Consider the following 57,671-nt stretch of genomic DNA (forward strand, 5'->3'; position numbering starts at 1 on the left):
CTTAGGCCGCAAGCGCCGCGTAACAGACGTAAGCAGCTCAGGCGTCTCCAGGCCGGCGTAAAGCTCAAAGGTCACCGTAGCCGAACGCCCGACGCGAAATTGCTGCTGCAACGCGTAGCGAAAATCAGAAAAAGCAGGCAGTGCAGACAGTTCGATAACCCCTTCCCAGGTTCGGAGGGGCACGCGGAGTTGACTGTGCGGATCAGCCTGCGTTCCGATAAGCAGATATCCCTGAAACGACCGTTGCAGTGGCAGTGGCTCCCAGCCATCCCCGTCGTAGCGCTGACGCTCCCATCGGGAACGCAGCCGATAGTAGAGCCGAGCTGTTGTTCCCTGGAACGGATAGACGATTTCTGGCTCAACAACCAGCCGTTTGGGGGACGCATTCAGGCCAATCTGATCACACACCACCCGCCCCGCGAACCATCCACACACTTCCAGCAACAGCCGCTCCTGATCCTCCAACCGAGCATCTGGAACCGGAATCATCCGCGCTGCGCCCAGATACAGCGTATCGTAACGTGCGCTCAGCAGCAGGACTTGCAACGAATCGGGTTGGACGGGCTCAGGACTGCTCGGCCACCGCTGCTTTACAAACTGCACAGCTACCTGCAAGGAATCCCATCCGTACCGGTGCAGCAAAAGCTGGGCAACCCGGTAAGACGCTTGCTGCTGGCAGCCGCTTAGTAGCAATACCAGCACAATACCTGCAATCCAGCCCGCAATTTTTCCCGTTCGCATGACCATGCCCAGGGAGGCCGCCTACAGAACGAATCAGGCCGCCCGGTTCGCATGCCCATCAGGCAAAATCCCACGAAAATGGGCCCAGAACAGCGCAGCCGCGTGAATCCCATGTATAATCTGCCCTTCGTCGGCTAAACGCAAGGCATCAGCCGGGCTTACAAGGCGAACCTCCATGTCTTCCCCCGGATCCAGACGCGGCGATCTGACCTGCCGTGCCGCTCGTGCTACAAAGATGTGCGCCAGGTTGGTGTGCTTGCTGGGGTCCGGCGCGCAACGCCCCAGCGGTTCCCAGCAGCAGGCCTCATAACCGGTCTCTTCCAGCAATTCACGCTGCGCCGCCTCCAGCGGATCTTCCCCCGGCTCAATTCCACCGGCCGGAAGCTCCAGGCTCACAACCCCCAGGCCGTGCCGGTACTGCTCTACCATTACCAACTGTCCCTCCTCTGTCAAACAGAGCACGCACACCCAGTCTGGATACTCAATGACATGAAACTCTTCAATCTCTTCTCCACTGGGTAAGCGCACCCGATCCACGCGAAGGTTCATCCACCAGCGTCGGAGCAGATACTCCTGTTTAAGAACTTTCCAGCGTTTCATCTATGCCGACAGATCGGTCCTACCAAAGCGTCAATGGGCATCAAACAACATACCGTCGGGCGGTAACGCACATGGATCCAAAAAGATGCGGCAGGCCGGAACGCTTTGCGGTGGTTGGCATATCTCCTCTTTAAGAAATCTTAACAATTAACAATCATCCTGCGGGACCATGAGACCGCTCAAGGACCTCTACACCTGGCTTGACGCGCATCGGCTGCTCGGGTATGACCTGATCCGCATGTACCTGGGGGTGGCGCTTTTTGTACGTGGGTGGCTGTTTGTAGCCGACTCTTCCCGGATTATGGCTTTTGTGGAGGGTCAGAATCTGGACTGGTTCCTGCCCATGGCGGCGGTCCACTACGTCGCGCTGGCACACCTGGCCGGCGGCCTGATGCTGGCAGCCGGGCTGCTCACGCGTCTGGCTGCCCTGGCACAGGTACCTATCCTGTTTGTCGCAACTTTCCTTCTGCACTTGCAGGAAGGTCTGCTTTCGACCAGCCAGTCGCTGGAGCTCTCAGCACTGGTGCTGTTTCTGCTGGTCGTGTACAGCGTCTTTGGCGCCGGTCCGTATTCACTTGATGCCCGGATACTGTCCAGGCCTTCTGCCCAACGACTGGAGCCTCAGGGCGCCTGATCAGCTGGTTCAAAAACCAGCGCAGCCGAGTTAATGCAGTAGCGCAGCCCTGTAGGCGGCGGCCCATCCGGAAACACATGTCCCAGATGGCCTCCGCAGGCAGCACAATGCACCTCAATGCGATGCATCCCCAGACTGTAGTCGTCGGACGTCTCGACGTGCGCCGGGTCAATCGGGGCATAAAAACTTGGCCATCCGGTACCCGAATCATACTTCGCAGCGGACGAAAACAAAGGCAGCCCACATCCTGCGCAACGATAAATGCCCGGCGCTTTGTGATTCCAGTATTTTCCGCTAAAGGCTGGCTCCGTACCATGTTCTCGCAGAATGCGATACTGCTCTGGCGTCAGCAACTGTCGCCATTCTTCTTCAGTGCGCGTAACCCTGGGAACAGCCATCGCACTATCCGGATCGTTACTCTTCGGGCTTCCTAAACGATCTTGCACCGGGCAAGCTCCTCCCCGTATCATTAAAGGTCCCTCCGACACAACCGGTGGTATCCGAACCATGCAAACAGGAAGCGCTTTTGATTCGATTACAGAAACGTTTCCCTTCAACCAGCCCGTAGTCTGGGAACCGCGACCGGAATGGATTGCGGCCAGCAACCTGCAGCGATTCATGAATCGCCACCGCATCAGCTCACTGGACGAGCTGCAGGCGCGTTCGGTCGAGGATCCGGAATGGTTCTGGCCGGCCGTGCTGGAAGACCTGGACATTCGCTTCTACCGCCCTTATACGCAGATCTTAGACCTGAGCGAGGGCCCTGCCTTTCCCCGCTGGTGCGTCGGCGGTCAGCTCAACATCGTCCATAATCTGCTGGACAAATGGCAGGAAACGGAAACGGCCGAACGCATCGCCCTGCGCTGGGAAGGCGAAGAAGGAACGCAGCGCACACTGACCTACGCAGGACTGCATGCCGAGGTCTGTCGCTGCGCTCGCGCTCTGCAAACCCTGGGCTTCCAGCAAGGTGACGTGGCCGCGCTGTTTATGCCTATGACGCCCGAGCTGGTCATCGCTTTTCTCGCTGTGATCAAGCTGGGCGGCATTGTGCTACCGCTTTTCAGCGGCTACGGCGCCGAAGCAGTCCGCACCCGCATTCGCGACGCAGCCGCACGCTTTCTGTTTACGGCCGACGAGTTTTACCGGCGCGGCCGCCCTGTCTATCTGAAGCCAATTGCGGACGAGGCGCTGGCCGACTGTCCCAGCGTAGCGCACGTCATTGTCTTCCGGCGCCTGGAAACCGAGCCCGCGTCGGTCCCTATGCAGCCCGGACGCGACCACTGGTGGCATGAGCTCGTCTGGCCGCAGCCGTCCGAGGCCGAGACGGTCCGCACCGAGGCCGAGGATGTGCTCATGGTCATCTACACCAGCGGGACCACCGGCCGTCCCAAAGGCGCAGTTCACACGCACTGCGGCTTTCCCATTAAAGCCGCGCAGGACATGTACCAGTGCATGGATCTCAAGCCTGGCGAAACCATGTACTGGGTCACAGACATGGGCTGGATGATGGGGCCCTGGTTGGTTTTTGGCACCTTGCTTATCGGTGCCACCATGGTGCTCTACGATGGCGCACCCGACTATCCAGACGTGGATCGCCTGTGGGCACTGGTCGAGCAGCATCGCATTACGCATCTGGGCGTCTCCCCTACCCTGATCCGGGCTCTGCGTCCCCATGGACCAGAGCCCATCCACCGCCACGATCTGTCGAGCCTGCGCGCCGTCGGTTCAACCGGAAGTCCCTGGGACCCTGATTCCTGGCTCTGGTGCTTTGAACACGTGCTTGGCCGTGAAAAGCCCATTCTGAACTACTCGGGCGGCACGGAAATCTCTGGAGGTATCCTCTGCGGGAATTTCTTCCGCCCCCTGAAACCCTGCGCGTTCTCCGGACCGGTGCCGGGCATGGCCGCCGATGTAGTGGACGAACAGGGACGTCCCGTGCGGGAAGCAGTCGGCGAACTCGTTATCCGCAAACCCTGGATTGGCATGACCCGGGGCTTCTGGCGCGACCGGGAACGCTATCTCGATACCTACTGGCGGCGCATCGAAGGCCTCTGGGTACATGGCGACTTTGCTGCCATTGACCGCGATGGCCTCTGGTACATTCTGGGACGCTCAGACGATACGATCAAAGTGGGCGGCAAGCGGCTGGGGCCGGCCGAGGTCGAGGCAATCCTGAACGCGCACGAAGCCGTCGCCGAAAGCGCGGCCATTGGGGTCCCTCACGAAGTCAAAGGCGAAGAGGTGGTTGCTTTCGTGGTGCTCAAGCCTGGCAGAACGCCCTCCGAACGTCTCCGCCAGGAGCTTATGGATCGGGTGGTAGCCGCGCTGGGCAAACCGCTAAAACCTCGCGAAATTCGTTTCGTGACTGCCCTGCCCAAAACGCGCAATGCTAAGATCATGCGTCGTGTGATTCGGGCAACCTATCTGGGACAGGACCCAGGCGACCTGAGCAGCCTTGAAGACCCAACAGCCGTCGAAGCCATTCGGCAGGCTGTCTGACTGCTGTCTATTTGGGCACTCAGCCAGGTGTCGGAAGGCTCCTGGTATTTGCCTGTAAAATAACCTGTCGGCTGCGGCTCGCTCATTGGCCTCAGGCCTCCAGGTTCGTCGCCGCCATGGGAGACCGTTTTCCTCCCACCATTCCTTACAGGACACTGCGCTCGCCTTGCCCGTATCCCCCGACGACGCTAACTTGCAGAGGTCGTGTGATGTTGTGTTACCTGAAGCCATGCCCCACAGCCGGAATACCTGCCTTTTGACGCTGCTATGGGTGGCGCTGCTTGCAACTGCCTGCCGCCCAACCCCCTCGGTGCCGGAGCCCGGCACTGATGCCTATCAGGAAACCATCACCGCCTTCTATACAGGGCTGGCAGCCCTGCAGGCCGGCGAAGATCGCGGAGCCCGTGCACTTTTAGAACGGGTGACCGAACAGGCTCCCGGCGAACCGGCCGCCTGGGCCAACCTGGGCCTGCTGGCCCTGCGCCGAAACGATCTGGAAGCGGCCCGCCGCTATCTGAATCAGGCCGCCCGTCTGGCCCCTGAAAATCCGCGCATTCACGTGCTGCAAGCGCGACTGGCCCTGGCCGAAGACCAACCTGAACAAGCCCGATCACATTTGCTCCAGGCGCTCCGCACCGACCCATCTGATCTTGAAGCCGCCTATTTGCTGTTCCAGCTGCTGGAGACCCATCCTATGCCCGACGATACGCTAACGGCCGACACGCTGCTTGCCCGCATGCTGCACTACCACCCCGACAACCAGGCCCTCTGGCTGGAACGCCTGCACCGAGCGGTCGCCACCCAAAACGCACGAATGCTTCGCGAAACCGTTACGCATCTGCAATCCCTTGTCAGCACCTGGCCGGAAGAGGCGCGCGTTGTCTGGCAGGAACTGCAAGCCCTGATCCGCCCCCCTGACTGGACGGCTCTGACCACTCAGGTGCGCTTCCTTCGGAACACGCTTCTTCAGCATCCAGCCTTTCGGACCGACCTGGCCGAACTGCAACCACCACCGGATGTGCTCAGCCCCCCTCTTTCCAATCCCTTGCGCCTGAAACGCCCACAGGCCACCTTTGCCCTGCCCGATACGCTCATGACCTTCCAGCCAGAGCCATTGTCCACGGCTTCCGTACAGGCGCTGCGCGTGGTCTGGAAGGCCGCCGATGCCAGCCCCTCCCTGCTTCTGGTCCGCGCACGCGACGTGCAATTCCACGACGGTGCTGTGCTAAACCGTCCGGGCCCTACACCACCGACCGTTTCTCCACGCAACAGTCTGGCCCTGTTCGATTTCGACAATGACTTCCGCATGGACATTGCCCTGCTGGGCCGCCAGGGCCTCCGGCTTTATCGCCAACATGCCGATGGTGCCTTCACCACGATAGAGCTCCCAGACCTGCCTGCGGTCACCCTTACCGGCCTCTGGGTAGCTGACTTTGACCTAGAAGGCGATCTGGACCTACTGGTGGGCACCCGTTCTGGCATTTTCTGGGTGGGCAATAACGGAGACCAGACCTTCCAGATCCAACGCGTCTTCTCCACAGCTCCCCATCAACTCGTCTGGAGCGACCTCGACAGCGATGGCGACCCTGATCTGGCCGTGCTCGACCTGAACGGCACGCTCCACCTCTGGCGCAACGAGCGCCAGGGTCTCTTTCTGCCCGATACGACCCTACCCTCCACCACAAGCTGCACCATCACTACCGCCGACCTGGATCACAACGGCCGTCTCGAACTGATCCTGTGGCGTCCCGACGGTACGCTGCAGCAACTGGCCTACGCCCCGCACACCCGCTCCTGGCACATATCTTCCCTGCCCTCTCGGACACCTACGCTTCCCGAATCTACCTGCCGCCAGGCACACCTCTTTACCGCCGACCTGGACAACAACGGCGCTCAGGATCTCATCGCATCCGTGCCTGCCCAGACCTGGATCTGGCTGGTTAACGCCCGCGGAAATCTCCGCCCCGAACCGCTCTCCCTCAACGCGCAGACTTTTGACGCAGCTGACCTCAACGGGGACGGTCGCCTGGATCTTGCTGCCGTCCAACCCGACGGCACCCCCATTCGCCTCCTGAACCAGAGCGACGCCCCCTATGGCTGGACGCAACTGCATCCCCAGGCCGTTGTCGTGGGTGACCAGCGCGTGAACAGCTTCGGCATCGGGGGGATTGTCGAAATCCGCGCCGGCACTATCTATCAGAAGCAGGTCATTCAGGCCCCGGTAGTGCATTTCGGCCTCGGACTGGAAACGCGCGTGCCGCTGGCCCGCATCGTCTGGCCCAACGGCAACGTCCAGGCCGAGTTCAACCTGGCCGCTAACCAGACTGTGCAGGCCACGCAACGCCTGAAAGGCTCCTGTCCCTGGGTCTTTACATTCAACGGCGAACGCATGGTCTTCGTGACCGACTTCATCTGGGGTTCGCCGCTGGGCCTGCGCATCAATGCCCAGGAAACAGGCGATATTGCCCAGACCGAAGACTGGATTAAAATCCGCGGCGACCAGCTCCGCCCGCGCAACGGTTTCTATGACGTGCGCATCACGGCCGAGCTATGGGAAACGCACTTCTTTGATCATATATCACTCATGGCGGTCGATCATCCGGAAGGAACCGAAATCTGGGTAGACGAACGCTTTGCTTTCCCTCCACGCCTGTTGAAACTCTACACCACCGGCCCCGTGCAGCCCATCGCTCGCGCTACCAACCACACCGGCCGAGACGTAACCGCGATGGTGCAACAGCGCGACGGCCACTATTTCGACGCATTTGCGCTGGGCGCCTACCAGGGCATCGCCGAACCGCACTTCATTGAGGTGGATCTGGGTAAGGAGGTGCCGGCAGATCAGCCCCTTTACCTGATCGCCTACGGCTGGCTGCGGCCTACCGATAGCTCCATTAACGTTGCCATCAGTCAGGGACGCCACCCGCGGCCGCGGGGCCTGCGCGTCGAGGTCCCTGACGGCCAGGGGGGCTGGCGCGTAGCGTACCCGGACCTGGGCTTTCCGGCCGGTCGCCTGAAAACGATTGTGATTGACCTGACGAATCAGTTTCCGAAAGGCGGTCCTTACCGCGTGCGCCTCCATACTAACCTGGAAATCTACTGGGACTGGATTGGCTGGGCAGAAGGCCGTCCTGCGCTTTCGCTGCGCACCCACCGCCTGCAACCTGCCGTCGCCGAACTTCGCTATCGCGGTTATTCGGCAACCGTTCAACCTTTCCATGCAGCCCCTGAAATTCCGCTGTATGATTCGCTGGCCAGTACGGCCCAGCGCTGGCGTGACCTGGAAGGCTACTACACGCGCTTTGGCGACGTGCGCGAGCTGCTGGCTCGCGTGGACGATCGCTACGTCATTATGAATGCCGGAGACGAACTGGTTTTGCGGTTTCAGGCGCTTCCCGATCCACCTGAAGGCTGGGTGCGCGACTTTGTGCTGATTGGCGATGGATGGGTCAAAGACGGCGATTTCAACACGACGTTCTCACGTACCGTGCGCCCGCTTCCCTACCACGGGCAACCCGGCTACGATACCCCGCCCGGGCGGCTCTGGGACGATCCGGTCTATCAACGCTTTCCGGAAGACTGGCTGCACTTTCACACGCGATACGTCGCACCGGACCGCTTCGACCAGCAACTAACACTGCCGCTCAAGTAGCCGGCGCGGTCAACGAAGCCGCACCATCTTTCCGGTAAATGCCTGTCTGTCTACCAGCAACCGGTAGAAATAAACGCCGGACGAATAGCGCGTCCCGTGTCATAACAACCTACCCCTCTGGACCAACCTGGGAGGTCAGAAGGCGGAAAGGCTGCACGTCGCGCAGCTGGACTTTCTTCAGCTTCAAACGGCCCCGGTAGGCCGGCGAAAGAGGAGCACCCGCGTGCGGTCGCGCGTGCGCCCCGCCACAATACGGGTCCCCACGGCAAGCTCCTCCACGTCCACAGGAAGGTAGGTGTCGGCCAGCAGATGCCCCTGCGCATTGAAAATCAGCCAGTGGGCCTCGGAAACTCCGTGCGGCGGACTGAGCCGCACCCAGATGGTCTCGTCTGGACCCAGTGCAAAGGTGGTAAACACAGGCTTAAAAGCGGGCAGTTTATAGCCCGTCTCCCGTATCAGCAGCGCAAGCGTTTCGCCCTGCAGAAGCGAATCGCGATCGGCCTCGGTAACGGGCACCCGGGGCACCTGATACTGCACCACCACGACACGCTGTTTTTGCTGCCAGTCGATACGTTCAATCTTCAGGGAATCAGTGCGCCCGTACCAGAGAAAGCCCCGTTGGTCTGCGCGAATCACCGGCTGCCAGGCAAACGGCGGCTCACTCACAGCAATCGCCCCACTTGAAAGCCGATGCACCAGAGGCGGGTGAATCTCCTGCTGCAAGAGCGTATCCTGTACCTGTCCGTTCCACGAAGCGTACAACACCAGGACCGGACGTGGCGCTGCCAGCTCCTCGAAGCTTCGCAGCGGCGGTAAATACTGCAGCAGCATGCCTTCAGGAACGACCCCCACCAGGCGCAGGCCAAACTGACTGAGAACCCCTGGTTGCCCCGGTGCTTGCCAGTCTGGCCGGAATGCCCGCACAAATCCATTCTCGAACGTAAACACCTGCACCCTTCCCGCCTGCCAGTCCCAGGTATACAGCGAATCACCTGGTCCCAGCGCAAGGGATAGCAGCCCTTGAAATTCCCCGGGTCCTTCCCCTTTGCCACCCCATCGATGCTGCCAGGTCCCATCGGCCGTAAAGACATAGATTTCACCTGCATCGCGATCGGCCACCCAGATTCGGTCGCGCCGATCGACCACCACCTGTTCAATCCAGCCAAATACGACCGAATCGGTCTCTTCCCCCAGCGTTGCGATGGGCGTTAGCGTCCAGGTGTCGAGAGCAGCAGGCAGATCAGATAGCTGCGGCGGTCTTTCTGAACGGCAGGCTGTCAGGAACATGAGCAGGAGTCCCAGGCCAAACAGGTGTCTCCTGTGCATGATGCTGTCGCGTCAAAAATGGCTCCTCAGCTCCTCTTCTGAAAGAACGGACCGGCGCAATACTTTATTTTAAAGCAGCGCCTTTTCGGGATCTTCTGCAAAGAATCCAAAAGCGCTTCCTTCCTAATGGCGGAAATTTTGTAAAATGGGGATGCTTCTGAAGATCAGTTCTGAAAGGCCATGAACATCTGCGTCTGCATTAAACAGGTACCTGACATTCAAGCGCCCTTTCGAATTGTGGATGGGCGCCTGCAATTCGACGTCGAGCGCCACGTGCTCAATGCTTATGATGCGTCTGCGGTAGAAGGCGCATTGCAGCTGGTCGAGCAGCACGGAGGTAGCGTCGAGGTTGTTGCTATCGGCCCGGCCTCGGTTTCCGAAACGATCCGTAAGGCCCTGGCCATGGGGGCCGAGCGGGCCTATCATATCGAAGCCGACCCTGCAGGCTGGGACTCGGCTACCATAGCCACAGTGCTCGCGGCCTTTTTCAGGGACCGAAGTTACGATGCAATTTTTACGGGCAAACAGGCCCAGGATACCGATGCAGGACTTACGGGTACGATGCTGGCCGAGCGGCTGGGCCTGCCCTACGTGAGCAATGCGGTGGGGCTGGCTTATGAGCAGGGCCGGTTGATCGTGACCCGCCAGGGCGATGCCGGTCGCGAGCTTATTGAGCTGACCCTGCCGGGCCTGGTAACGATCTCTAACGACATGAACGATCCCCGCATCCCCTCGATTCGGGGAATCATGCAGGCTCGGCGCAAGCCCGTTGAGCGGATTACGCTGTCTGACCTGGGGCTGGCGCCTGATCAGCTTCAGCCGCAAACGCGCGTAACCGGCTACCGACCGGTACCGCCCCGTACTCCTGGCCGCAAGCTCGAAGGTGAGCCGGCCGAAGTCGTTCGTGAACTTGTTCATCTACTCCGCGAAGAAGCCCGTGTGTTGTAACCATGAGCACCTACCTCTGCTATATTTCGATTCAACAGGATCGACCCACCCGTTCTTCGCTGGAAGTACTGACGCGCATGCGGGAGCTGGCCCGTCGCGATGGCGTCCCGCTGGCTGCCTGCGTGCTGCACCCCGACGCAGAACGCTTCATCGAAGCACTGAAGCCCTACGGCGTAGATCGGATCTACCTAGTGCAGCATGCTGCGCTGGCCCAACACCTGAATGCGCCGGTGCTGGCAGCGCTGGAGGCTGTGTTTCAGGCCGCGCAGCCGGCCGTGATGGCTTTTCCCTCGACGGAAGCCATCAAGGATGTGCTGGGAGCGCTGGCAGCCCGCGTGAGCGCTGCAGCCCTGCCCGACGTCGCCTCGTTCGAGGTGACCCCGACCGTTACGGTCACGCGCCCGGTGATGGCTGCCCGCGTGCTGGCCGATACTGAAGCAGCCGCGCAGCCGGTATTAATTTCAGTGCGCGCAGGCGCTTACCACGCGCAGCCCGCGGAGACTGCTACCGACCCGGAAGTGGTTGCCGTGCCGTTCGATTTTGATGCCAGCGTGCTGCGGGCTACGCTCCGGGAAGTCCTAACCGGCGCAACCGATCAGGTCGATCTCTCGGAAGCCGACATCATCGTGGCCGCCGGCCGAGGCGTGCGCGACGAAGCCGGTAAGCAACTGGTGGAGACGCTGGCCCGCGAGCTGGGGGCCGCTGTAGGTGCATCCCGCGCCGCCATCGAGGCCGGGCTTTTCCCGGCTTCGCTGCAAATCGGCCAGACCGGTAAGGTGGTTTCCCCTACGCTTTATATTGCCGTGGGGATCTCCGGCGCAATTCAGCACGTGGCCGGGATGGCCGGCAGCAAGGTAATCGTGGCCATTAATAAGGACCCGGACGCGCCGATCTTCAATATCGCCACGTATGGCATCGTGGGCGATCTGTACCAGATTCTGCCGCTGCTCATTGAAGAAGTACGTCGCATCAAGGCCGGAAGCTAATGGAAGCGGAACGCTTTGGCTGCATCATTGTCGGAGGCGGCGTTGCCGGGCTGAGCGCCGCCATGGTGCTGGCTCGCAACGAAGTCCCGTTTCTGCTGATCGAACGAGGGGCCTACAGTGGCGCCAAAAACGTCTCTGGCGGGGTGCTCTGGGGCACCGACCTGGCCCGCCTGGTCCCCGAGTACTGGAACGACCCGAACGCCGGCTTCGAACGCTTTGTCAATCATCGACGGCTTACGTTTCTGGATGAGCAGTCTGCTTTTTCCATCGACTTCAAATCAAGCCACTACGATACGCCCCCTTACATGGGCGTGACGGTATTGCGGGCTGTGTTCGACCGCTGGCTTGCCGACAAGGTGCAGGAAGTCATCGACCAGAGCGCCTGCGCCGAATCGTCGCTGCTGGCCTTCGACGTACTTGTAGAGCGCCTTCTGGTTGAAAACGGCCGCGTCGTGGGCGTTGAGGCCGGAGGCGAACGCTTTTACGCCGACTGTGTGATTCTGGCCGAAGGGGTCAACAACCTGCTCACGCGCCAGATTGGCCTGCAAACCGCATACGTCCCGGCCGATTACCTGGCCGTGGGCGTCAAAGAAGTGCTTCGTTTTGATCGCAAGGTGCTCGAAGATCGCTTCCAGCTCACCGAGCGCAGCGGCATGGCTAACGAGTTCATCGGCGCGATTACCGAAGGCGTCGAAGGCGGAGGCTTTCTCTACACAAACCGCACCACCGTGTCGATTGGCCTGGTCCTGGGCATGGCCGACCTGCGCCGCAAAGGCAAAAAACCCTATGAGTTGCTGGACCGCTTCAAAGCACATCCGGTGGTGGCCGATATGATCCGGGGCGGCGAGGTCGTCGAATATGCCGCCCATGTGGTCTCTACCGGCGACCTGCGAGCCATGCCGCGTGAGGTGTATGCCGATGGGGTTCTGGTAGCCGGCGAAGCGGCCAACCTGCTCCTGAATGCTGGCAAAGCCATTCAGGGCATGGACTTCGCAATGCATTCGGGCATCCTCGCGGCTGAAACCGTCCTCGACGCCCGCCAGGCCGGCGACTTTTCAGCCGCTACGCTCCGCCGCTACCGCGAACGCCTGGAACAGAGCTACGTCCTGCAGAACATGCGGAACTTCCAGGCAGCCGTCCGTTTGCTTCATGAGCCGGTGATGTATGAACGCATGCCGCGCCTGGTATGCGACCTGGGCCGCGAGTTTTTCCGCGTGGAGAACCGACCGGCTCCCAAGCTGCGCCAGATCCTGCCCGAGGTCATCCGGCGCCATAGCTCCCCCCTGGAACTTCTGAAACTCACCTACCGGGCCTGGAAAGCCCTCTGACGCCATGACCATTGCAGAACGCCTGGGGAAAGTCAATTACCGTAACCAGGATCGCCGGGACGCCCGGCCCCACATCCTGGTGGACACAACCATCTGCAACACACGCTGCCCCCACAAAGCCACCACGTACGTGTGCCCGGCCAACTGCTATACCCTCGACGAGCAAGGCCACGTACATTTCCAGTTTGAAGATTGCATCGAGTGCGGCACCTGCATGTACGCCTGCGATCAGGGCGCGGTCACCTGGCACTATCCGGATCCCGAGCAGGGCCGCGGCGTGAACTGGAATTACGGGTAAGTTTTCCGGCAACAAAAGGTTGGAAGCATCATGGGTTCGTTTCCCTTCAATCCGGACGATGCGTTCCTCTTCGAGTCGATGCTGAAAGAAGAGGACCGCCTGATCATGGAGACGGCGCGCGAGTACGCGCAGGGTGCGCTGGAACCTCGCGCCCTGGAAGGCAACCAGCAGGGCATCTTTCACCGGGAAATTCCCCGCGAAATGGGCGAGCTGGGCCTGCTGGGCGTAACGGTCGATCCGAAATACGGCGGCGGAGGCGCCAGCTACACGGCCTACGGGCTGATTGCACGCGAGCTGGAACGCGTCGACTCGGCCTACCGCTCGTTTATGTCCGTGCAATCGTCCCTGGTCATGTTTCCTATTGAGAAGTATGGCACGGAAGAACAGAAACGTAAATACCTGCCCAAGCTGGCCACCGGTGAACTGATTGGCTGCTTCGGACTTACCGAGCCGGATCATGGCTCGGATCCCGGCTCCATGGAAACCACCGCCCGCCGCGTCGATGGTGGCTGGATCCTCAATGGAACCAAGGCCTGGATCACCAACGCACCGATTGCCGACATCGCGGTTGTCTGGGCCCGGGCCCGGACGCATCCGGACGAAGAAGGGGAGATCATGGGATTCATTCTGGAGCGCGATATGCCCGGCCTCTCGACGCCGGAGACTAAAAACAAGATGTCGCTGCGCGCCTCTTCAACCGGAGAGATTGTCATGGAGGACGTGTTTGTGCCGGATGCGAACGTCTTGCCGGGCGTGCGTGGCCTGCGCGGACCGTTTTCCTGCCTGAGCAACGCCCGCTATGGTATCGCCTGGGGGACGGTAGGCGCGGCCGAAGACTGCTACCAGCGCACGCGGCGTTATGTGATGGAGCGCACGCAGTTTGGCTACCCGCTGGCGGCCACGCAGCTTATTCAGACGAAACTCGCCCACATGCTCACGGAAATCACCCAGATGCAACTGCTGGCCTTCCGACTGGGACAACTGGCCGATGAAGGCAAGGTAACCCCCGCGCAGATCTCTCTGGCCAAGCGCAACAACGCAGGCAAGGCCCTGGAAATTGCGCGCATGGCGCGCGACATGCACGGCGCCAACGGGATCGTAGGCGACTATCGGGTCATCCACCACATGGTCAACCTTGAAAGCGTCAATACTTACGAAGGCACCTACGACATCCATGGACTGATCCTGGGCCGTGAGATTACCGGCATCCAGGCCTTTGTGCCCCGCGGCAATGACCTGCCCCCGAAGAAAAAGCCCGCTCCGGCCACCACGCACTGACCGGAACCCTCGGAAGACCCCGACAGGCCAGAGCAGACAGGAAGGCGAAAAGGCGGGAATCCCACATTCGCCCACTGCTACATGTCCTGTAGCAGTGCGCCCCGGCCTCATCCCTCCTCATTCCGCCAGCACGCCTGCTCCCGGCAAACACCCCTTCTGTCCCCCGGATAGCTCCCCCTCAAGGGGGAGCCATTTTTTCCAGGCGCGTTATTGAACAACGCTGGCATCAGCACCCAACCCCACTCACAAAACTTTTTCTGGTTTGCTCCCCCTCCGAGTAAGGGACCGGCAGAAGCCACTCCCAGAGAGACAAATTCTGGACTTGACAATCAAACCTCTGTTTTATTTAATATTATCCAAACCACGGCGACGTGGCGACCCTCTCCGTCACCAGCCGTTCTCGGTTGATTCGGAAGCCCTTTTCTCCCCAACCGAAAACGGAAGAAGCCATGAGACGCACACGGCTTATCCTCTCCATGCTTCTGCCGGGATGCTGGCGGCTGAGCCCAGGCACGCTTCAGGCGCAGCCAGTCCCGCTCGTTGAAGCCCACCCCTGACCATAGAAGCCCTCAAGCCGCAGGCTCAGCAACGACTGCCCATGGACTGCCACCTCCAGGGGATACGTTGGCCGGGTCGCATGGAGGCGGGCTGGCATCGGGTGGAGCTGGCGACGGGCTCGTGGCCGGCGGGTCGTTATGTGGTGGTGTTGCGGGCTGGTGGTCAGCTGCTGACGCAGTCGATCACGCGGGTTCGGTAGGTAGGGGCTGCGGAGGGGCCGGCGTGGGTTCCTCCGCGCTCGGTTTCGTCTGTTCTGAAGCCAAAGCTGGAGGAAGCGATGCGGAAGGGTTGGTTGCTGGTCGTGGTGATGTGGTGGGGGTGTAGTTTGCTGGAGGCGCAAAGTCCGGAGGATTTGCGCTGTCGCCGGCCGGAGCTGGTGGTGCCGCCGGAGGGGCCTGTGGCCTATGCGTTCATCTGTCTGGACAGCCAACCCTGGCGGCCCGACTCAGCTCTCGGAGCGCTAACTTGCAGCATCGGCGAATGCGTTCGTTATATTTTGTATTTTGTTCAGCGCGCCCCAACACCCGCGCTTCCCTTCTACGAAGCCGTGCTTTTGTTTGATTTCAACGAAAATCACCTCAAAACTGACACCACCTACTACCTGTTCAACTCCAATCCCTTCGACCGAGAAAGGGTTGCCCGGGGTGAGCTTCCGGAAGATGTGCTGGGAATGATGGGAAGTTTTGGAGAAATTGATGGAGATTTGAGCCTAAGTTCGTACTGGATTGCGCGGGAGGATTCGTTGCGGAGCTGGGTGCGCTTCAGCCGGATCGACACGGTGCAGACCGAGCCGTTTCTGCTGGTGTTTTACGAGGGGACTTTTGAGGTAGTGCTTTCGCCGTTTCACCGTTCATATCGGAGTCGGTATCCGGACGCGAAGTTGCATTTTCAGGGGCGGTTTCGGGTGCCGGCCGTGACGTGGGATTATCTGCACCGCTGCTGGCGGGAGGGCAAAGATTGCCTGCGCGTGCAGGTGCGCACGCTGTGACAACAGCCATGCGAACACGTTGCCTGCTGCGGGCCGCCTGCTGCCTGACAGCCTTCCTGAGCGGCTGCCTGCTGCTCGAGGCCGACGAGCTCTTCGTCGTGCTGTCGGTGCCGCCCTCGCTGCCTACAGCCCAGCTGCAACTGACGCTCAACGGCCGCCCCTTTCCAATCGAAGGCGCCCGCATCGGACGGGTCAACGTGCCCTTCTACCGCACCTTCATCCTGCGGGGCCTGACCTGCGACCCGGACACGCGGGCGCGCCGCTACTATGTGCGGCTGACGCTGCAGGTGGCCCCCTTGAGCGTGCGCCTGAGCCGGCAGCGCTGGTGCGGCAGGCGAAGCCGTTGAGGGTGCGGGGTCGTTTTGAAGGCCAGGCGATGGAAGGATTTCCACGCTACATCCCCTGCACCTGGGTAAGGGCAAAAACAGGTATCCCCCGCGCATTCTTATAGGGACAGCCCTGCCAGTCGCTCGGCCAGCGGGCGAAGGAATCGATCGGGATCGAGCGGGCGGGTGGTGTCGGCCAAGGCGGCTTCGTCGAAGGCCAGCAGAGGACATATGATAGCTTCCTCCGACACCAGTGCGCGTCCGGTGCGGGTGTTACCTTCTTCAAGTTGCAGGCGGGCGGCATCGGTTTTCGGTCGAGCGAACGGCCGGGCCTTTTCCAGCAGCAGACGGGCCGTCTGCGGATCGCCTGCCCGCCAGGCCAGATAGGCCTTCAGCACGTAGGCCGGTACGCTGCGGAAATTCATCGCCAACACCTTGTCAAAAAGACGGTCGGCCTCTTTCAGCCGTCCCTCCAGTAAGGCCACCTCGCCCAGATGCAGCACCGGTCCGCTGTCCTTGTTCAACGCCAGGGCGCGTTCAAAGGAAGCGCGGGCCGCTTTTAGATCAAACAACGGGCTTTCAGGATAGCACATCTGCAGCCGCCCGAGCTGCATGAAGGCCCGGTTGCTCCGGGGGTGTGCGGCGGCCAGCCGCTGCCATACCTGATAGGCGGCTTCCAGTCGCCCCAGTTCCAGATAGGTGTTTCCCAGGTAATAGAGCGCATTTTCATGCAGGCTGTCGAGGGCCAGCGCTTGCTGATAGAGCGAGACGGCCGCCTCCAGCTCACCGTTCAGACGTCGCTGCGTCGCTTCACGATACAGCTTCCAGAACTGGACGACGCGATTCCGTTCGGCTTCCGTTGCCTCGACCGACTCCGGCGATGTCGTATGTGAAGTGCATCCCGTGATCAGGATCACCCCGAGCCATCCAAGCCCGACAAGCAAGTTTCGCCACATTGCTTCTGGGTGCTTCAGGTCGTTGTGTCTTCGACGATGCGCACGATCTGGCGCGCCGGCACATCGGTCAGCACCTGGCGACGCCCGTTGCACGGCCAGACCACTTCAATCGTATCGACCTGCGCCGCCCTTCCCAGACCGAAGTGGGCCACGGGACTGTTCTGCGACAGGTACGTGCTCTGCGCTCCGATCTGCCGCACCTGAACCCGGCCGCCAGCTACCACGCGTACCCGTGCTCCCAGCGCCATTCGGTTGCAAGAGCGGCTTTCGAGCGCCACCTCCAGCCAGCTGTTTCGGTTGCCGCCTTCGTTGCGGAGCAGTACGCCCCGGCCGCTGTGATTCACCACGAAAATGTCCACGTCGCCGTCATTGTCGTAGTCCGCGAAGGCTGCGCCGCGTCCCACATAGAGCGAATCGAAGAAACTGCCGCTGACGGCCGACACCTCGTAGAAGCCATCTGCCCCCCGATTCCAGAAGAGTAAGTCCTTCTGGGGCACAAGCTGATGTGGCTGATCGCGCTGCTGGAGCGTGCTACCATTGGTTACGAACAGGTCAAGCCGTCCATCGTTGTCATAGTCAAAGAACGAGGTGCCCCATCCCACATAGTCGAGCGAGATCTGTCCGAGCCCGAACTGGTCGGCCTCATCGCGAAACCGCAGCGTGCCCTGCTCGCGCAGGAGATTGGTATACAGGGCATTTTCCTGGGCTACCCAGTGCGTCAGGAACAAGTCGAAATCCGTATCGCCGTCCCAATCGCCGACGGCAATGCCCATCGAGCTCCGGTAGTCCGCCACCAGTGCCGGATAGCTCAGGTCTTCGAAGGTGCCATCGCCCTGGTTTCGGAAGAACGTGTTATCCGACACGTCGTTGGCCACGTAGAGATCGAGCCACCCGTCTTCGTCCAGGTCAACCCAGGCGGCACTGAGCCCTTTGCCTTCTGGATCGGCCACGCCGGCCCGGAAAGCAATCTCGGTGAACGTCCCGTCGCCATTGTTGCGATAGAACAGATTACGTTCCGGCTCAAACGTAGAGGGATTGATACCCGGTGGGTTTTCAATATCGAAGCCCAGCGCGGTGGAATCGTTGCGAACGGGCACGTAACGAACGTAGCCTGTGATATAGAGGTCAAGATCGCCGTCGTTGTCGTAGTCGCCCCAGGAAGCGCCGGTCCAGAAGCCTTCCGGACCGGCCAGGCCGGCTTTCCGGGTTACGTCCGTGAACGTTCCGTCGCCATTGTTGTGGTAGAGCACGTTCTGGCCGAAGGCCGTCACCACCAGATCCGGCCAGCCGTCGTTGTCATAGTCGCCCCAGGCGGCTCCCATGCCCCAGCCGCAGAAGCCTACACCGGCTGTTTCGGTGACGTCGGAAAACGTGCCGTCCCCGTTGTTGTGAAACAGTCGGTTGCAGGTGCCCGCCTGGCGCCCTTCTTCGGGCGTCATCGCGAGGGGCCCGATGGTGCTCACGACATAAAGATCCAGCCAGCCATCCCGGTCGTAGTCGCCCCAGGCGGCGCCGGAGCCCATGTCTTCAGGAATCTGGCTGGTGCGCCGGCCTGCGAAATGCCGGAAATGAATGCCCGCCGCCTCCGTTACGTCTGCAAACGTAACCCGCGGATAATCTGGAGGAAGCGTCCGTTCCAGTCGGGCAACAATGCCCTCGACCTGTTCGCCCGGGCGATACGGCGCCTCCTCCCGCTCTGTCATGCTCCAGACCAGCACCCCACCGCCCAGGCTGCCTGCGAGGACCATGCCCAGTGCCCACAACGCCCGGCGTTTTCTGCGCGAAAGCGGCCTCATGGTCCTACGGTAGTACCTGAATGACCAGGGAATCAGCCGACAACTCAGTCACCGGAGCCGTCAGCGTGGTGTCTGGGAACAGAAAATTGAGCAAGAACTGGTTCACCTTTCGGTAGCAGAGTCGGGCCTTTACGTGCAACTGACGGACGCCCGAGGGCACCGTAAACGCGTAACGGGCCTGATCGGCATAGCCCGGGAACATAGCCCGTTTATAGCGCACGCCCACCATCTCCCAGAGGTTGTGCCGGTCGATCAGGTTGCCGTAGCGGTCCACGGGCTCTGCTTTAAAGACAAAGGAGCCCGGTTCGATGAAGGCGCGGTCGTCGAGCCGTCCGCTGGCAAACACCTCCCGGCCCTGCTCGTCGGTCACCACCAGTTCAACCCATGCCTGGATGATGTCCAGCGGCCCCGTCGGGAAATCATGGCCAGCTTTGTTATTCAGCAGCGCTACTTCTATGGTGATTGACTCGCCAGACCGGACACGGGTCGGCGCCAGCACCTGGATGGGGATGACCGGTCCGTTACGCCACTTGTCAGCAATTTCTGGAATGTCGATCTCACCGCGAAGCCACTGCTCGACCAGCCGAGCCTGTTCTTTTCCGCCTGGTAGTTCCAGATGCGCCGGAATGAACTGGTTAGCACCCAGAAAACGATGGCTGCGGTGCTTGCCATCATCCGGCGAGCGGTTGTAGTCGAGCGCGTCACCCCGAGCCGGATCGAACGAATCGACCAGGGGCATATGGCATTCCCGGCACTCAATGGTCTTGGCAGGATCGCCCGGATGATTCCAGCGGCTCTTGCGCCAGTTGTCGTACTGATTCTGCAGTTGAACCCATCCAACGTTGTTGATTTCTTCATCCACAAATTGCTTGTGGCAGGCCCCGCAGAATTCCGGGCTTTTGAACATGCGGCGGCTGAGGCTCTCGACGTGATGCTTTGGATAGGAGCGGATTAAAAAATTGCTAATCCATACGCCCACCCCGCTTGTATCTCGCTCGAACAAGTAGGGCTCGGGCGCATGAATCACATAGTCTGCGTTGCCGCGCACGTCCACTTCCCGGATGGCATGACAGGTCACACACGAAACCCCTTCCTGCAGTCCGATAGGATTGGTCAGGTCATCGCGGAAAAGATTTTTCGTGCCGCTGAAAAGCGAGATCGGATCGTGGCATCCCCCACAGTAACGGGTTGATTCTGCGCCGTTTTGCGTCCCCATGACGTGCTGCACCCGACGAAACAGAGGATCTACGGCCGCATACCGGTGTGCGCTGGGCAGCCACTCCTGGTAAATCTGCTCGTGGCAGCCTGAACGCCCGCACGAGGCGGAGCCTCCCAGCATCTCAGCAGGGATAGCCTTGTTGTTTACGGTGCGCGCCAGGCTCGGCGCAAAAGGGCGGTCAGGCCCGTAGAGATAGCTATAGTCCGAAGGCAGATCCACATAGCGCACCGGCGCCCGATAGACATAAGCCAGGGCCACAACTACGCCAAACAGGCCCAGCGTCAGTCCGGTCACCGCCATCGAAAAGTGCCGCTGCGCCACCAAGACTGGCCGCATTGCTTCCCGCTTACGAGCGCGATGGTCGCGCACCATGATCCAGACCACGTGCGGCACAACGGTAACGATCAATGCGAAGGTAGCCCAGAGGTGCACCCGGCTCCATCCGTAGTGAATGCGCGTTCCCCAGAGCGCCTGTCCTGTTAGAACCAGCCCTGATACAATAGCGACCAGCGTTGCGCCCATTCCGGCATAGCCCAGTACCACGAGATGATTCCAGGGCATGCGCCGGTAAACCCACCAGTGCCGCCCCTGATACCACAGGTAAGGCACTGTGAACACCAGCCCACCTGCCGTATGCAGCAGCACGATAACCTGACTGGACACGCTAAAAGGCAACAGGTAGATGCCCAGACCACTGATCGTCTCAAACAAGAGCAAGCCGCCTACCCACCACAGCAGACGACGCTGCCATTCTTGCGCCCGAGGATGGTCCGATTGCATAGCGTGCATTTTTGTATGGCCACTCCAAAATGTATTTAATTATACTTTATCTTAAATTGGAAAGTAAGCCTCCGATCCTTTTGCGTCAAGAGCATGCAATTCGTTGAGATGTAACCTCCATGCTTTGCTTACGTAAAGCATGGCATCGCTGCCCAGAGCAACATGGTGCAACAACTCATGGGAATATCATGAAACGCGCACTCTGGCTACTGACGGGGCTGGTGCTTGTTGCCGCGCTGGCATTTTTGGTGTTTTCCTCTGACAGTGGACAGGCGGCGGAAACGGTACCGACGGTTACGGTAAGGCGGGGCGAGATTGTTGACAAGGCGCTGGCGGTTGGGACCATTGAGCCCCGCGTTGAGATCAGCATTAAGTCTCAGGTGGCCGGGGTTGTGCGTCAGTTGTTCGTAGAGGCCGGCGATTATGTGGAGGCTGGAACGCCCCTTCTGGAGATTCAGCCCAATCCCACTCCCCAGGAGCTTATTGAAGCTGAGCGGCGGCTCCAGTTGCGTGAGCTTGAAGTAGCAACGCTATATCGAGAATTTCAGCGGCAGCAGCAGCTTTTTGCGCGCAAGCTGATTTCGGAGCAGGAGTACGAGCAGGCCCGTCAGGCGTACGAAGAGGCCCAGCTCCAGCTTCAGATGGCCCGAGAGCAACTGGCCCTGTTGCGCGAAGGCCGGGTGCGCACCGAGTCGGGCCAGGTGGAGACAGTCGTTCGCGCGCCGATCAGCGGCTACATTCTGGAGAAGATGATCGAAGTGGGCGACCCGGTGGTGCCGCTTACCTCCTATCAGGAGGGTACGGTATTGATGACCATGGCAGATATGAGCGACCTGGTCTTTCGGGGCACGGTAGACGAAATCGACGTAGGCCGCCTTCAGGAGGGCATGACGGCCCAGATCAAGATCGGTGCGTTGCCGCAGGCGCAGGTAACCGGTCGCCTGTCGAAAATCTGGCTCAAAGCCCGAAAAGAAGAAAATACCACAGTTTTTCCGGTGGAAATTGAAATCATCGAGGCCGTTATGCGGGACCCGCGCGACCCGGAAGGCGCTCCTCGTCCGCTGGTACTTCGGGCCGGGTACTCGGCTAACGCAGAAATCATTATCGAAAAACGCGAAAACGTCCTTCTTATTCCGGAGCGTGTGATCACCTACAGCGGTGACACGGCGCGCGTGACAGTGGTGCTTCCGGACGGCACGACCGAAACGCGCGTCATCCAGACCGGCCTCAGCGACGCGCTGCACGTCGAAGTAGTAGCAGGACTGGAGGAAGGCATGAAGGTGCAGGAAAAACCGCTACCGCAAATTCAATGAGGCCATGCGCTGGCTGCCCACCCTGGAGCAGTTACTACACGATTTGAAGGCGCAGCGGCTGCGCACGACGCTTACGGTCCTGGGGATTACCTGGGGCACCGTGGCCGTCGTGGTGCTCCTGGCCTTTGGCGTGGGCTTTGAGCGGCAGACGCGCAAGAACATGCACGGCATGGGCGAAGGCATTGTCGTGCTCTTTGCCGGTGTAACCACCCGGCCTTTTCAGGGATACCCCGACGGCCGGCCTATTCGACTCCGCGAGGAGGATGCCTGGCTGCTTCAGCGCGAAATTCCGGCGATTGCTGCCATCAGCCCTGAATACCTGAACCGCCAGACACCGGTGCGGCGAGGCCGTGCCATCACCAATCCAGCTATTACCGGTGTTTATCCAGCGTATGGACACCTGCGCAACATCATTCCAGAGCCGGGCGGACGCTTTTTGAACGAACAGGATTTGAAGCGACGTCGCCGGGTCGTCGTGCTGGGAGATCAGGTGAAACAATTACTATTTGGCAGCGAAAATGCGGTAGGTCAGCAGATCTACATTGGTCAGACGCCCTTTCTGGTGGTGGGCGTCATGCAACCCAAAACGCAGGCCAACTCCTATTACGCACGCGACGCCGACCGCATTTTTATTCCAGCTTCGACGTTCCGCGTGCTCTTTGGCGATCGCTACGTAAACAACCTGGTCTATCGCCCCGTTGACCCGGACCTCAGTCCGCAGATAAAACGGGCCGTCTATACGACTCTGGGGCGCCGCTACCGCTTTGATCCTGCCGACGAAGACGCCCTGGGCATGTGGGATACCAACGAAGCAGACCGATTCGTCAAGTATTTCTTCCTGGGGTTCAATCTGTTCATGGGACTGATCGGCAGCTTTACGCTGACGGTGGGAGGCATTGGCGTAGCCAACATCATGTATGTGGTAGTGCAGGAGCGCACGCGGGAGATCGGCATCAAACGAGCCGTGGGTGCCCGGCGCCGGGACATCCTGGGACCGTTCTTCTTAGAAACGTTCCTGATCGTAGCGATAGGCGCATTGCTGGGATTCTTTATCGCTTACGGCCTCATCCAGATAGCAAGCGCCCTGCCGTTCCAGGAAGCAATAGGGCGCCCGGAGCTCTCTCCAGCGGTCGTTATCGTAACGGTGGGCTTGTTGCTTCTGATCGCCCTGCTGGCGGGCTACTTTCCGGCCCGTCGCGCTGCTCGCCTTGACCCTGTGGAATGCCTTCGTCACTAACGCGCTATGTGGAAAATTCTGCTTCAGGAATTCTGGCACGATCTGAAGGGGCAGCGGCTGCGCGCCTTTCTCACGTTGTTTGCCATCACCTGGGGCACCCTTTCGGTAGTGTTACTGCTGGCCTTTGGAGAGGGGTTGGGCCGCACGCTGGTTAATGGATTCCTGAACACAGGCGATCACATCTTCATGATTTACGGAGGCGAAACCAGCAAAGCGTTCGAAGGACTGCCCAAAGGGCGGCGCATTCGCCTGGTGCGGGAAGACCTAGATCTGTTGCTCCGCGCCGTGCCCGCATTGGCATCGGGCAGCGTTTCCTATGGACGCTGGGGTACCATCCTGGAGGCCGGCGACGTGCGCACTTCAACCTATATGGAAGGCGTTGACCCAGCATTTGAGCTGCTACGCCGCGCCTATCCTGTTCGGGGCGGCCGTTTCTTAAACGAGGAGGATCTGCGCCGCAAACGACGCGTCGTGTTCCTGGGCGATGAACTGGCCCGCCGACTCTTTGGCACGCAGGATCCTGTAGGTCAAACCGTCCACATCGACGGCCTCCCCTTCACCGTCGTGGGCGTCATGCAGCCCAAGCTGCAGACGACCATGCACAACGGTCCCGATGCCCTGCGGGCCATCATTCCGTCCACCACGTTTGAAGCCATCTACGGCTATCGTTACGTCGGCCATTTACTGGTGCGCCCTCGCAGCGCAGGCGAAGCAGAACGGGTCAAGCAAGAAATCTATCGCGTGCTGGGCCGCCGCTACCAGTTTGACCCCACCGATGAACGTGCGCTTGTCATTTGGGACTTTATCGAGCAGGTTCGCATCCTTAACCGCATCACCCTGGGTATTCAGATTTTCCTGGGACTGGTAGGTGGGCTGACGCTCCTCCTGGCCGGTGTAGGGGTAGCCAACATTATGTATGTATCGGTGCGCGAGCGCACGCGTGAGTTTGGCATTAAGCGGGCTCTTGGAGCCCGTCGGCGTGTCGTGCAGCTTCAAGTGATCTTCGAAGCATTGCTGATTGCGCTTGCAGGCGGCGCCATCGGTCTGTTCATTTCCTGGGCGCTGGTTGAAGCCGTGCGCCATCTTCCTGCTAAAGAAGGGGCGCTAGAATTTCTGGCCAATCCTGTTCTTTCCTTACCCATTGCTCTGCTGACCGTAGGCCTGTTGACCTTGATCGGGCTGGCAGCCGGTCTCTTCCCGGCCCGTCGCGCCGCTCGGGTCGATCCCGTTGAAGCGCTGCGCTACGAGTAAGTACTTGATTGGGATCGGCCAGAATTGCCGCTCATGTCGCCTTACGCTCCCCTTTTTCCTGCTTTAATACCGCCCAATTGTCTTTTTTAAAAATTAGGCACAGTCCTTGTTTATTTGTAATTTTAAGAAAATATCCTATTGACACCTAAGTTTATATGGTTTATATTGCCGCCAGCCTATTAAAAGCGTCACCCCTAATCACCAAAAACAAAAAATACCTATGGCACCGCCGTTGATTGCCGAGATGCCTGTAGAGACCCGCAAGCAAGCGATCCAGAAAGTATTCGAGCTGATCGAAAAGGAAGGGGCCCAGATGGTCGATATTCGTTTTGTTGACTTTCTGGGCCAGCAGCAGCACTTTTCGATCCCGGCCAACCAGTTCGAGCCTGACCATTTTGACGAAGGCGTAGGCTTTGACGGTTCGTCGATCCGGGGTTGGAAGAGCATTCACGAGTCCGACATGCTGGTCATTCCCGATCCGACGACCGCTTTTATCGATCCGTTCTTTCAGCACAAGACCGTTGTGCTCATTGGTGAAATTCATGAGCCGGGCACCTTGGAGCCCTTTCCCCGCTGCCCCCGCGGCATCGCCCGTCGCGCCGAGCAGTTCCTGAAGCAGCAGGGCATTGCCGACGTAGCCTACTTCGGTCCAGAGGCAGAGTTTTTCGTATTCGACCACGCTTCATTCGATGAAGGCCCCAACCACGCCTTCTACAAGATTGACTCGGATGAGGGGGCCTGGAACCGCGGCCGTCATGACAGCCTGGGCTACAAGCCCACGACCAAGGGCGGCTACTTCCCGGTACCGCCGACAGACTCGCTCCAGAATCTGCGGGCGGAGATGGTGCTGCACATGGAAGCTATTGGCATTCCCGTTGAGTGCCAGCACCACGAGGTGGCTTCCGGCGGCCAGTGCGAGATCGACTTTCGCTTCCAGCCGCTGCTGAAGTGCGCCGACACGCTGATGAACTACAAATACATTGTCAAAAATACGGCCTGGAAGTACGGCAAGACGGTAACGTTCATGCCCAAGCCGATCTTCGGAGACAACGGCTCGGGCATGCATACGCACATCTCGCTATGGAAGGATGAGCAGCCGCTGTTCTTCGGAGACAAGTATGCTGGCTTGAGCCAGGAGGCACTCTGGTTCATTGGGGGCATTCTGCATCACGCGCCGGCTGTCATTGCCTTTACCAATCCCACCTCGAACTCCTTCCGCCGTCTGGTACCTGGCTTTGAGGCTCCGGTGAACCTGGTCTATTCGGCTCGTAACCGTAGCGCGGCTATCCGCATTCCGGTCTACTCCAACAGCCCCAAGGCCAAGCGGATTGAAGCGCGCTTCCCGGACCCGTCCTGCAATCCGTACCTGGCCTTCTCCGCGCTGCTGCTGGCCGGGCTGGACGGCATCCGCAACCAGATTGACCCGGGGCAGCCCATCGACAAAGACATCTATCACCTGTCGCCGGAGGAACAGGCCGCCCTGCCGCAGGCGCCCAAGTCACTTGAAGAAGCGCTCGAGGCGCTTGAAAAGGACCATGAGTTCCTGCTGCAGGGAGGTGTCTTTACGGAAGACGTAATTGAGGCCTGGATTCAGTACAAGTACGACAACGAGGTGCAGCAGCTCCGGATGCGTCCGCATCCGTACGAATTCTCGCTGTACTTCGACGTGTAAGCTAAAGGGCCATCCAGGGCGAGGGAGCAGGCGCCATGGCTTGCTCCCTCGCCTTTTTTATTTACGGCACGCAAAGCACAACAAAAGAAGTCGTAATGATCGGTTTATCAATATCATACGGCTGCTCGTCTGATACCGAACGCACGTGCAACATAGGCCAGAGGCGTTCTCCGCAGGAAACAGTTTCTTCGGGAAAGAGCTTAACTTCCACCTGCCGATGAATGCCTGGCTCCAACGGCTTGCGCGCAATAACACCCGGGACTTTCGGTCGATTACCAGCATCTCGATGAATGACCAGATCGGCAGGTTCTCCCACCCCTACCTCTTCGATGATCACCGTCCGGTTAACGACCTCTTGATCTTCGACCACAATCCATCCGTCCGTTACCTCTCCTCCCTTAAAAAGGAAAAAGCGTGCTTCCACCGGCTGCTGATCCACCATAAAGGGACGATCCACCTCGGGTTCAAACTGACCAATGCGTCCAAGATCGCGGTAGAGCATTGCCGAACACCAGGCCACTTCATAATCGCCCAGGGTAAGCGCATAAGGCACCGGCAGGTTCAGCCGGATCCCCTCCGCTACAGCCGCCACACCGGCCAATTGCGGTGCTTGATCAATGCGTCGAACGACCACCCATCCATGCTCCGGCGCCACCACCTTTTTGATTTTTACCTGCTGGTTGACCAGCATCTGGTTTCCCGCCACAATCTGAGGCGTTAACACCGGCTCCTGGGCGGCATCACAACCGGTCAGTACCCCGACCAGCAGCCAGCCGACCCACTTGCAGCGCAGCGTATTCCTTCCCCTCATGGCGACGTTCATTGCATTTGAGGTTGCCGATACTGTTCTAGACGTTGCATTAGCTCGCGCAATCGACGCTCCAGCTGCTTTTTCTGCCTGTAGTGCACCGCAGCAGGCGGATACAATGAGCCCTGTCTAACACCTCGCCCGTTGAAGATCCCGGCCAGGCGGTCCAGCGCCCGACGCGTCTGCTGAAGCGAACGACGCAGCGCCTGCACGCTATCGATGCGAGCCGCGTCTGCACGGCCGCGCAACTGCTGCTCAAGCGCCTGCACTGACTCTTCTGCAGCAAAAGCCTGGCGCTGCAACGACAGCACCTCCAGCAGAAATGCTTCGCGCATGCGATAGGCCGCCTCAGAAATTGGCATTTCAGGGTCGGGCTTCACCTGCACCGTCCGTTCCTCCACATAATCGCCCGCTCGCAACACCACCCGGTAGACTCCTGGCGACACAAACGGTCCGACGGGCGTAACCGGCCGCGGCAGCTCAGGCAGCAAGCGCTCCGCATACACCAATCCTTCGCGCTGCGGCCGCGTCTCCCGATAAGGAGGCGGCTCGTGCCGCAAATCCCACACGACCCGCAAGAACTTTCCGGCTTCGCCTGGGCCGCTGAGTTGCCGCACGCGCCGACCGGCCGCGTTGTAAATGTCAATCCGAACGCTGTCCACTGGACGACTCAGATAATAGGTGATCAGCGCCCCAAAGGGACGATTCTCTCCGGCGTAAGCAGCCTGGCTCCGATACGACGTCGCCTTCCAGTAGTGGAAGAAATGAGCAGGCCGGATGGCAAACAGATGCGCAGGCTTTTCGTGAAGCGCAGGCGACCACTCAGCCAGAAATCCGATGTCATCCATGATCCAGATGCCCCGACCATGCGTCCCGATGACCAGATCCAGATCCCGAGGATGAATGATCAGGTCGCGGTAAATCGTGGTCGGCAGGTTATTGTCCAGGCGATACCAGTGTTGCCCGGCATCCAGGGAGTAGAAAAGAGCCCGTTCCGTCCCCAGAAAGAGCACATTGGGATTCAACGGATGCTCCACCAGGACATGGACCGACCCGTCCGAAGGTAAACCGTTGGTCAGGGCTTCCCAGGTATTTCCAAAATCATCCGTGCGATACACATACGGAGCAAAGTCACCCTCGTGATGACCATCCAGCGTTACGTACGCACTACCCGGACTGCGCCGCGAAGCAACGACCCGGCTGACGTAACGTCCGTAGGGTCGCCCGGGCAGATGAATGGCCGGAATGTTATGCCCCACTTCGGTCCAGGTGCGACCGCCATCGCGCGACACCTGCACATTGCCATCGTCGGTGCCCACCCACAGGATTTCCGGAGAAAGAGGCGACTCCGAAATGGTGGTAATTTCGCCAAACGAAGCCACGCCATCATGCCGGGACAGCCGAATATCCTTCCCGGGCACCCCCATCAGCTTCAACGTATCGCGGTCAATTTGCCGCGTCAGGTCCGGCGTGCGCCGCCACGTCTCTCCGCGGTCATGCGAAATAAACAGTCGATTTCCGCCCAGATAGACCGTGCGCGGATCGAAGCGCGACAGCACAACCGGAGTGATCCAATCGAAGCGATAGACTGGCTCCCCTTCGGGAGGAATTGGCCGGATATACAACATGTCCCCTGTTAACGCATCAACCCGATAGGCTTCTCCGTTTTGCTCTGAGTTGTACACGTAGCGTGGCGAGGTAGGGTCCGGTGCATGATACATCCCATCGCCAAAACCAATCTGTACCCAGTCGTCGTTAAGAATGCCAATCCAGCGACGGGTAGCCGAAGGCCCCATCCAGGAATGGTTATCCTGCGTGCCACCATAGACGTAGTAGAACGGCGTGCGCCAGTCTACACCAATGGCATAGAACTGCGCAATAACAAAGTTATTGATTTTGCGATAGGTTTCTCCCATGTCCCAGGTTTCAAACAGGCCCCCATCGCCGGCCAGAAGGAAATGCGCCGAATTGTTGGGATCGATCCAGAGCGCATGGTAGTCCGAATGAATGCCTACGTCATAGGTAGGACGCGTAGGCATCTGGAGGAAGGTACGCCCCCCATCTTCGCTCTTGTAGAAATTTACTGCCAGCAGGTAGACGCGGTCTTCGTGGTTGGGGTCAACATAGATGTGGCTGTAGTACATGGGACGCGGATTCAGGCTGTTTACCTTCTCCCAGGAAGCCCCGCCATCATGCGAGCGATAAACCCCTCCTTCCTCCGCGTGCTCAATGACGGCATACAGGACCTGCGGGTTGGAGCGCGCAATGGCCAGCCCAATACGCCCCTTATCTCCTGCCGGAATCCCGTTGGTTAGCTTCTGCCAGGTATCTCCCCCGTCTGTGGACTTGTAAATGCCACTGCCAGGCCCTCCGCCATTGAATCCCCATACTTTCCGCATCCGCTGATACATTGCTGCATAGAGCACCTGAGGATTTCGGGGATCCATCACCAGATCAACCGCACCGGTATACGCATCCACGTACAGCACCTTCTCCCAGGTGCGTCCCCCGTCCCTCGACCGGTACACCCCCCGCGCTTCACTTTCCTTCCACAGGTTGCCCAGTGCGGCTACGTACACCACCTCCGGATTTTCTGGGTGTACCACGATGCGCGCAATGTGGCGCGTTTCTTCCAGCCCGAGATGCCGCCAGGTTTTTCCTCCGTCGTCCGAGCGATAGACCCCATTCCCCCACGAAGTGCTCTGCCGATTGTTCTGCTCACCGGTGCCGGCATACAGGATATTCGGCTGGGAGGGCGCAATAGCCAGATCCCCGAAGGTACTGACTGGCTGATCATCGAAAATGGGAGTCCAGGTCGTTCCGTTGTTCGTGGTTTTCCAGAGGCCACCGGAAGCGGCTGCCACATAGATCGTAGCCGGATTGTCCGGCAGCGCTTCCACGTCATGAATACGTCCTCCAATACCAGCAGGCCCGATGTTGCGAGCAGGTATCTGGCTGAAGATGGCTGGTTGAGCTGTTGCACCCTGCGCCAGCAGGCCGAGCGTCCAGATGAGGAGTCTGAGCTTTCGCATGGCTCTGGTTGATTGGTCGGCTTGCCTTGCTACGAGAAGGGGGCCATAGCGCCTACCGGACGGCTATGGCCCCCCTGTGTCATTACCCGCCTAGCTGCGCGCTATCCACCGGCAGCAAAGGGTTGACAGTTCTGCGTCTGGTCGATGTTCGGGTTAGTCTGGCATTCACTCTGGCTGATGGGCAGGCACGAAGCCCGCGGATTGACGCCTGGATAGACGATCGTGCCCCCTTCCAGGAAGGGGTGATTCCATCGGTGCAGATCCCAGAGCCGGCGTCCCTCCAGCCAGAGCGTCAGGTGCCGCTCCCGATCCAGAATAGACCACCCGTCGTTTTCATCAGCGTTGCGCAGATCCCCTATGCCCGAGACCGTAGCCGGATCAATCGGATCCAGGCCATAGAACGTGCGCACCTCATTGATTTTGGCCAGAGCGGTAGCCAGATCACCATTGCGAAGCGCGGCTTCTGCCTCAATGAGGCGCATTTCGGTTCCTTTAACTACCGGAATATCCGCGCCTCGGTCTGCATACTTCTCCTGGCGCAGGTGCGGTGTGCTGCCATCGGCGCCCTGCGCGTTGGGGCAATCTCCCTCCCGGCAGTCGGTAAACGGCGCCCGGGGATCCGGGCTACCCCGCTCCATGGCTACGCGATGGGCCAGAGTCTGATACGCCGACATCTCATGGCGCTGGTGCGTTTCCAGAAAGATGACGTTATACTCACGGGTTGAGTTATCCGAATAGATCGCGTAGTAGACAAAGTCGGTCGGAACGCGCTGAGCGTCGGCTACGGCCTTGCTCCAATCCCCCAGTCCCATGTAGGCCTGGGCGCGTCCTCCATAGGCTGCCAGCAGAATGTCGTCGGTACCAGCCTGCTGTGCCTGGTTAATCGCTTCCGTAAAAAATTGCACCGCCCGTTCGAAGGCCGCTTCCTTGGGCTGATCGGGCCCGCCATCAAAGACCACGCGGCAGAAGTTTTCGCCAAGCACCCGGTTGGCCAGACCGGCAAACAGGTAAGCGCGAGCTACCCGTGGGTCCCCATTGAAGGCATCCCCCAGCACTTTCTGCATGCGCCGCAGGCCATCTTCTGCGACAAAGCGGGCCCGTTGGATGCCTTCCCAGTAGGCATCTGTGTCTCGATAATCAATAATGCCGTGGCGGGCGCGCGTCGAGAGGAAATAGCTGCCACTGGCTTCCATCTCGTCCGAAAGCCGCGCCACGATAAAGGCAATGTCGTCAAAGACGACCGAGAAGTCGGCCGACATGCCGACCACTACGGCATTGAGCGCCCGATCCGTGTTCAGATCTTCGTCCAGGATGCGGCCCGGGTTCTTCACCTTGAAGAGCCCTTCTTCACACCCCAGCAACGTGCCCATGCCCAGGGCTACCCCTAACGAGACCAGCAGCCATCTATAACGCGTCATGGTACCTCCTCCTTACTTTAGAATTCAGCTCTTAAGGTTACGGTGAAGGAGCGCGTAGGAGGCAGGTTATAGTATTCCTGCCGGAAGGCGGCAAAGCTCCGGCTGCCATCTTCAAACGCCTCCGGATCGATGCCCGGATAGTCCGTAATTTTCAGCAGATTCCGCCCCTTGAATTCAATGCGCATGGAGCGCAGACCGGGCGGTAGATAGCGCCGCGGCAGGCGATAGGAGACGGTCACGTGCCGCAGCTTAAAGAAGTCAGCGGGCTTGGTCCACATCCCATAGGTCGTGAAGTTCGGGTCACACAGCGCCCAGTCATAGGTGCGCAGATCAGCCGTCTGCCCGCTTTCGATCTTTTGCTGCACGTCGTAGCAAGGAGGCCAGACGCGGCGTCTCGTGTTCTGGTAGGCCACCCCGGACGACAGGACGTGTCCTCCCTGCCCCTCGCCCAGCATATCAATCGTCAGGTTACGCCAGAGCGTCAGCGTCATTGCGATTCCGAAGGTGCGCGTCGGGTAGGAAGGCCCGATATAGCGTTCTTCCATGATGGGCTCCTCCCCAATGGCATCCCCATTGATCACGACATCATGGAAGTAAGCCGGTGCCGGGTAGCCCACCCGATAGTACTGGCGCCAGCCGATGTAGATACTTTCCAGACCTCCCAGGTCCAGCACTTTGCTCAGGTTCGTGGAATAGTGTCCGCTGATCTCCCAGCGCAGATTACGCGACTGAAGCAACACCAACTGCAGTCGCGCTTCAATTCCTTTATTTTCCAGCTCGCCCACGTTGCGCAATTGCGTGTTAATCCAGCCCAGCGAGGGGATAGGCTGCACTGGAATCAGGGCATCATAAGTGCGCTGGAAGAAGTACGTAAAGTCGATCAGCACCCGGTTCTGCAGGAAGAGGCTTTCAAAGCCCAGCTCAATTTCCCGGCTGCGCTCGGGCCCCAGTTTAGGGTCACCGATATTAGCCGGTGTGACGGCTGGCTGCCCTTCGTCGCCAGAGACCGAATCCCAGGTCCGCACTGCATCGAAGGGGCCAGGCGCCCGTCCGCTTTCTCCGTAGGCTGCACGCAGGCGGAACGAGTCCCACCAGCGCCTGGGCCAGAAGTCAAGCTGAGAAGCCACAAAGGAAAGCTGCACCTTGGGATAGTAAGCCAGGCCAAAGTCTTCCCCGAAGGTGCTAAACCCATCGGCGCGCAGGCCTGCCGTTACGTAGACCAGATCGCGCCAGCCGAAACGCTGCTGGATGAAAAAGCCGCCACTGGCAACCGTCACGCGGTCTTCGTCCGCTTGCGTCTTAGCGCCGGAGCTGACCAGCTTGTCGCCGGGTCCGGCGAAGTCCTCGCCAAAGCCCCAGACGTTAATGAATGAACGGCTGAAAATCTGGCCGCCCCAGGAGGTGCTGGAAGTGATGCTTCCGGAAAGCTCTCGGTCATACGACCCCATATACTCCAGCGTCAACACCCGGGAGTTGTACTGCTCCGCCTCCCGATTGCCCAGCGGCCGGAAGAAGAAGCCCCAGGGTCGTTCTTCCTGATAGTCCTGCGACACAAAATCTAACCCGGCCGTCAGGCGATGAAGCATTGTCGGGGTCGGCGTCCAGTTCACCGTTACGCCTGTCAGGAAGTGATGGTTAGTCGTAAAGAGCTTCATCTCCAGCACCTTGCTGTCGTCATGGTCGGGCGTGTAATCGCGCGGCCCGCGCATGACGTTCAGCAACAGCCCTTCCGCGTTGTTGCCATCCGGGACCCAGCGCGTCCGCCGATAGGTATAGGCGCTGTTAAAGCGGATGTTTAGCTTGGGCGAAGGCGAAAATCCAAAGTTACCTCGTATGGTGTACATCTGGCTGCGCTGCGGATCGATCACGCCATTTTCGATGTTGAGCCGGCTTGAGAAGAAATAGGTCAGCAGATTCGATCCACCCTGCACACTGAGACTATAATCCTGGATATGACCATTGCGCAGCCAGTCCCCATCTTCTGGACAGCCCGGGAATTCCGTGCAGTCGTTCATCCAGAGGCCTTTCGGATCCTCTTTGGGACCGATGTGTCCCAGGTTGTGAAAGCCTTGCGTGATGGAAAGACGCCAGACGGGTCGTCCCTGCGCCCCACGCTTCGTGAAGATCTGAATGACCCCACCGGCTGCTTCGGTACCGTACAACGTAGCCGCGGCTGCTCCTTTAACAATCTCTACGCGCTCAATATCTTCGGGATTGAGATCGTTCAGCGGGGAGGCCGCCTGGTTCATTTCGGGGTCTCCCGGATAGTAGAGATTGACCCGCACCCCATCGATGTAAATGATCGGATCATTGCTAATGAGCGAGTTATTCCCCCGGAGGCGAATGGTTGCACCGGCCCCGACCTGGCCGGAGTTTTCCATGACCGTAATACCCGGGGCCTTTCCCTGAATCAGATCGCCAAAGTCCGAAATCGCCACGCGTTCCAGTTGCGTGGCCGTAATCTGCTCCAGCGTGTTGCCAATTTCCCGGCGTCGGGCCAGCCCACCTGTCCCCGTTACCACCACCTCCTCCAGCTCCAGCATGGCCGGCTCCAGCGCAAAATCCTGCACCACCACCTCGCCCGCCCGAACCTCCACGCGGACTTGCTCAATTTGATAGCCCACAAAACGGGCTTCCAGCGTGTACGTCCCGGGCGGCACGTTAGGAATGGTGTACCGGCCGTCTACGTCGGTCGCCGCTCCGGTATTCAGCTCCTGCAGCACAATGTTCACACCGGGGAGCACTTCACCGGTGGTTGCATCCGTTACCGTCCCGCGAATCGTTCCGGTCTGGGCCCACACCACCGTCGGCCACACCAACCAGAAGACGCTGAGTCGCAGTAGCCGCTGAATCATGGCTCTTTACCGTTAGGGTAAGGAATTTTTTTGGAAGCGCTTTTGGCCTATAATATATTACAGATATCTGTAAGGCTTTGCAATATCTTAACAATGCTTTTTTGATTTTTCAAGATCACTTATCAAAGGTTCCTCTCTTCCGAATCCTTACTCAAAAAAGCTCCCCTTACATCGCACATGCGCTGCAGACATAAACTGGGGCTGCTCTGGGTGCTTCTGCTCACTGGATGTGATGCTACCGATTCGCTGCAGTCGGGAGAAGCTATCTCGTTGGCGCCAGGTAGGGGGTCGTTTCTATACCCCTACCCTTTCTTTGAACAGCCCCTGACTGTATGGTATTACCTGCCCGACAACTTTCCTCCTGATGGGCGCGTCGTGATTGTCATGCACGGGGTGAAACGTAACGCACATACCTACCGCGATCAGTGGATCTCTCATGCCCGTCGCTTTCACTTCCTGGTGCTGGCCCCACGATTCCCAGCGCAACAGTTTTCAAGCCGCGGCTACCATCAGGGAAACATGCAGGATGCCCAGGGACGCTTCCAACCAGAACGGCTCTGGACGTTTACGGTTATTGATTCACTGTTTCAGTACGTGCGGCGTCTGCTGCAGCTCACTACCAACCGGTTTGCCCTTTATGGACACTCTGCTGGTGGCCAGTTTGTCCATCGATACGCGCTCTTTCGGTCCTCCACGCAGGCCGACCTGCTGATTGCTGCCAACACAGGCTGGTACACGCTGCCTCGGTGGGACATTACATACCCCTATGGCCTGAAAGGAAGCCCCCTCACTCGTGTGGACGAGGTGGCCCGCGCGTTCCAGCGCCGGCTCATTGTACTGCTGGGCGAAAAAGACACCGATCCCCAGGATCCGTATCTGAACAATGCACCGGAAGCGCGGGCGCAGGGTCCCCACCGCTTAGCCCGCGGTCTGTACTTCTACCAGAACGCCCGGCAACAGGCCGACTCGCTGGGCCTTCCTTTCTGCTGGGGATTGCAAACCGTGCCTGAGGTGGGCCACAGCAACCGGGGTATGGCTGGACCAGCGGCCCAGCTCATCGCGTTCCCTCCGGACTCCATCATGCGGTGTGGGAAGTCGGCCTCATCCTCGTAGGCGGCGCCAGAGCGCTCGGCCCACAAAGCGCAGCCGATCCCCCGTGGGAAAGCGGGCCAGCACTGTTTTCACCACGCCCTGCGTAAAACGAGTGCGGCGGCTGTAATCAATGGGCACATCCACCACCACGACTTCGCCTTCCTGCGACCAGGCCAGCGCCTCCCGTAACATCGGCGCAAGCGCTTCAGGTTCGCTGCTCAACCGAACGTACCGTCCCCCCACAGCCCGGGCAATACCTTCCAGCCGCACCTCACCGAGCACCGTGCAGGTCTTCCGGTTATAGGGGATCTCCTGCCCCTGGGAAATCTGACTCAGCTCCCCATCGTGAAAGACGCAGCAAAGCACGCCCACGCCCATGCGCCGGGCTGTCAGCAGCTCAAGCCCTGTCATTAAAAATGCCCCATCGCCGACAATTGCCACAACCGGTCGGTCTGGGTAGGCCAACCGAGCGCCTATAGCAGCCGGCACCGCATAGCCCATGCAGTTGAAGTCGGATGGCAGAATAAGCGTACGCGGCTGCCGCACCTCGAACAGCTCAGCAGTTAGATAGGTGTGGTTCCCATCATCCACGGTAACGATTGCCTCGTCAGGCAGCACCGCCCGCAGCGCATCAAAAAAGTAAGCCGGGTTAACACGCGCGCCACTGTTGTGCCGATACCAGGCTTCCCGATAGGCTCGTTTGTCAGCCTGAAGCTGCTGCGCAACAGCTTCTCGACGTGCCGGTCGATCAACGCCCATATCTCGCAGGGCCTCCAGCAGGCGAGGCAGCACAACCCGACTGTCGCCGGCAATGGCCACCTGAGCCGGATAGTTGGCGTTCAGCACCTGAGGATCCAGGTCGATATGCACAAGCGCTCCGGGCACGCGCACGCCAAAGCTGCCCGTGGGAATCTCGGCAAACCGAGTCCCGACCGCCAGGAGCGCATCGCAGTCCTCAAAGGCACGCTCGGCGGCCGGCACCGCCGCCTGCGAAAAACCCATGCCCGCATGCAACGGATGGTTTCCCGGGAAGGCGCTCAGTCCCTGCAGCGTGGTGGCCACCGGAGCCCCCAGCCGCTCTGCCAGCTCCATCAGCGTCTCCGTAACATCGACCGCGCCCCAGCCGACAAAAATGCCCGGACGTTCTGCCCGGGCCAATACCCGGGCAGCCTCTTCGATCAGCGCTTCGTCTGGCGCTTCCGGAGGCGGCGGGGGCCTGAAGGTTGGCAGCGCCGGGACTTCATCCCGGAAGAGCTGTACATTGACGGGAACTTCTACAAAGACAGGTCCAGGCACGCCTGAAACGGCTGTCCGGTATGCTTCAAAAATTGTCGGAACGATTTCATCGTGTCGGTGCACGCGCCAGAACCCCTTCGTGACGGCTGCCACCAACCGCTCCTGATCTATTTCGTGGAGCTGAAAGCGATAGGGCACGTCGGTGCGAATCCCGCCCGAAATAACCAGCAATGGCACCCCGGCCAGATAGGCCTCTCCCAGTCCTCCCATGGCCAACGCGGCACCAGCCGCCGGCACGATGGCCAGGGCACCGATACGATCAGGCGCCACCCGACTGAGGGCATCTGCCATAAAGGCTCCTCCTCCTTCGTGCGTCACCAGCACAGGTCGCACGCGCTCACTCTGGCCCAGCTCATCGTACAATTCCGTTACGTGCACACCGGGAATCCCAAAGGTGAAAGGCACGGGCAGCTGCTCCAGTGCATACCGAATCAACCAGGCTCCGCTTTTCTTGGGCATGGTGCTGATTCCAGGATGGTTATAAATGACGCGCTGTCAGGCGGGCGGTAAGAATACAGCCGCCCAGAAACGTGCCTTCCAGCGATCCCTGTCCATGCATTCCCCCGCCTCCGAAACCGGCTGCTTCGCCTACCGCGTAGAGGCCAGGCACGGGCGTATCGTCGGGCCGCAGCACCTGGCCTTCCAGATTGGTTTTCAACCCTCCCAGACTTTTTCGGCTCAGGATAAAGCAGCGGATGGCAATCAGGGGTCGGGCGCTGGGATCTAAAATGGGCTGAAAGCGACACAGCCGCAAACGATCTGCTCGATAGGTACGAAAGTTCATCAGGCGTCGCAACTGTTCGTCATTGAAAAAAGCAGGCCCTCGTTCAATCATGGCATCATAGGCTTGAATATCGCGAAGCATGCCCTCCCCATCAATCTGCAATCCGAACAGACTGCGCGCATTCATGCCATCAATAAGCGCAGCGGGCGTATCGGCCACAACAATGTCGTCAGCGCATTCATCAATGAGCCGTTGTACCAGGCGATGGTTGCCACGCACCAGCTCCCATAGCATACGCAAGCGCTTTTTATAGCGAAATGCTTCCATATAGTCGCAGCCCGAGACGGCCAGTTCTCGCACTGCGATCTTGTAATTGAGCACAAGCCAACTGTACTGGCCGGGCTGACGCAGAATCTGTTCGACAAGCCAGCGCGTGTCGGTATAGCCTACCAGAGGGGGCGGTCCGATGCGACGGCCTCGTGCATTACACCAGAGGGCCGATCGGGGTGGAACCAGACTCAAACCGTCATGGGGGCGTCGACGGGCCGGATGGTGCACGCCAGCCGCATAATGCCACTGAAGATCCAGATGAGTCAGATGAGCGCCCAGGGCGGCTGCGCGGTCGTGCAACAGGCCATCCGCATAGCGATGCGCTCCGTTCAGCAGTTTAGGAGGGGGGTTGCCCCAGGGGCGATACCAGTGGGCCCGTAGCTTGCTCAGATCCCCTCCGCAGATGCCCCCTGAGGCAACCACCACTGCTCCTCCGCGCGCCTCAAAGACAGGACCGTCTGGCTCCACATGTCCCTGCACGCCCACCACATGCCCTCCTTCCTGGATAAAATCCGTCACCGCATGCCGGAAATACAAGGACAACCGATGCCGGTTCGGATGCGCTTCCAGTGCAGCGAGAATGCGCTGGACAATCTCGTATCCCGTGCCCCAGGCAATATGCCAGCGCGGCACCGAGTTGAGCGGCTCGTAGAGGCCTCGTTCTGGCCAGTACACCAGCGGCAGGAAGCGCACGCCCAGCTTGTCTAGAAACTCGAAGATAAGGGGAATCGAATGCTCACAATAATGTTGTGCCCAGCGGCGCGGCCAGTGGTCTTCGGGACCAAAGCGGGCGCAGCGTTGCCAGTCGCGCCAGGCCAGCTCCGGGCTGTCCTGAATGCGCAGGCGCCGCTGATGGGGTGTATCGACCAGAAAGATACCCCCGAACGACTCGCGCGCCAGTCCCCCCAGTCGCTCTGGCTCATCGCGATCAAGCAACACGACCCAGCGATTCTTTCCCAGAAGTTCCAGGGCCGTAACGAGACCAGCCAGTCCTCCCCCGACAATGATTACGTCTGCCTCGTAGCGTAACGGTGGCATGATAGGACCCGTTGGTAAATCCTGACTTCTGGCTGGGAAAATACGCCTGCTATGGGGACAAAATACGCCTGCCCATCTATTTATATTTGCACCTCTCCATCAGGAAATGCCCTTTGCCAACTCCGCCTGTTTTTCATAGGCTCAAAGGAGCGCGCGCTTTTCACCTCTTCCCTTGCAGGAGTGCAACTTTTGTTGGATTTTGTAGCAGCGAGAAGCTTTACAATGAAGTTGTCTATGCCGACCGAAACAGCTCGCCAGCGGATCGACGCCATCTTAGAGCGTCTTCGCAGCGCTTACCCGGAGGCTACGACTGAACTTCGCTGGGCTACTCCTTTCGAATTGCTTATCGTAACGGTTCTTTCGGCTCAGACGACCGACAAGAAGGTCAACGAGATTGCGCCTGAGCTTTTCCGGCGATACCCAACCGCCGAAGCGCTGGCACGCGCCCGTCCCGAAGAGCTCGAACCCCTCCTGCGACCGCTGGGCTATTTTCGCCAGAAAGCTCGAACCATTGTACGTCTGGCCCGCCAACTGGTCGAACGCCACGGAGGCGAGGTCCCGCGTAGCATGGAGGCGCTGACCGCGCTACCGGGCGTAGGACGCAAGACGGCTGCGATTGTGCTGGGCACCGCTTTTGGCATCCGAGAAGGCATCGCCGTTGACACCCATGTCCGTCGCGTTGCCCAGCGCCTGGGTCTGACCGCACACAAAACGCCCGATAAGATCGAGCAGGATTTGATGACCCTTGTGCCTCGTGCAGACTGGACATGGTTTGGCCATGCGCTGGTGCTGCATGGCCGCTACGTGTGCCTGGCGCGCCGTCCTCGCTGCAGTCAGTGCGCACTGGCCGATGTGTGTCCGCGAATCGGTGTCGCCGTGGCTGCCTGAAACGGCTTACTCAGCCCAGAAAGCGTCCTTAAAATGCGTGATTTCTGGCGGCTGCCCATTGCGCAGGACAATGGCCACGACGTCGAACCGGCAGCGGGCGCGTTGCAGGTGGTGTTCATACAAATAGGCGCGCGCTGCCCGGATCAGGTGCCGTCGTTTTTCGGGCGTGACAGCTTCCTCGGGTCGCCCGAAGTCCAGGCTGCGTCGGGTTTTCACCTCAACAAACACGATCTCGCCGCCATCTTCAGGACGAGGCGCCGGTTCAAAACACACCAGGTCAATTTCTGCCCGTTCAAAGCGATACTGGCGGGCCAGAATACGATAGCCCTGTTGTTCCAGATAAGCGGCTGCCAGCTCTTCTCCCTGCTGGCCAATCGAACGTGTGTCCATGAGCATGCGCACGGCTGCGTGTCAGGCCCGTGAACGAAAACGCACGGGATCTCGTTTCCTCCGCGCGCATTCGATGCGAGCCGTTTGTAGTTTATAGCGAAAAATCGTCCGTACGGATGGCCTCACAACCGCGACCCCTCATTACGTTGACCACTGATTTTGGCACGCGAGACGCGTACGTGGCTGCCATGAAGGGGGTATTACTCGGTCTGGCCCCCCAGGCTCAACTGGTGGATATTACGCATGACATTCAGCCCCAGGATGTGATGGAGGCGGCCTTTGTGTTGCGCGAGGCGATCCCTTATTTTCCTCCAGGCACGATTCACCTGGTTGTTGTTGATCCAGGCGTAGGCACAGAGCGACGGGCCGTAGCGCTTCGCCATGGCTCTTACTGGTTTGTGGGACCGGATAACGGACTGTTCACGCTCGTGCTGGGCACCGAGCATCCGGATGAGCTCGTCGAGCTTAATCGACCATCCTTCTGGCGCACGCCAACGCCCAGCCAGACCTTCCATGGGCGCGATATCTTCGCGCCAGCAGCCGGCCATCTGGCCGCCGGTCGTTCGCTTCAAGAAATCGGAACCCCGATCGAACGGCTTACTACGCTGCGCTGGATGGAACCATCCGCCAGTAACGAAAGCATCCACGGCTGGGTCATTCACGTAGACCGCTTTGGCAATTGCATTACGAATATCTCCCGGGAATTATTTGAGCACTACCGCGCAGACCGTCCGTTCAAATGCTACGTGGGCAGCACCCCCTTTACGCAGGTGCAGCCTACGTATGGAGCAGTAGCCCAGGGCGAGGCGCTTCTCCTGTTCGGCAGCAGCGACTTCTTGGAGATTGCGGTCAATGGCGGCAATGCGGCCGAGCTGCTCGGCATTCGTCAGGGGACACCGGTCCACATTATCTTTGAACAGAAACCGACGCGCAACCGCTCATGAATGCCTTGCAGGCTACCCCCCGCGCCCTGCTTACCCATCTGGATGAGCTTTACCGGTTGGCGCAACTGCTAACGCCTGATGCAGAAACGGCCGTCCGACTGGTCCGAACGGTATACCGGGAAGCGCTGGACGCCCCCCCGCCGGCTGATCAAGCCAGAACCTGGCTGATCGCCCGGTTGCTGCATCACGCGCAGGCTTCCAACACAGCGGAAACCTCAGGCCTGGCCGCCAGCCAGGAATTGGCAGAACGCATTTTGAGCCGGGTGCTTCCTGCTGCGATCGCTTTGCTGGCAACGCGCGACCGGCTATGGCTGTACCTGTGTGACGTGCTGGAACTAACGCCTGAGACGGCTGCTTCCCTGCTGCAGGATTCGCCGGAAGGCTACACCCGAGCGCATCAGGCCCTGCGCGGAGCACTCAGCCGGTATCTTACCGCCGGCCAGTTTGCGCTGCTTGAGTTTGGACTATCCGAGGCCCAGATTCGGTCCCACCTGCGGCAGGCCCTGGGTCGCCTGTTACAACCGCCGCCTGGTGCCTTGCGCACGGAACTGCTCAACCTGACAGGTAGCCCGTCGCTTGCGTCTGCCCCCCCGTCTCGATCGGTCGTGCACCACCCGGCCACCCGCACGCTCGTGGCCGTTCTGATCGTGCTGATGGCTGGCTTGCTGGGCTGGCTTGCCTGGCGAAGCACCCGCCCTGCTCCATCGCCTTCAGCCTCTCGTCCTTCTGACCTGATCCGTCGGTCTGTCGAGCTGGCTGCTTCATTGACCGTTGAGCAGCCGCTGACGCATCCAGCCGAAGCCGAACGCTACCTGGCCCAGCAGGGCTGGCGCGTCGTCATTCCCGACATTGCGGACGCCCGGCTTATCGGGCTAACGCAGGCACCTGTTCTGCCCGAGCTGAACGTTCCCGTACTGCTTTTCGAAGATCGCAAAAGCGGCCATACCCTGGCAATCTACCTCTACACCTACGCCCTGCTGGATCGTTATCAGAATCGGTTGTTGCTTGATCCCGATGTGCTGCGTCAGATTGAAGAAGAGCAGCATTTTGACCTGCATGTGCTGGGACGCCAGCAGGTGCTCGTCTGGCGCTACCGGGACGACATTTACGTAGCGGTTACGGAAGGAGACGCTGCCGCCCTGCGCGAGCGCATAGCGTTTCCGTCGTGAGTCAGCGCAGCGGCAGCGTGATGCGAAACGTCGACCCCTGGCCTGGCCGGGACTGCACCAGCGCAATCGTCCCTCCATGGTAGTCTTCTACGATACGTTTAGCCAGGCTGAGTCCAAGACCCCAGCCTCGTTTTTTGGTGCTGTAGCCTGGTCGGAAAATATTTCTCCACTGGCGTCGGTCGATACCGCGGCCCGTGTCCTGCACGTCGATCTGCACAGCGTCTCCCTGCACGCGGGCACGCACTTCAATGCGACCGTCCGTTCCTTCCATCGCATCCAGCGCATTCTTGAGTAAATTCTCAATCACCCACTCAAACAGCTCGGCATTAAGCGGTACCCGAATGTCTTCCGGAACCTGTACCACCAGCGTTACCTGTTTGCCCAGACGCGGCATGCGACGCCGTATGTAGTCGGCAGTGTTCTGGATAACAGGAGCCAGCGGTTGCTCTTTGAGCCGCGGCAGCGACCCGATTTCTGAAAAGCGTTGCGCGACCCGCTTCAGGCGTGCAATGTCTTTTACAATTTCGTCAAGTGCTTCCTGCTGCTGCGCCGGTGCAAGGCTGTGGGTGCGGAGCAGCTCGACCCAGCCCATCAGGCTGGAAAGCGGGGTGCCGAGCTGATGCGCCGCTTCCTTGGCCATGCCTACCCAGAGACTGCGCTGCTCACTGCGCCGCACGTACGAAAAGCCGAGGTATCCGACCAAGATGAAAAGCCCCATCACAAAAAGCTGCACGTATGGAAATATCCGAAGTTGGCGAATCAGGCGCGACTCTCCGTAGTGCACGTACTGCACCAGCTCGGTATCCTGGAAACGAAGTCGAATAGGAATGGGCCGGTGGACGCGATCCATTTCGGCTACCAGAGCGCGCAGGCGTGCCATAGCCCGCGCTGAGTCGGCAGGCGACAACCCCTCCAACGAATCTGGCACCGGCACATTGCGCCAGAACAGGGGGTGCAGCCCCGTTGCATCGGTGATAATAGCAGGAATATCAAAAGCCCCTTCCAGGACAATCTCACTGGCGAGCGTCACGTCAAACGTAGGGGGCATGGTGCGCGCCCAGGCCAGCGCGGCCCGATACCGGGTGAGCTGTTGATTGTCTATCGCCGTTAACCGATCAAGCTGTTGCTCCAGTTGCTGGAATACGTCCAGGTAAGGATTAACGTGCGTGCTCGCAGCCAACTGCTCCTGTGCGGCTGCCCAGAGACGCACTAAAAATTCTTCCCGTTCTCGCAGCCGGTTGGCCAACCAGTTTGTATAGGCAACGGAAGCGACCGCGATTGCCACCGCAGCAATCACCAGACCGAGTTTTAAGTTGACCGAAAGGCGATAGGCCTTCATAGCATTCCGGATTGCTTATGCCAAAACGCACCAGGCGCCTGTTTCCAACCGGACAACGATAATCCAGGGTCCAGTTATGCAGGATAACCGATTGTTTCGGTGGTTCCTACTCAAAAAGATCGGGCTGGAGGCGGCGTTGTTTGATCAGGTCGATCAGTCGTCGATTGGCCCGGGGAAAGGCATAGTGATCCAGCTCTTCCAGCGGGACCCAGCGCAGCGGAAGCCCGGCTCGCGAACGCGGCTCTCCTTCTTGCAGGGTGCACTGGAACGCATGCAGCGTCACGCGAAAGTGCGTGTAAGCGTGGCGTACCCTGGCCAGGCAGGGTCCCACAGCTACCCGCACGCCCAACTCCTCGTACAGCTCACGCGCACAGGCTGCTTCCAGCGACTCACCGGGCTCTCGTTTACCACCCGGAAATTCCCACAACCCTCCCAGCATCCCTTCTTCCGGGCGACGTTGAATTAGCACGGCACCTGCCTCATTGATCAGAATTCCCAGCGCTACTTCATAGTGCGGCACAGGGGCTCGGGGCGCCTGAACGGGAAAAGCCGTTGGATTGCCTAAAGCCCGGGCCTGGCATACGCTGCGCAGGGGGCAGTCGCTGCAACGGGGTTGTACCGGCGTGCATACGGTAGCCCCCAGCTCCATCATGGCCTGGTTGAACGCTCCAGGCGCCTCAGAAGGAATTAATGCATCGGCCAATTCTTGCAGGGCTCGCCGCGTCGCAGAAGCGCGAATGTCGTCGTCAATAGCCAACGCACGGGTTAGCACGCGCATCACATTGCCATCAAGCACCGCACGCGCCACCCCGAAAGCAATCGAGGCAATTGCCGCCGCGGTATACGGTCCAATACCTGGCAATTGCCGCAGCGCTTCGTAGGTCTTCGGCAACTGGCCGCTATGGTGGGCAACAATCTGGCGGGCTGCCCGGTGCAAGTTGCGTGCGCGTGCATAGTAGCCCAGTCCCTCCCAGCACCGTAGCACGTCGTCCAACGAAGCAGACGCCAGCGCTTCTACAGTCGGGAAGGCCTCCAGAAAACGCTCATAATAGGGACGAGCCTGGTCCACCCGAGTCTGCTGCAGCATGATTTCCGCTACCCATATCCGGTAGGGATCCTGCGTGCGTCGCCAGGGCAGATCCCGTGCATGCTGGCGATACCAATCGGGTAGCCTGTGAAACGTCTTTCGAATAGCAGGCGTCAGACGATCCAGATAAGACGTTTTGGAGGAAGCACGGCGGCTCATGCACAATTCCCGACAGCTTGTTGGCATAACATGCCTTCTGTACGTCTGCTTGCTGGTCGGGTTCGGTCCGAACCGCCTGCTTTTTGCGCAACCGATCTCTGCCGACACGCTCCGCCTCTCAGCAAATTTTCGTCTGGGTACCATTCACATCCTCGAAAGCGCCCCGCTACCCGCCGACGTCGTACGAGCCGCCCTACCCTTTCGTCCTGGTGACCCGCTGACCACTGAACGGCTTCAGGCCGGACTGGCTACCATTGCCCGCCTTTATGCCCGGGCTGGCTATCCCCTGGCGCGCGTTATCATTCGACAGCTCGACCTGGATCCTGCGCATCCGGACCGTTTGCTGCTTACCTTAACGGTAGAGCCCGGTCCTCGGCTCTATCTGGACCGCATCCTGCTCCAGGGCACCCGGCGAACACAACCTGCATTTGTAGCCCGACTGCTGCACCTGCGTCCTGGCCAGTGGTTGCGCCCGTTCGACCCGGAACGGATGGCGGAGCGTCTGGCAGCCAGTGGCTTGTTTCGTCGCGTCGATCCCCCGCTGTTATACCTGACCGGCGACACCACCGCCGCTCTGGTCTTCTCACTCGAAGAAGCGCCCCCTGGCTCGTTTAACCTGCTGCTGGGCTATCAACCCGCCGGCAACGGACGCGGCGGCCTGGTCGGCAGTGGCCATCTGTGGCTGCGCCACCTCTTCGGAGCCGGACGCGAACTGGAACTACAATTAGAACGGCTACCCGGACGCATCAGTCGCTTCCGATTGGAAGCTGCTGACCCGTTTCTTCTAAGCACAGCGTTCTTGATTCGATTCAGCTTTATAGGACGCCAGCAGGACTCCACCTACAACCGCCAGGATGTGCGCCTGACGCTGGGATACCAGTTCCCGTCTGGCCTGCAGATAACCAGCTCCTGGCGACAAGAAATTACACGCCCTGGCCCCGCAGGACTTCGGCTGGCAGGAAGCCAACAACGCATTGCCCGGGGAAACGCTACACTTCTGGGCTTTGGCCTGCGCTGGCAACAACTGGACCACCCGGTCGCGCCACGCCGAGGCCTGATGCTAACGATTCAGGCTGAACGTGGCCGCAAAACCCGAAGCACTCGCCAGCTTGCCGGCCTCGACACAATCCGCGTCCAGACGCGCACGCGGCAGGACCGTCTGGAAGCTACGCTCCGTTTTTACCACCCGCTGACCGGCCGGCTGGTTCTGGTAGGTGGAGGCGAGCTGGCTTTGCTACGCGCCAGTCAGTACGACGCTGCAGATCTCTACCGGTTAGGTGGTGCGCGTTCCCTGCGCGGCTATAATGAAGAACAGTTTGTGGGCGTGCGCACCGCTCGGGTACTGGCCGAAGTGCGCTACCTGCTCACATTACCGACGTTTATCTTTGCGTTCCTGGATGTGGGCTACGTGGCCACGGCACCCCGACCCGATAGGCCCATCCGCACTACCTGGCATCCAGGGTATGGACTGGGAGTCCAGGTGGAAACCGGCGCAGGCTTACTGAACCTGAGTTATGCCCTGAACCCGAATGAACCGATGCTGGACGGACGGCTGCACCTACAACTAATGCTGGCGCTGTGAGGCAATGACCACGACGTTTTACGCTCCCCCGGACGCTTTCCAGAATGGCTGGGTCCGGCTTCCCGAGGAAGAAGCCCACCATGCACTGCGCGTGCTGCGCCATCGCACGGGCGATGAAGTAATTGTCGTGGATGGCGTAGGCGGATGGCACCGCTTGCGCCTGGAGCAAGTAGACCGACGTACTGTGCAGGGACGTATCCTAGAAACGCGCTATGAGGTGGGCGAACCCTCCTACCGTCTGACCATCGGGCTGGCCCTGCTCAAACAGACGGCTCGTTTTGAAACGTTTCTGGAAAAGGCTGTCGAACTGGGCGTACATGCCATTGTACCCTTGATCACCGCTCGAACAGAGCGCACGCACTTTCGCCTGGATCGAGCACGACGGCTGCTCATTGCCGCCATGAAACAATGTGGCCGTAGCCGTCTACCCGCGCTACATGCTCCCCGGTCGTTTACGGATATATTAAACGCCTCTGAACCCCTCCGCCTGCTCTGTCATGAGCAGCCAGGCCGTCCACGCCAACGGTTGCATGCGTTGCTGCAGCCTGCCATTGAGGAGGCCCTCGTATTGATAGGTCCGGAAGGCGGGTTTACGGAACAGGAAGTGCAGCAAGCCGAAGCGGCCGGCTTTCAACTGGTTTCCCTGGGCGCGCGCCGACTGCGCGCCGAAACAGCCGCCCTGGTAGCGGCCAGTGCTTTCCTTCTATGCCAGGAAATGTAACGTTACAACCCGATAACCCAGACCGCATCAGGCTATGCTGAAAAGTACAACGCCCTCTATTGAAGGCCGACGGATTACCGCATACCACGGCATCGTAACCGGTGAAGCCATACTGGGGGCCAATATCTTTCGGGACCTGTTTGCAGGCATTCGCGACATCATTGGGGGCCGCTCAGCCGCTTACGAAAAAGAACTGCGCAAAGCGCGCGATCTGGCCTTTGCTGAGATGGAAGAAAAAGCCCGCCAGCTTGGCGCCAATGCCATTGTAGGCATCGACATTGACTATGAAACCATCGCGGCTGGAGGAAGCGGCAACATGCTCATGGTCAGCGTAAGCGGTACGGCTGTCACCGTTGCATAAACGCCGGGTTCTCAGCCAGAAGCCCCAGAAATGCCCTGCGAGCAAAGCAGGGGCTGGGTGTCCGCTGGAAATCTATCTCTACAAACCTGCATAGCAGACTCGGCCCTTTACGGCTTTCCCCTTGCATAGGGAGCAGTTCCCAGGGATGGAAGGGGTGCCTTAGAATCTACGTGTTGCCAGAGCCGCTCTGGTAAGCAAAATACCCCCCTCTTCCCCCTTTCCTCGGAGAAGAGAGGGGCTCTCCGAAGCGGGTGCGTCTGCCAAGATAGCTCCAGGCTGTCTCCTGATGCAATCGCTCAAGGCCAGAGGCAGCCAAGACCGTCCATTGCCTTACCAGAAGGGGTTACCTGTTACGCTCATGCTGCTTCTGCAAACGCCTCCGTCCCCTGTCAGGCCTCCGTCTTTCGAGCTAGACTGTCTCCAGGGCCTGCTCCAGGTCCAAGATGAGATCAGCCGGGTGCTCAATACCCACAGAAAGCCGAATCAGGTTATCCCGAATGCCAATGCGCCGCTGTTCTTCAGGGGGCACGTCAGAGTGCGTCATGGTGGCAGGATGCTCGGCCAGCGACTCCGTGCCGCCCAGACTCACGGCTAGCTTGATGAGCTTCAGACTGTTCAGAAAGCGGAACGCCTCGGCCTCTCCCCCCTGCACCTCAAATGAAATCATTGCGCCTGGACTTTTGCACTGGCGTCGAAAGATTTCGTACTGCGGATCTTCTTCTTTGAGGTGCCCAAGGTAATAGACGCGCTCAACTTTGGGATGCTCAGCCAGAAAGTCAGCCACGCGCCGGGCGTTACGCGCCTGTTTTTCCATGCGGATTTTAAGCGTTTCCAGGCTGCGCATGAGCAGCCATCCCGTCCAGGGTCCTGCCATAGAGCCCGTGAAGGTACGCGTAGCCTTGATGGCTTTCATCAGATCACGGGAGCCCAAGGCGGCTCCGGCAATAACATCGCTGTGACCGCCAATGTATTTGGTCGCTGAATACAGCACGATATCTGCGCCGTGCTTGAGTGGATGCTGCCAGAGAGGCCCCAGGAACGTGTTGTCTACCATGACCAGAACGGGACGCTCTGGGCGGCTATGATCCCGGGCAATGCGGGCGCACGCCTCCAGGTCCACCAGTCGGTTGGTCGGATTAGCCGGCGTTTCAACATACAGCACGCGCAATCGCTCGCCGATACCTGTACGCTTGATCAGAGCGCGCACTTCGTCTTCCGGGGTACCCGCCAGAAAGCCTACCGCCTGAACGCCCCACTCGGGCAGAATATGTTTTAGCAGGTAGTCGGTGCCGCCGTAGAGTGGTTCGCTGTGCAGCACAACATCGCCAGGCCGGAGGAACGTGAGCAGCGATACAAAGATGGCCGCCATGCCACTTTCAAAGACGGCAGCATCTTCGGCATCGTCCCAGAGCGTAAGCCGATCTTCGAGGATCTCCAGGTCGGGGTTATTCAAACGGCTGTAGATGAGTCCAAGCTGCTCGGCGCGTTCCGGCTCACGCAGGCCATAGGCCAACTCAAAAAAACGCTTGCCCTCCTCAGCCGACTGAAAGACAAACGTCGAAGTTTGAAAGATCGGGCACTTGAGCGCCCCTTCCGACCACTCAGGTCGGTAGCCGTAGCTCATCATCAGGCTTTCCGGATGCAAGCGATGGCCGTTGATTTCGGCGGGCCATTTGGGCTTGGGTTTGCGCGGCATAACCTTCAGCGTAGTTGATTACCGGGGATTTCCTTCAAATTCGAAAACGCTTCCAGTAAGTGCAAAGCCTTCAGGAGCTTTTGCCTGCTTCTTTACGGAAGCCTTACTGCACCAACTGGTTGTATTCAGACAGATGCGATGGGTCCAGCTCGCTCAAAATCGTAAAGGCTTCCTGGGCGAAACGCGATCCTTCAAAAATGGCTGCCAGTTCCTGATACTTGGCTGTAAAGAATAGATCCATGACATACGGACGCGATACTTCCTGATAAAGCGCCTCCATCGAACGCAGCACTTCGAGCACCGCCGTACGGGCTGCTTCGGGATCCTGCACAAACCGATCGAGCCCTTCAAAGTGATACTTGAAATAAGCTTGCCGAACCGACCGGTAGCGCGGGTCCAGCAACTGCGTAATCAGCGCAACGCGGCTACGGTCATCACCAATCTGGTTCCACCCACTGGCACCGGCCGCTTGCGCCAGCTCTGCAATGCGGCGAGCCTGCTCGAAAAACGGTGTACCGCCCAGTTCGCTGAAGGTATCGTAGTCGTAGCCTAAGATAATGAACGCGTAAAAATCAAGCACCGACGTTAGCGGATGAAACTGCTCCAGATTAAAAATCAGCGGCGTCCCCTGCGGATAGTCGAATTCCCAGTTTGGATCGCTGAGCTGCAGCACCGTTGTGTACTGCGTTGTGCCATAAATGGGACGCCGTGTTGCCAGTATCAGCCGGGCCCGGAAACGCGTCAGCGTGATGGCTTCTTCGAAAAAGATCTGCACGGTACAGTCGATGCGCTCAATGTCCTCAAACACGTCGTCTGTCCAGCGGCGTTCGTTCAGGTAACGACGAATCTGATCCGCCAGCTCACTGAGATAGTCATACTGGGAACCCTGAAGCTGCTGGTAGTTAACCGAGACGTTACAGTTCAACTCCTGGGCCTGGAGCGGAATCGTTGTTACCAATAGCAGGCCCAGCACCCATCCGGTAACGCTATGTTGGCGGATTGATGCCATACCGGCCGTTGGTACGGCGGCTCGTAGCACGTGTTTCCCATGATCAGCGGATTGACTTCCGAGTTGCATCCTTAAACCGATCTGTTTGGCAACCATGTCTAAGGTCGTCAGGCTACTGAGCACGCTGCTCTCCCTCGCTCTGATCAACGTTGCCCAGAGCCAATCGCTGGAAGGTGGTGCGCGGGCCATTGCACTTTCCGGGGCCACCACAGCCCTGGCAGCCGACGTCTGGGCGCACGCCAATCCGGCTGCATGGGCTGGTTTTCGACAAGCGGCGCTGTCGTTGATGGCCAGCCAGGCTTATGGCCTTGAAGCATTGCGGTTGGGTGCTGCCACCTATGTCCAGCCGATTGCTCGCCTGACGTTAGCGCTGGGCGCCCGCACTTTCGGGTTCGAGGCCTACCGCGCCACGCACTTCTGGCTTGGAATAGCCCATATCGTATATCCAGCCACCCGGCGCCCACTCCAGCTGGGCCTGAGCGTGCGTTACCAGCGCATTGCTATTGAGCGCTACGGAGCAGCCGGTACCCTTGGCCTCTGGGCAGGCTTGCGGGCAGGCGTTTTTCCCTGGCTTTCCGTAGGGATGGCCGCAACCAACCTGAACGCCCCACGCCTGGCAGGCCGTGAGCGGCTCCCTCGCACCCTGCGTCTGGGTCTGGCGTACCACCCTCCGGCTCCTTTTCAACTGTTGCTGGACGTATCTAAAGACGCACGCTATGCACCTGATCTGCGGGTGGGACTGGAGGTGCAGGCCCTGCCCTTCCTGACGCTTCGGGCCGGAACCGGCACGTTGCCCGGCCGCTTCACAGCCGGCTTTGGTCTGTCGGCTGGACTCCTGCAAACCGATGTCGCCGTCGAATACCACACGATTCTAGGCTGGTCGCCCGCCCTTTCCATAACGCTTATCCCCTGAGGTATCATGCGTCCTTGCGTCCTGATCCTGCTGCTTTTGCCAATGCCTGTCGCTGCCCAGCGCATTGCCCCCGACACGCTTTCGTCCCTCGCCCTGGTGGAAGCAGCTCTGGAAGGGATAACGCTCGAGCCTGCCGCACTGGAAGCGCTCGTCACCTGGCTGGAAGAACGCCGACGGGATCCTCTGAACCTAAACACCGCTTCAGCGGCCGAGCTTTCGCAGCTACCAGGTCTTTCTCCCCAGCTAGCCCGCCAGATTGTGCGACATCGCCGGCGCCATGGTCCCTTCACCAGACTCTCAGATCTGCTGCTTGTGGAAGGATTTTCAGCAAGCTTGCTACATCGCCTGCGTCCGTTTGTAACCGTCCGCCCTGAGCAGAACAAGCCTACTGTCTCAGGGTATGTGCTTCAGCGCCTGGACTACCTGCCTCATCAAACAGATAAGGCCTATCCGGGCCTCCCGGTCCGTCTGCAAACGCGCCTTCGGTTACGCTACGGCCATCTGGAAACCGCGCTTACGCTGGAAAATGACCCGGGAGAGCCGTTTCGCTGGGATCCGGCTACCCACACCTACGGCTTCGATCATCTCGCCGGCTTTGTGGCCTGGCGCTCAGCTGGCCGCCTACGGCAACTTATCGCTGGTGACTTCAGCGCGCGTTTTGGCTCCGGACTGACGCTCTGGTCGCTACCCACCATCGACAGCTATCAGGCCGCTGTCGATGCCCCGCTCCGTCAGGGATCAGGCCTCATGCCCTACAGCGGCACAGACGAAAACCGCTACTTCCGGGGCCTGGCCCTGACGCTGGCGCCTACTTCCACCCTGATGCTTTCTCTTTTTGTTTCGCGCCGGCGACTGGATGCCCGTCTTGACACCCTGGCAGCTTCCCAGCAGACCGGCGTGGTTAGCCTCCCCACCACGGGTTTGCATCGGACACCTGCCGAACAACGCCGTAAAGGGATGCTGCGCAACAGCACGCTGGGTGGGGCATTGACCGTTGAACATGCCTATGGCCAGGTAGGCCTGGTCGGTTACATTGTTCATTTTGCTCCCCCACTCCAACGGTCCCCCCTTCTTCATAACCGCCATGCCTGGCGCGGCCGCACCGCCCGTACGCTGGGGTTTTTCAGCCAGTTTCACCTTGGACAAGCCCTGCTTAGCGCTGAAATTGGCGGTACGCCTGGCCGCCCCCCGGGCGTAGTAGGAGCGTTATCCGGTCCGTTAGGCCGCTCTGCCCGAGGCACCCTGGCCTGTCGCTATCTTCCCACCCGCTTCTTCAGCCCGTATGGAGATCCCTTCGACACGCGCAGCGGTGCCCCTGCCGGAGAAATCGGTTGCTATGCGGGACTGGAGCTCGCGCCAGCGCCAGGATGGCAACTCTCGGCCGCCTTCGATCAATATCAATTATCCTGGCCTCGATATGGACAATTCTGGCCAACCACCGGCCGCATCCACTGGCTACGTCTTACGGTTTATCCCCGCCCCTGGCTGAAGACGTACCTGCAGTTTCGCTATGACCTTGCAGCATATCGCACAGAAGTGCCAGGGCCGGCTGTCGCTACCTTCAAGGCCACTGCCCCCGAACACTACCTTTCCCTCCGCTGGCATGGCACCTACACCTTTAGTCCCATGCTACACCTTGAAAGCCGCCTCGAATACGCCCACCGCCTGCGCGCGACCAGCCGCTCCACTGGCTGGCTGTTTTATCAAGGATTGCGCTGGCGCCCCTCCTCCTGGCTTCAGGTGGACGTCCGCCTGACGGCTTTTAGCAGTGCGCCATCGCTCCTCCTGTATGTTCCCGAACCGGGATTGCGCTACAGCATGTCCCTGGCAGCGCTACGTGGCCAGGGCCAGCGCGCTCTGCTTCGCTTGCAACTTAGACCGCTTTCGCATCTGTTGCTGCAACTTCGTCATACCAAAATTATGGTAGAAACTATGGGTTGGAACATACAATCCACCTGGCAATTTCTTTTGCTGTGGCAGATAGGTTAAGTGCCGCTCTGAGCTGTCGATTCTTCCTTACGTAACCGGTCACACGAACCGGACACGGATTATGCCTGAATCTTCTAAGCCACGGCTGCTAGCCGTCGAAGACAATCCGGAAACCCGGTTGCTGCTGCGCTATTTTCTGCAGGAGCACTTCGATCTGCTGCTGGCCGCTACCTTTGACGAAGCGCTGGAGCTTGCTCGTCAGGAGCACGCAGAAGTGCTGTTACTCGACATCAATTTAGGCGAAGCGCGCACGGGCATTGACCTGCTGCATGAACTTCGCGAACGCCTTTCTTATAGCAACACGCCCGCCATTGCCTTTACCGCGTACGCTCGCCCAGAAGATCGAGAACGTTTTTTACAAGAAGGATTTGACGAATACCTGACCAAACCTTTTACCCGCCAGCAACTGCTCCGGGCTATCGAATCGGCCCGGACTCGCCGTTCCTGAGTTTTTTGCGAAAGCCGATCCAGCCTCTCCCTTCCGACGTATCTGGGAGAGGATACAAAACTGAGCGGCATTTACCCTATGGTTCGGTCGTCTCCGTTTCTCCTTCTGTTGTTGCTCTGGACAGGCTGCCACCCTTCCCGAACCTATGAAGTGCGGGGGCGCGTCGTTGGCTTTAGCGATGATCCGCACACGCTCTTCATTCAGCATGAAGCGATTCCGGGCTACATGCCAGCTATGACCATGCCCTTCCGCACCCCCGACACAGCGGCTGTGGCGCAACTGTCGCCTGGAGACCTGGTTCAGTTCACTTTTCACGTCACGCGCGACAGCTCATGGATCACGGATATCCGCCGCCTACCTCCTGATGCGCAGCTAGCGCTGGATGCAGGTCCACGCCCTACCCTCCATGGCCTTCCCCTGCTGCAGGAAGGCGACCAGCTTCCCAATGTTACCCTGCTGACCCAGGATAGTCTGTTGTTACATACAGCCGAACTGCGAGGCCGCGTCGTAGTGCTCACATTTATTTACACGCGCTGTCCGGTACCTGACTTCTGTCCCCTCATGTCCCGTCATTTCCAGCAACTTCAGCAGCCGCTCAAAGCGCGCTTTGGCGACCGCACCCGTCTTCTGACAATTAGCTTTGATCCGGCTTACGATACGCCCACTGTTTTGCGCCGGTATGCCCGGCAGTACACCGACGACACCCATCACTGGATTTTTGCGACGGGCGACTCCACTACCATTTACCAACTGGCCACCCAATTTGGCGTGCATTATGAAGCCGCCTCCGGTGAAATCATCCATAACCTGACGACAGCCCTGGTGGGGCCCGACGGCCGCATCGCTCGCATCTGGCGAGGCAACCGCTGGCAACCGGAGGAGGTCCTGCACGCAGTAGCACGCCTGCTGGAGTAACCTTCAACGCCAGACGCGGCGCCACCGTCTGTCTGACACGCGGTAGCTCATCCCTACGCGCAGATCTAACCGCAGATGCGAAAAAATGCGAAACTGCGCGCCCAGTCCTCCTCCTAGCGCCCCTATGTTTTTTACCGGCTGCCCCTCCTTATCGAAAGCCCGAGCGCCCCGGAATGGCCGAACAGCCTCGGCAAACCCGTACAGATAAAGGGCTTCAATGTACAGGGGTAGCAGTACAAACCCGTTGTCCACAAACTTTAACGGTACCAGGGTGAGTATCCCCAGCCGTCCAAAAAGCCCTCGATCCAGGAAAATGTCATCCCATCCTCGGGGCAGAAAGCGCGTCAGGTCGTAGATGGCGCCACGGTTTTGCCAGAGCAATCCGGCCTCCAGCCGGATTCCCACGTTATAACGGGCCAGTATGGGGACATACCCATACAAGCTGGACCAATAGGTTGCTCGCAGCGGAAAGTCTGTGCGGGACAGATCCCAGAGCATACGGGTAGTCCAGCTTAGCCCCTGATTAGGCATAAGATCCCGCCAGTTCTGCTGCAGTCGATATGCCAGCGTAACGATTGGCTCCAACGTAGTTCGGGCGTCGTCGGCCAGGGTAGGCTGTCCGGGCCGCGTGTGCCAGAAGAAGCGCTCATACTCGTAGCGGCTCTGAAGCGTCAGTAGCAGCCAACTGGTGTAAATGTTGGATTCTAACAGTACAGGCAGCGTTGCGCTAAGGGCTACGCCGCGCCGTTCGCGTCCGACTCGTCGGACTACCGAGCGCCGACGCTGCGGATCGTACAGCCGCACCAGTGCACTGGACGGTAAATCGTACAGGAACAGTCCTGGTCGAAACGGCCAGCCGCCATAGGCCAGCCACAGGCTGCCCCAGAGATAGCCCTGTCGGTAAAAACTGTGCAGCCGATAGCTCCAGCGCTGGAGCGGATCGGCTCCTTCCAGGCCCAGTCCGACGGCCCAACTCAGTCCATCTCCGAACCGATCGTTTCTGACTTCTGGAGGAGCCCAGAGCATATAGACCAGGCGGGGGCGCCACAGGTAGCGCCAGGCGCGATAAGGATGCGTGGCAGATGCCTGAACGCCATCGCTCTGGGTGGTAGCTACTGCCGGTGCCAGTTCAATAGGAGCGAGCCAGTCGGCCGGTACCTCTACAGCTCGCTCCGGCTGGAACGGCATGCGCACCAGTTCATAGCGTTCGTGGCGGTAGTGAATGAAGGCCAGCCAGCGGCTGTCTGGTGAAAGCGCTGCTTCCAGCGCGCCAAAAGGAACGTTTGTGAGCCGAAGCACCCGTCCTGTCTCCACCTCCAGGGCATAGATATTGGGCACGCTGTCCGGATCGGCCGTAAAAAGCAGCCACCGGCCGTCAGCGCTCCAGCTTAGATCGTAGATCGCACCGGTGCGAAATGCCAGCCAGGGCTGCAACCGCAGGCGTCCTTCCGCGTCGCGCTGCGCCCGGAAGATGCCCTGCCGTCCCCAGTAGTGGAGCAAAACGGCCACTTGTCTGCCCCATGGATCAGGTGCCAGTTGCAGAAAGAACACCCGGTCCATTGCCATCACCGGCTCAATCTGCCCGGATGGCGTGATGCGCACCCATTGGTTATAGAACCCCTGATTCTGGAGCGCCCAGACCGAACCATCCGGGGCCATAACCGGCGCATAAACCCGCCCCCCATGCGTCAGGCGCTGCACGCGGCCGTTCAGCTCCAGGCGATAGACTTCGGCAGTCAGCCGGCCTGACAGCAAAGGATCCGGTACGTAGCGAGCTACCAGCAGCGCTTGTCGGTCTGGCGTCAGGGCATAGCGCACGTCTTCTGGCGCGTCGAAGGTGCGCACCCGCTTCATTCGTCCACTCTCTACATCGAAACGATAATAGCCCGGCCGCTCCTGATAGCCGCGCACATAGGCCACCAACGTGCGAGCGTCCAGCCAGTAAGGTCGCCGGATGATCAGTCCGCGCTCAGACCGCACCACCTGCATTTCCGTAAAGGGAGCGCGACGAGCCAGCGCAGCCGCTACCTGAGCTTGCACCTCCTGCCTGAAATGCTGGCCCAGTTCCCACGGGACCTGGCGCGTTCCATACCAGAGGGCCGCGCCAAAACCGAGCAGCGGCATGCGGTGGAACCAGCGAGTAGTCCGCCAGAGAAAATCTGCGCGTCCCTGGCCAAAGAGATACTGCACCAGATGGCCGCCTCCATTGTAGTGCCGGTCAAACGGCCAGGTATACGCAGGCGCCTCCAGCAACTGCGCCAGCCGCCAGGGCCGCCGGGCTGCCATCGCGGCCCGAAACTCCATTGTAAAAAAGGGAAAGCGCAGTCGTCCGGCCCCACCTGGGATCTGACTTTCGTAATACACCGCCACGCCTTCGGCAAAGCCTGCCGGCGCCCATAAATTAAGCAAGCGGCTCCAGTCCGGTCCGAGCAATCGCAGCCCCCATCCGATTCCCATTCCCGCATTCACTTCCGCATGGGCTGCATGCACCAGCTCATGCGGAGCGACGGCATGGGGCCAGCTATAAACAGACGGGGCCACGCGAAGCCCACGCAGCCGACTGACGGTAATTTCCTGCCGATACGGCAGAGCCGATACAAAGCCATTGCCGACGTCCTGATAATCGCTCAGAATCACCGGAACGCGAAATGCGTGCTGTACGCCTACGAATGCGCGTACGCTATCGTAATATGCTTCAAGCAGAGCTGCCAGCTCCCGGGCTTCGGATTCACGCCCCACCTGATAGATCAGCTCAAAATGCGTTTGTGGCAGCACGCGATACTGCACACCTGGCGGCCGATAAACGGCTCCATACCACTGCGCCCGGAGGTTCTCGGCAAAGCTTCCAAGCAGCAGGACCAGCAGGAGTGCTGTGTGACGCATGGGACTCCGTTGTGCTTTGGCGAAAAGATACGCACACTTAACATGCGTTGCAGAATACGCACGCAGAATTGGTTCCAGCCCAGGCGCCTGGATGGACCTTATAGTTTCGAGCCTGCGCTATCTCTGTCAGATAAGTCCGAGCAGACGTGGTAGCCAGAGGGACAGTCCGGGAATGAACGTTACTGCCAGAAGAGCAACG

At 59.6% G+C, this 57,671-nt stretch carries 46 protein-coding genes (2 of these 46 running past the window's edge); 26 read left to right on the plus strand and 20 right to left on the minus strand.

The window, feature by feature from the left end:
- On the minus strand, positions 1-741 hold the 5' portion of the coding sequence (locus BUA15_RS06170; RefSeq protein WP_072715187.1) for a hypothetical protein. 378 nt of this gene lie to the left of the window's left edge; only the first 741 of its 1,119 coding nucleotides appear in the window; the start codon lies at positions 739-741; its stop codon lies beyond the left edge, outside the window.
- 33 nt (positions 742-774) lie between these two features.
- Complete coding sequence (locus BUA15_RS06175; protein WP_072715098.1) at positions 775-1,341, minus strand: NUDIX hydrolase; 567 nt, start codon at positions 1,339-1,341, stop codon at positions 775-777.
- A gap of 169 nt (positions 1,342-1,510) precedes the next feature.
- On the opposite strand from BUA15_RS06175, the gene BUA15_RS06180 reads away from it, so the two are divergent.
- Entirely contained in the window at positions 1,511-1,975 is a 465-nt protein-coding gene (locus BUA15_RS06180; RefSeq protein WP_072715099.1) for a DoxX family protein, read from the plus strand.
- Here the strand turns inward: BUA15_RS06180 and msrB are convergent.
- A complete protein-coding gene (gene msrB, locus BUA15_RS06185) occupies positions 1,963-2,373 on the minus strand; it encodes a peptide-methionine (R)-S-oxide reductase MsrB (RefSeq protein WP_072715100.1) in 411 nt (136 codons plus the stop codon). The two genes, BUA15_RS06180 and msrB, sit on opposite strands and share 13 nt — an antisense overlap.
- A gap of 109 nt (positions 2,374-2,482) precedes the next feature.
- Here msrB and BUA15_RS06190 point away from each other — a divergent pair, with 109 nt between their 5' ends.
- Together BUA15_RS06190 and BUA15_RS06195 are read left to right on the plus strand one after the other, a co-directional pair.
- Complete coding sequence (locus tag BUA15_RS06190) at positions 2,483-4,474, plus strand: AMP-binding protein (protein ID WP_072715101.1); 1,992 nt, start codon at positions 2,483-2,485, stop codon at positions 4,472-4,474.
- A gap of 229 nt (positions 4,475-4,703) precedes the next feature.
- Positions 4,704-8,126 (plus strand): CRTAC1 family protein, encoded by a 3,423-nt coding sequence (locus BUA15_RS06195; RefSeq protein WP_072715102.1) that lies wholly within the window; start codon positions 4,704-4,706, stop codon positions 8,124-8,126.
- A 183-nt stretch (positions 8,127-8,309) separates the two neighbouring features.
- Here BUA15_RS06195 and BUA15_RS06200 read toward each other — a convergent pair whose 3' ends face one another.
- The gene (locus tag BUA15_RS06200) at positions 8,310-9,452 is read right to left on the minus strand and encodes a 6-bladed beta-propeller (protein WP_143149575.1); all 1,143 of its coding nucleotides are present in this window, start codon (positions 9,450-9,452) and stop codon (positions 8,310-8,312) included.
- Positions 9,453-9,632: 180 nt separating this feature from the next.
- Here BUA15_RS06200 and BUA15_RS06205 point away from each other — a divergent pair, with 180 nt between their 5' ends.
- The 8 genes from BUA15_RS06205 (at position 9,633) to BUA15_RS06235 (ending at position 16,183) form a co-directional block, all read left to right on the plus strand.
- Entirely contained in the window at positions 9,633-10,400 is a 768-nt protein-coding gene (locus tag BUA15_RS06205; protein ID WP_072715104.1) for an electron transfer flavoprotein subunit beta/FixA family protein, read from the plus strand.
- A gap of 2 nt (positions 10,401-10,402) precedes the next feature.
- Positions 10,403-11,386 carry an electron transfer flavoprotein subunit alpha/FixB family protein gene (locus BUA15_RS06210; protein ID WP_072715105.1) on the plus strand — a complete coding sequence of 328 codons (984 nt, stop codon included), beginning with the start codon at positions 10,403-10,405 and terminating at the stop codon, positions 11,384-11,386.
- On the plus strand, positions 11,386-12,714 hold the full coding sequence (locus tag BUA15_RS06215) for an FAD-dependent oxidoreductase (protein WP_072715106.1): 1,329 nt from the start codon (positions 11,386-11,388) through the stop codon (positions 12,712-12,714). Before BUA15_RS06210 ends, BUA15_RS06215 begins: the two co-directional genes overlap by 1 nt.
- 4 nt (positions 12,715-12,718) lie before the next feature.
- A complete protein-coding gene (locus BUA15_RS06220; RefSeq protein ID WP_072715107.1) occupies positions 12,719-13,012 on the plus strand; it encodes a ferredoxin family protein in 294 nt (97 codons plus the stop codon).
- 30 nt (positions 13,013-13,042) lie between these two features.
- Entirely contained in the window at positions 13,043-14,290 is a 1,248-nt protein-coding gene (locus BUA15_RS06225) for an acyl-CoA dehydrogenase (protein WP_072715108.1), read from the plus strand.
- Positions 14,291-14,888: 598 nt separating this feature from the next.
- A complete protein-coding gene (locus BUA15_RS13715) occupies positions 14,889-15,047 on the plus strand; it encodes a hypothetical protein (RefSeq protein ID WP_178139388.1) in 159 nt (52 codons plus the stop codon).
- A 78-nt stretch (positions 15,048-15,125) separates the two neighbouring features.
- The gene (locus tag BUA15_RS06230) at positions 15,126-15,836 is read left to right on the plus strand and encodes a hypothetical protein (protein ID WP_072715109.1); all 711 of its coding nucleotides are present in this window, start codon (positions 15,126-15,128) and stop codon (positions 15,834-15,836) included.
- A gap of 8 nt (positions 15,837-15,844) precedes the next feature.
- Positions 15,845-16,183 carry a hypothetical protein gene (locus BUA15_RS06235; RefSeq protein ID WP_072715110.1) on the plus strand — a complete coding sequence of 113 codons (339 nt, stop codon included), beginning with the start codon at positions 15,845-15,847 and terminating at the stop codon, positions 16,181-16,183.
- A 98-nt stretch (positions 16,184-16,281) separates the two neighbouring features.
- Here the strand turns inward: BUA15_RS06235 and BUA15_RS06240 are convergent, their stop codons facing one another.
- From BUA15_RS06240 to BUA15_RS06250, 3 genes are read right to left on the minus strand one after another with little or no spacing between them, the layout of a single operon-like run.
- Positions 16,282-17,118 carry a tetratricopeptide repeat protein gene (locus BUA15_RS06240; protein WP_072715111.1) on the minus strand — a complete coding sequence of 279 codons (837 nt, stop codon included), beginning with the start codon at positions 17,116-17,118 and terminating at the stop codon, positions 16,282-16,284.
- Between the two features lie 14 nt (positions 17,119-17,132).
- Positions 17,133-18,914 (minus strand): CRTAC1 family protein, encoded by a 1,782-nt coding sequence (locus BUA15_RS06245; protein WP_084660531.1) that lies wholly within the window; start codon positions 18,912-18,914, stop codon positions 17,133-17,135.
- A gap of 4 nt (positions 18,915-18,918) precedes the next feature.
- Positions 18,919-20,913, minus strand: a complete 1,995-nt coding sequence (locus tag BUA15_RS06250) for a multiheme c-type cytochrome (RefSeq protein ID WP_072715112.1) — start codon at positions 20,911-20,913, stop codon at positions 18,919-18,921.
- Between the two features lie 188 nt (positions 20,914-21,101).
- Here BUA15_RS06250 and BUA15_RS06255 point away from each other — a divergent pair, with 188 nt between their 5' ends.
- The 4 genes from BUA15_RS06255 (at position 21,102) to glnA (ending at position 26,386) form a co-directional block, all read left to right on the plus strand.
- Complete coding sequence (locus BUA15_RS06255; protein WP_072715113.1) at positions 21,102-22,226, plus strand: efflux RND transporter periplasmic adaptor subunit; 1,125 nt, start codon at positions 21,102-21,104, stop codon at positions 22,224-22,226.
- Between the two features lie 4 nt (positions 22,227-22,230).
- The gene (locus BUA15_RS06260; RefSeq protein WP_072715114.1) at positions 22,231-23,463 is read left to right on the plus strand and encodes an ABC transporter permease; all 1,233 of its coding nucleotides are present in this window, start codon (positions 22,231-22,233) and stop codon (positions 23,461-23,463) included.
- Between the two features lie 6 nt (positions 23,464-23,469).
- Positions 23,470-24,714: an ABC transporter permease gene (locus tag BUA15_RS06265; protein ID WP_072715115.1), complete on the plus strand. Its 1,245-nt coding sequence runs from the start codon at positions 23,470-23,472 to the stop codon at positions 24,712-24,714.
- 220 nt (positions 24,715-24,934) lie between these two features.
- Positions 24,935-26,386, plus strand: coding sequence for a type I glutamate--ammonia ligase (glnA, locus tag BUA15_RS06270; protein WP_072715116.1), 1,452 nt, complete (start codon positions 24,935-24,937; stop codon positions 26,384-26,386).
- A gap of 61 nt (positions 26,387-26,447) precedes the next feature.
- On the opposite strand, the gene BUA15_RS06275 is transcribed toward glnA, so the two are convergent.
- From BUA15_RS06275 to BUA15_RS06290, 4 genes are all read right to left on the minus strand, one after another.
- Positions 26,448-27,197 carry a DUF7282 domain-containing protein gene (locus BUA15_RS06275; RefSeq protein ID WP_143149576.1) on the minus strand — a complete coding sequence of 250 codons (750 nt, stop codon included), beginning with the start codon at positions 27,195-27,197 and terminating at the stop codon, positions 26,448-26,450.
- Between the two features lie 8 nt (positions 27,198-27,205).
- Positions 27,206-30,226: a VPS10 domain-containing protein gene (locus BUA15_RS06280; protein WP_072715118.1), complete on the minus strand. Its 3,021-nt coding sequence runs from the start codon at positions 30,224-30,226 to the stop codon at positions 27,206-27,208.
- A 101-nt stretch (positions 30,227-30,327) separates the two neighbouring features.
- Complete coding sequence (locus BUA15_RS06285) at positions 30,328-31,644, minus strand: RagB/SusD family nutrient uptake outer membrane protein (RefSeq protein WP_072715119.1); 1,317 nt, start codon at positions 31,642-31,644, stop codon at positions 30,328-30,330.
- 17 nt (positions 31,645-31,661) lie between these two features.
- A complete protein-coding gene (locus tag BUA15_RS06290; protein WP_072715120.1) occupies positions 31,662-34,499 on the minus strand; it encodes a TonB-dependent receptor domain-containing protein in 2,838 nt (945 codons plus the stop codon).
- Positions 34,500-34,676: 177 nt separating this feature from the next.
- Between BUA15_RS06290 and BUA15_RS06295 the strand changes: the two genes are divergently transcribed.
- Positions 34,677-35,612 carry an alpha/beta fold hydrolase gene (locus BUA15_RS06295; protein ID WP_072715121.1) on the plus strand — a complete coding sequence of 312 codons (936 nt, stop codon included), beginning with the start codon at positions 34,677-34,679 and terminating at the stop codon, positions 35,610-35,612.
- Here the strand turns inward: BUA15_RS06295 and BUA15_RS06300 are convergent.
- Positions 35,601-37,346, minus strand: a complete 1,746-nt coding sequence (locus tag BUA15_RS06300) for a thiamine pyrophosphate-binding protein (protein ID WP_072715122.1) — start codon at positions 37,344-37,346, stop codon at positions 35,601-35,603. The two genes, BUA15_RS06295 and BUA15_RS06300, sit on opposite strands and share 12 nt — an antisense overlap.
- Before the next feature lie 19 nt (positions 37,347-37,365).
- A complete protein-coding gene (locus tag BUA15_RS06305; protein WP_072715123.1) occupies positions 37,366-38,979 on the minus strand; it encodes an FAD-dependent oxidoreductase in 1,614 nt (537 codons plus the stop codon).
- Positions 38,980-39,213: 234 nt separating this feature from the next.
- Here BUA15_RS06305 and nth point away from each other — a divergent pair, with 234 nt between their 5' ends.
- Positions 39,214-39,867 (plus strand): endonuclease III, encoded by a 654-nt coding sequence (gene nth / locus BUA15_RS06310; RefSeq protein ID WP_072715124.1) that lies wholly within the window; start codon positions 39,214-39,216, stop codon positions 39,865-39,867.
- Positions 39,868-39,873: 6 nt separating this feature from the next.
- On the opposite strand, the gene BUA15_RS06315 is transcribed toward nth, so the two are convergent.
- Positions 39,874-40,257, minus strand: a complete 384-nt coding sequence (locus tag BUA15_RS06315) for a YraN family protein (protein WP_072715125.1) — start codon at positions 40,255-40,257, stop codon at positions 39,874-39,876.
- Positions 40,258-40,373: 116 nt separating this feature from the next.
- Between BUA15_RS06315 and BUA15_RS06320 the strand changes: the two genes are divergently transcribed.
- Positions 40,374-41,201 carry an SAM hydrolase/SAM-dependent halogenase family protein gene (locus tag BUA15_RS06320; RefSeq protein WP_072715126.1) on the plus strand — a complete coding sequence of 276 codons (828 nt, stop codon included), beginning with the start codon at positions 40,374-40,376 and terminating at the stop codon, positions 41,199-41,201.
- Positions 41,198-42,370 carry an RNA polymerase sigma factor gene (locus BUA15_RS06325; protein ID WP_072715127.1) on the plus strand — a complete coding sequence of 391 codons (1,173 nt, stop codon included), beginning with the start codon at positions 41,198-41,200 and terminating at the stop codon, positions 42,368-42,370. Before BUA15_RS06320 ends, BUA15_RS06325 begins: the two co-directional genes overlap by 4 nt.
- Before the next feature lies 1 nt (position 42,371).
- On the opposite strand, the gene BUA15_RS06330 is transcribed toward BUA15_RS06325, so the two are convergent.
- A complete protein-coding gene (locus tag BUA15_RS06330) occupies positions 42,372-43,709 on the minus strand; it encodes a sensor histidine kinase (protein ID WP_072715128.1) in 1,338 nt (445 codons plus the stop codon).
- 106 nt (positions 43,710-43,815) lie between these two features.
- Positions 43,816-44,955 (minus strand): A/G-specific adenine glycosylase, encoded by a 1,140-nt coding sequence (mutY, locus tag BUA15_RS06335; RefSeq protein ID WP_084660533.1) that lies wholly within the window; start codon positions 44,953-44,955, stop codon positions 43,816-43,818.
- On the opposite strand from mutY, the gene BUA15_RS06340 reads away from it, so the two are divergent.
- Genes BUA15_RS06340 through BUA15_RS06350 form a run of 3 tightly spaced genes read left to right on the plus strand, consistent with a single transcriptional unit; the run spans position 44,954 to position 47,619 of the window.
- Positions 44,954-46,537: a BamA/OMP85 family outer membrane protein gene (locus BUA15_RS06340; protein WP_245771949.1), complete on the plus strand. Its 1,584-nt coding sequence runs from the start codon at positions 44,954-44,956 to the stop codon at positions 46,535-46,537. The genes mutY and BUA15_RS06340 overlap by 2 nt on opposite strands.
- Before the next feature lie 4 nt (positions 46,538-46,541).
- The gene (locus BUA15_RS06345; RefSeq protein WP_072715129.1) at positions 46,542-47,258 is read left to right on the plus strand and encodes an RsmE family RNA methyltransferase; all 717 of its coding nucleotides are present in this window, start codon (positions 46,542-46,544) and stop codon (positions 47,256-47,258) included.
- Between the two features lie 34 nt (positions 47,259-47,292).
- On the plus strand, positions 47,293-47,619 hold the full coding sequence (locus tag BUA15_RS06350) for a heavy metal-binding domain-containing protein (RefSeq protein ID WP_072715130.1): 327 nt from the start codon (positions 47,293-47,295) through the stop codon (positions 47,617-47,619).
- A gap of 409 nt (positions 47,620-48,028) precedes the next feature.
- Here the strand turns inward: BUA15_RS06350 and BUA15_RS06355 are convergent, their stop codons facing one another.
- The gene (locus BUA15_RS06355; RefSeq protein WP_072715131.1) at positions 48,029-49,315 is read right to left on the minus strand and encodes a cystathionine gamma-synthase family protein; all 1,287 of its coding nucleotides are present in this window, start codon (positions 49,313-49,315) and stop codon (positions 48,029-48,031) included.
- A 103-nt stretch (positions 49,316-49,418) separates the two neighbouring features.
- Entirely contained in the window at positions 49,419-50,324 is a 906-nt protein-coding gene (gene porD, locus BUA15_RS06360) for a type IX secretion system protein PorD (RefSeq protein ID WP_072715132.1), read from the minus strand.
- Between the two features lie 94 nt (positions 50,325-50,418).
- Here porD and BUA15_RS06365 point away from each other — a divergent pair, with 94 nt between their 5' ends.
- From BUA15_RS06365 to BUA15_RS06380, 4 genes are all read left to right on the plus strand, one after another.
- Entirely contained in the window at positions 50,419-51,237 is an 819-nt protein-coding gene (locus BUA15_RS06365) for a hypothetical protein (protein ID WP_072715133.1), read from the plus strand.
- 6 nt (positions 51,238-51,243) lie between these two features.
- Positions 51,244-53,226, plus strand: a complete 1,983-nt coding sequence (locus BUA15_RS06370) for a ComEA family DNA-binding protein (protein ID WP_072715134.1) — start codon at positions 51,244-51,246, stop codon at positions 53,224-53,226.
- 61 nt (positions 53,227-53,287) lie between these two features.
- Positions 53,288-53,674, plus strand: coding sequence for a response regulator (locus BUA15_RS06375; protein ID WP_072715135.1), 387 nt, complete (start codon positions 53,288-53,290; stop codon positions 53,672-53,674).
- A 78-nt stretch (positions 53,675-53,752) separates the two neighbouring features.
- Positions 53,753-54,589: an SCO family protein gene (locus tag BUA15_RS06380; RefSeq protein WP_072715136.1), complete on the plus strand. Its 837-nt coding sequence runs from the start codon at positions 53,753-53,755 to the stop codon at positions 54,587-54,589.
- A gap of 3 nt (positions 54,590-54,592) precedes the next feature.
- On the opposite strand, the gene BUA15_RS06385 is transcribed toward BUA15_RS06380, so the two are convergent.
- Together BUA15_RS06385 and BUA15_RS06390 are read right to left on the minus strand one after the other, a co-directional pair.
- On the minus strand, positions 54,593-57,472 hold the full coding sequence (locus BUA15_RS06385; protein WP_072715137.1) for a TolB family protein: 2,880 nt from the start codon (positions 57,470-57,472) through the stop codon (positions 54,593-54,595).
- Between the two features lie 126 nt (positions 57,473-57,598).
- Positions 57,599-57,671, minus strand: the end of a protein-coding gene (locus tag BUA15_RS06390; RefSeq protein WP_178139392.1) for a TRAP transporter large permease. The gene runs 1,220 nt beyond the window's last position; 73 of the gene's 1,293 nt are visible here — the last part of the coding sequence; its start codon lies beyond the right edge, outside the window; the stop codon is at positions 57,599-57,601.

The sequence above is a fragment of the Rhodothermus profundi genome (assembly GCF_900142415.1).
In the GTDB taxonomy this organism is placed as follows: domain Bacteria; phylum Bacteroidota; class Rhodothermia; order Rhodothermales; family Rhodothermaceae; genus Rhodothermus; species Rhodothermus profundi.

Coding starts and splice junctions, on each gene's coding strand:
- BUA15_RS06220 (WP_072715107.1), top strand. CDS start 12,719: ATGACCATTGCAGAACGCCTGGGGAAAGTCAATTACCGTAACCAGGAT.
- BUA15_RS06215 (WP_072715106.1), top strand. CDS start 11,386: ATGGAAGCGGAACGCTTTGGCTGCATCATTGTCGGAGGCGGCGTTGCC.
- BUA15_RS06230 (WP_072715109.1), top strand. CDS start 15,126: ATGCGGAAGGGTTGGTTGCTGGTCGTGGTGATGTGGTGGGGGTGTAGT.
- BUA15_RS06300 (WP_072715122.1), bottom strand. CDS start 37,346: ATGCCCAAGAAAAGCGGAGCCTGGTTGATTCGGTATGCACTGGAGCAG.
- BUA15_RS06330 (WP_072715128.1), bottom strand. CDS start 43,709: ATGAAGGCCTATCGCCTTTCGGTCAACTTAAAACTCGGTCTGGTGATT.
- glnA (WP_072715116.1), top strand. CDS start 24,935: ATGGCACCGCCGTTGATTGCCGAGATGCCTGTAGAGACCCGCAAGCAA.
- BUA15_RS06380 (WP_072715136.1), top strand. CDS start 53,753: ATGGTTCGGTCGTCTCCGTTTCTCCTTCTGTTGTTGCTCTGGACAGGC.
- BUA15_RS06285 (WP_072715119.1), bottom strand. CDS start 31,644: ATGACGCGTTATAGATGGCTGCTGGTCTCGTTAGGGGTAGCCCTGGGC.
- BUA15_RS06350 (WP_072715130.1), top strand. CDS start 47,293: ATGCTGAAAAGTACAACGCCCTCTATTGAAGGCCGACGGATTACCGCA.
- BUA15_RS06195 (WP_072715102.1), top strand. CDS start 4,704: ATGCCCCACAGCCGGAATACCTGCCTTTTGACGCTGCTATGGGTGGCG.
- BUA15_RS06305 (WP_072715123.1), bottom strand. CDS start 38,979: ATGCCACCGTTACGCTACGAGGCAGACGTAATCATTGTCGGGGGAGGA.
- mutY (WP_084660533.1), bottom strand. CDS start 44,955: ATGAGCCGCCGTGCTTCCTCCAAAACGTCTTATCTGGATCGTCTGACG.
- BUA15_RS06175 (WP_072715098.1), bottom strand. CDS start 1,341: ATGAAACGCTGGAAAGTTCTTAAACAGGAGTATCTGCTCCGACGCTGG.
- BUA15_RS06200 (WP_143149575.1), bottom strand. CDS start 9,452: ATGCACAGGAGACACCTGTTTGGCCTGGGACTCCTGCTCATGTTCCTG.
- BUA15_RS06320 (WP_072715126.1), top strand. CDS start 40,374: ATGGCCTCACAACCGCGACCCCTCATTACGTTGACCACTGATTTTGGC.
- BUA15_RS06180 (WP_072715099.1), top strand. CDS start 1,511: ATGAGACCGCTCAAGGACCTCTACACCTGGCTTGACGCGCATCGGCTG.
- BUA15_RS06245 (WP_084660531.1), bottom strand. CDS start 18,914: ATGAGGCCGCTTTCGCGCAGAAAACGCCGGGCGTTGTGGGCACTGGGC.
- nth (WP_072715124.1), top strand. CDS start 39,214: ATGCCGACCGAAACAGCTCGCCAGCGGATCGACGCCATCTTAGAGCGT.
- BUA15_RS06315 (WP_072715125.1), bottom strand. CDS start 40,257: ATGGACACACGTTCGATTGGCCAGCAGGGAGAAGAGCTGGCAGCCGCT.
- BUA15_RS06255 (WP_072715113.1), top strand. CDS start 21,102: ATGAAACGCGCACTCTGGCTACTGACGGGGCTGGTGCTTGTTGCCGCG.
- msrB (WP_072715100.1), bottom strand. CDS start 2,373: ATGGCTGTTCCCAGGGTTACGCGCACTGAAGAAGAATGGCGACAGTTG.
- BUA15_RS06205 (WP_072715104.1), top strand. CDS start 9,633: ATGAACATCTGCGTCTGCATTAAACAGGTACCTGACATTCAAGCGCCC.
- BUA15_RS06385 (WP_072715137.1), bottom strand. CDS start 57,472: ATGCGTCACACAGCACTCCTGCTGGTCCTGCTGCTTGGAAGCTTTGCC.
- BUA15_RS06275 (WP_143149576.1), bottom strand. CDS start 27,197: ATGAGGGGAAGGAATACGCTGCGCTGCAAGTGGGTCGGCTGGCTGCTG.
- BUA15_RS06290 (WP_072715120.1), bottom strand. CDS start 34,499: ATGATTCAGCGGCTACTGCGACTCAGCGTCTTCTGGTTGGTGTGGCCG.
- BUA15_RS06235 (WP_072715110.1), top strand. CDS start 15,845: ATGCGAACACGTTGCCTGCTGCGGGCCGCCTGCTGCCTGACAGCCTTC.
- BUA15_RS06250 (WP_072715112.1), bottom strand. CDS start 20,913: ATGCAATCGGACCATCCTCGGGCGCAAGAATGGCAGCGTCGTCTGCTG.
- BUA15_RS06370 (WP_072715134.1), top strand. CDS start 51,244: ATGCGTCCTTGCGTCCTGATCCTGCTGCTTTTGCCAATGCCTGTCGCT.
- BUA15_RS06345 (WP_072715129.1), top strand. CDS start 46,542: ATGACCACGACGTTTTACGCTCCCCCGGACGCTTTCCAGAATGGCTGG.
- BUA15_RS06355 (WP_072715131.1), bottom strand. CDS start 49,315: ATGCCGCGCAAACCCAAGCCCAAATGGCCCGCCGAAATCAACGGCCAT.
- BUA15_RS06325 (WP_072715127.1), top strand. CDS start 41,198: ATGAATGCCTTGCAGGCTACCCCCCGCGCCCTGCTTACCCATCTGGAT.
- BUA15_RS06295 (WP_072715121.1), top strand. CDS start 34,677: ATGCGCTGCAGACATAAACTGGGGCTGCTCTGGGTGCTTCTGCTCACT.
- BUA15_RS06340 (WP_245771949.1), top strand. CDS start 44,954: ATGCACAATTCCCGACAGCTTGTTGGCATAACATGCCTTCTGTACGTC.
- BUA15_RS06260 (WP_072715114.1), top strand. CDS start 22,231: ATGCGCTGGCTGCCCACCCTGGAGCAGTTACTACACGATTTGAAGGCG.
- BUA15_RS06375 (WP_072715135.1), top strand. CDS start 53,288: ATGCCTGAATCTTCTAAGCCACGGCTGCTAGCCGTCGAAGACAATCCG.
- BUA15_RS06210 (WP_072715105.1), top strand. CDS start 10,403: ATGAGCACCTACCTCTGCTATATTTCGATTCAACAGGATCGACCCACC.
- BUA15_RS06365 (WP_072715133.1), top strand. CDS start 50,419: ATGTCTAAGGTCGTCAGGCTACTGAGCACGCTGCTCTCCCTCGCTCTG.
- BUA15_RS06190 (WP_072715101.1), top strand. CDS start 2,483: ATGCAAACAGGAAGCGCTTTTGATTCGATTACAGAAACGTTTCCCTTC.
- BUA15_RS13715 (WP_178139388.1), top strand. CDS start 14,889: ATGGACTGCCACCTCCAGGGGATACGTTGGCCGGGTCGCATGGAGGCG.
- BUA15_RS06280 (WP_072715118.1), bottom strand. CDS start 30,226: ATGCGAAAGCTCAGACTCCTCATCTGGACGCTCGGCCTGCTGGCGCAG.
- porD (WP_072715132.1), bottom strand. CDS start 50,324: ATGGCATCAATCCGCCAACATAGCGTTACCGGATGGGTGCTGGGCCTG.
- BUA15_RS06265 (WP_072715115.1), top strand. CDS start 23,470: ATGTGGAAAATTCTGCTTCAGGAATTCTGGCACGATCTGAAGGGGCAG.
- BUA15_RS06240 (WP_072715111.1), bottom strand. CDS start 17,118: ATGTGGCGAAACTTGCTTGTCGGGCTTGGATGGCTCGGGGTGATCCTG.
- BUA15_RS06225 (WP_072715108.1), top strand. CDS start 13,043: ATGGGTTCGTTTCCCTTCAATCCGGACGATGCGTTCCTCTTCGAGTCG.